This window comes from Streptomyces sp. NPDC045678 (assembly GCF_056432085.1).
This window is the reverse complement of sequence record NZ_JBWKJS010000006.1, coordinates 201,973-259,643: the sequence shown is the minus strand read 5'-3', so window position 1 is coordinate 259,643 and position 57,671 is coordinate 201,973. Positions and strand designations below refer to the sequence as shown.

Annotated in this window: 31 protein-coding genes (2 of these 31 only partly in view); 13 read left to right on the top strand and 18 right to left on the bottom strand. The window is 72.0% G+C overall.

Annotated features, from left to right (window positions below; all coding sequences use genetic code 11):
- The 6 genes from AC07DO_RS22325 to AC07DO_RS22300 form a co-directional block, all read right to left on the bottom strand.
- Positions 1 to 5: the beginning of an ABC transporter ATP-binding protein gene (locus AC07DO_RS22325; protein WP_479061978.1), read on the bottom strand. Its footprint begins 1,057 nt before the window's first position; only the first 5 of its 1,062 coding nucleotides appear in the window; the start codon lies at positions 3 to 5; its stop codon lies off the left edge, out of view.
- An 11-nt stretch (positions 6 to 16) separates the two neighbouring features.
- Complete coding sequence (locus AC07DO_RS22320) at positions 17 to 979, bottom strand: ABC transporter permease (RefSeq protein WP_479061976.1); 963 nt, start codon at positions 977 to 979, stop codon at positions 17 to 19.
- Positions 972 to 1,901, bottom strand: coding sequence for an ABC transporter permease (locus AC07DO_RS22315; protein WP_479061974.1), 930 nt, complete (start codon positions 1,899 to 1,901; stop codon positions 972 to 974). The genes AC07DO_RS22320 and AC07DO_RS22315 overlap by 8 nt, the downstream gene beginning before the upstream one ends.
- Before the next feature lie 81 nt (positions 1,902 to 1,982).
- Positions 1,983 to 3,608, bottom strand: a complete 1,626-nt coding sequence (locus tag AC07DO_RS22310; RefSeq protein ID WP_479061972.1) for a peptide ABC transporter substrate-binding protein — start codon at positions 3,606 to 3,608, stop codon at positions 1,983 to 1,985.
- Between the two features lie 480 nt (positions 3,609 to 4,088).
- A complete protein-coding gene (typA, locus tag AC07DO_RS22305; RefSeq protein WP_479061970.1) occupies positions 4,089 to 5,996 on the bottom strand; it encodes a translational GTPase TypA in 1,908 nt (635 codons plus the stop codon).
- Between the two features lie 282 nt (positions 5,997 to 6,278).
- A complete protein-coding gene (locus AC07DO_RS22300; RefSeq protein WP_479061968.1) occupies positions 6,279 to 8,672 on the bottom strand; it encodes an ABC transporter family substrate-binding protein in 2,394 nt (797 codons plus the stop codon).
- Positions 8,673 to 9,084: 412 nt separating this feature from the next.
- Here AC07DO_RS22300 and AC07DO_RS22295 point away from each other — a divergent pair, with 412 nt between their 5' ends.
- From AC07DO_RS22295 to AC07DO_RS22280, 4 genes are all read left to right on the top strand, one after another.
- The gene (locus AC07DO_RS22295; protein WP_479061966.1) at positions 9,085 to 9,396 is read left to right on the top strand and encodes a hypothetical protein; all 312 of its coding nucleotides are present in this window, start codon (positions 9,085 to 9,087) and stop codon (positions 9,394 to 9,396) included.
- Positions 9,397 to 9,486: 90 nt separating this feature from the next.
- On the top strand, positions 9,487 to 10,323 hold the full coding sequence (locus tag AC07DO_RS22290; RefSeq protein ID WP_479061964.1) for a hypothetical protein: 837 nt from the start codon (positions 9,487 to 9,489) through the stop codon (positions 10,321 to 10,323).
- Positions 10,324 to 10,339: 16 nt separating this feature from the next.
- Positions 10,340 to 12,292, top strand: coding sequence for a fumarate reductase/succinate dehydrogenase flavoprotein subunit (locus tag AC07DO_RS22285; RefSeq protein WP_479061963.1), 1,953 nt, complete (start codon positions 10,340 to 10,342; stop codon positions 12,290 to 12,292).
- Positions 12,289 to 13,059 (top strand): succinate dehydrogenase/fumarate reductase iron-sulfur subunit, encoded by a 771-nt coding sequence (locus AC07DO_RS22280; RefSeq protein WP_479061961.1) that lies wholly within the window; start codon positions 12,289 to 12,291, stop codon positions 13,057 to 13,059. The genes AC07DO_RS22285 and AC07DO_RS22280 overlap by 4 nt, the downstream gene beginning before the upstream one ends.
- A 19-nt stretch (positions 13,060 to 13,078) precedes the next feature.
- Here AC07DO_RS22280 and AC07DO_RS22275 read toward each other — a convergent pair whose 3' ends face one another.
- Positions 13,079 to 13,738, bottom strand: coding sequence for an SMI1/KNR4 family protein (locus tag AC07DO_RS22275; RefSeq protein ID WP_479061960.1), 660 nt, complete (start codon positions 13,736 to 13,738; stop codon positions 13,079 to 13,081).
- 235 nt (positions 13,739 to 13,973) lie between these two features.
- On the opposite strand from AC07DO_RS22275, the gene AC07DO_RS22270 reads away from it, so the two are divergent.
- Together AC07DO_RS22270 and AC07DO_RS22265 are read left to right on the top strand one after the other, a co-directional pair.
- Positions 13,974 to 16,106, top strand: coding sequence for a TPM domain-containing protein (locus tag AC07DO_RS22270; RefSeq protein ID WP_479061959.1), 2,133 nt, complete (start codon positions 13,974 to 13,976; stop codon positions 16,104 to 16,106).
- A 138-nt stretch (positions 16,107 to 16,244) separates the two neighbouring features.
- Positions 16,245 to 16,958, top strand: coding sequence for a PspA/IM30 family protein (locus AC07DO_RS22265; protein WP_479061958.1), 714 nt, complete (start codon positions 16,245 to 16,247; stop codon positions 16,956 to 16,958).
- 65 nt (positions 16,959 to 17,023) lie between these two features.
- On the opposite strand, the gene AC07DO_RS22260 is transcribed toward AC07DO_RS22265, so the two are convergent.
- The 7 genes from AC07DO_RS22260 to AC07DO_RS22230 form a co-directional block, all read right to left on the bottom strand.
- Positions 17,024 to 19,714 carry a SpoIIE family protein phosphatase gene (locus tag AC07DO_RS22260; protein ID WP_479061956.1) on the bottom strand — a complete coding sequence of 897 codons (2,691 nt, stop codon included), beginning with the start codon at positions 19,712 to 19,714 and terminating at the stop codon, positions 17,024 to 17,026.
- Positions 19,715 to 19,887: 173 nt separating this feature from the next.
- A complete protein-coding gene (locus AC07DO_RS22255) occupies positions 19,888 to 20,304 on the bottom strand; it encodes an ATP-binding protein (RefSeq protein ID WP_479061955.1) in 417 nt (138 codons plus the stop codon).
- Positions 20,305 to 20,432: 128 nt separating this feature from the next.
- On the bottom strand, positions 20,433 to 20,831 hold the full coding sequence (locus AC07DO_RS22250) for a (deoxy)nucleoside triphosphate pyrophosphohydrolase (protein WP_479061954.1): 399 nt from the start codon (positions 20,829 to 20,831) through the stop codon (positions 20,433 to 20,435).
- A gap of 86 nt (positions 20,832 to 20,917) precedes the next feature.
- Positions 20,918 to 21,103 (bottom strand): SPOR domain-containing protein, encoded by a 186-nt coding sequence (locus AC07DO_RS22245; protein WP_479061952.1) that lies wholly within the window; start codon positions 21,101 to 21,103, stop codon positions 20,918 to 20,920.
- Between the two features lie 338 nt (positions 21,104 to 21,441).
- The gene (locus AC07DO_RS22240; RefSeq protein WP_479061950.1) at positions 21,442 to 22,197 is read right to left on the bottom strand and encodes a GntR family transcriptional regulator; all 756 of its coding nucleotides are present in this window, start codon (positions 22,195 to 22,197) and stop codon (positions 21,442 to 21,444) included.
- Between the two features lie 112 nt (positions 22,198 to 22,309).
- Positions 22,310 to 23,554 carry an alpha/beta hydrolase fold domain-containing protein gene (locus AC07DO_RS22235; protein ID WP_479061948.1) on the bottom strand — a complete coding sequence of 415 codons (1,245 nt, stop codon included), beginning with the start codon at positions 23,552 to 23,554 and terminating at the stop codon, positions 22,310 to 22,312.
- Positions 23,555 to 23,678: 124 nt separating this feature from the next.
- Entirely contained in the window at positions 23,679 to 24,752 is a 1,074-nt protein-coding gene (locus tag AC07DO_RS22230) for a DUF4190 domain-containing protein (protein ID WP_479061946.1), read from the bottom strand.
- 312 nt (positions 24,753 to 25,064) lie between these two features.
- Between AC07DO_RS22230 and AC07DO_RS22225 the strand changes: the two genes are divergently transcribed.
- On the top strand, positions 25,065 to 26,288 hold the full coding sequence (locus AC07DO_RS22225; protein WP_479061944.1) for a serpin family protein: 1,224 nt from the start codon (positions 25,065 to 25,067) through the stop codon (positions 26,286 to 26,288).
- Positions 26,289 to 26,321: 33 nt separating this feature from the next.
- On the opposite strand, the gene AC07DO_RS22220 is transcribed toward AC07DO_RS22225, so the two are convergent.
- Entirely contained in the window at positions 26,322 to 27,896 is a 1,575-nt protein-coding gene (locus AC07DO_RS22220; protein ID WP_479061942.1) for a S8 family peptidase, read from the bottom strand.
- A gap of 269 nt (positions 27,897 to 28,165) precedes the next feature.
- Here AC07DO_RS22220 and AC07DO_RS22215 point away from each other — a divergent pair, with 269 nt between their 5' ends.
- The 5 genes from AC07DO_RS22215 (at position 28,166) to AC07DO_RS22195 (ending at position 53,024) form a co-directional block, all read left to right on the top strand.
- The gene (locus AC07DO_RS22215) at positions 28,166 to 29,314 is read left to right on the top strand and encodes a threonine synthase (protein ID WP_479061940.1); all 1,149 of its coding nucleotides are present in this window, start codon (positions 28,166 to 28,168) and stop codon (positions 29,312 to 29,314) included.
- A 430-nt stretch (positions 29,315 to 29,744) separates the two neighbouring features.
- Positions 29,745 to 47,324: a non-ribosomal peptide synthase/polyketide synthase gene (locus tag AC07DO_RS22210; RefSeq protein ID WP_479061938.1), complete on the top strand. Its 17,580-nt coding sequence runs from the start codon at positions 29,745 to 29,747 to the stop codon at positions 47,322 to 47,324.
- Complete coding sequence (locus AC07DO_RS22205; RefSeq protein ID WP_479061936.1) at positions 47,321 to 51,382, top strand: amino acid adenylation domain-containing protein; 4,062 nt, start codon at positions 47,321 to 47,323, stop codon at positions 51,380 to 51,382. Before AC07DO_RS22210 ends, AC07DO_RS22205 begins: the two co-directional genes overlap by 4 nt.
- A 9-nt stretch (positions 51,383 to 51,391) precedes the next feature.
- The gene (locus AC07DO_RS22200) at positions 51,392 to 51,619 is read left to right on the top strand and encodes an MbtH family protein (protein WP_479061934.1); all 228 of its coding nucleotides are present in this window, start codon (positions 51,392 to 51,394) and stop codon (positions 51,617 to 51,619) included.
- Positions 51,620 to 51,674: 55 nt separating this feature from the next.
- The gene (locus AC07DO_RS22195) at positions 51,675 to 53,024 is read left to right on the top strand and encodes a tryptophan 2,3-dioxygenase (RefSeq protein ID WP_479061932.1); all 1,350 of its coding nucleotides are present in this window, start codon (positions 51,675 to 51,677) and stop codon (positions 53,022 to 53,024) included.
- A 93-nt stretch (positions 53,025 to 53,117) separates the two neighbouring features.
- Here AC07DO_RS22195 and AC07DO_RS22190 read toward each other — a convergent pair whose 3' ends face one another.
- From AC07DO_RS22190 to AC07DO_RS22180, 3 genes are all read right to left on the bottom strand, one after another.
- Positions 53,118 to 54,254 (bottom strand): alpha-hydroxy acid oxidase, encoded by a 1,137-nt coding sequence (locus AC07DO_RS22190; protein WP_479061930.1) that lies wholly within the window; start codon positions 54,252 to 54,254, stop codon positions 53,118 to 53,120.
- Positions 54,251 to 55,354, bottom strand: coding sequence for a 4-hydroxyphenylpyruvate dioxygenase (gene hppD, locus AC07DO_RS22185; protein ID WP_479061928.1), 1,104 nt, complete (start codon positions 55,352 to 55,354; stop codon positions 54,251 to 54,253). The genes AC07DO_RS22190 and hppD overlap by 4 nt, the downstream gene beginning before the upstream one ends.
- A gap of 97 nt (positions 55,355 to 55,451) precedes the next feature.
- The gene (locus AC07DO_RS22180) at positions 55,452 to 56,780 is read right to left on the bottom strand and encodes an aminotransferase-like domain-containing protein (RefSeq protein ID WP_479062471.1); all 1,329 of its coding nucleotides are present in this window, start codon (positions 56,778 to 56,780) and stop codon (positions 55,452 to 55,454) included.
- 501 nt (positions 56,781 to 57,281) lie between these two features.
- On the opposite strand from AC07DO_RS22180, the gene ccsB reads away from it, so the two are divergent.
- Positions 57,282 to 57,671 carry the 5' portion of a c-type cytochrome biogenesis protein CcsB gene (gene ccsB / locus AC07DO_RS22175; protein WP_479061926.1) on the top strand. 771 nt of this gene lie beyond the right edge of the window, so 390 of the gene's 1,161 nt are visible here — the first part of the coding sequence; it begins with the start codon at positions 57,282 to 57,284; the stop codon falls past the right edge of the window.

Below are 57,671 nucleotides of genomic sequence, written 5' to 3'. Positions count from 1 at the left end.
GTCATTTACGCCTCCCTCAGCGCAGCTTCGGGTCGAGGGCTTCGCGTACGGCGTCACCCATCATGATGAACGCCAGCACGGTCAGGCTGAGCATCCCGGCGGGGAAGAACAGCGTGTGCGGGTTGTTCCGGATGTCCTGTGTGGCGTCGGAGATGTCTCCGCCCCAGGAGATGGCGTCATCGGCAAGACCGAGACCCAGGTAGGACAGCGTCGACTCGGCGACGATGTACGTACCGAGCGAGATGGTCGCGACGACGATCACCGGAGCGATGGCGTTCGGCAGGATGTGGCGGAACATGATCCGCTTGGTCCCGGCACCAAGTGCGCGTGCCGCTACCACGTAGTCCGCGTGCTTGGTGGTGATGACTGCGCCGCGCATCACGCGGGCGATCTGCGTCCAGCCGAGGAAGGCCAGAGCGCCTGTGACCACCCACACGGTGCGCTCGGTGAAGGCGTTCAGGACGACCATGGCGCCGAGCAGGAACGGGATCCCGAAGAACACGTCGGTCAGCCGGGAAATGAGGCTGTCCCAGAAGCCTCCGAAGTAGCCGGCGAGCATGCCGCACAGGCCGCCGAAGACAGTGACGAGCAGTGTCACGCTGATGCCAACCGTGATCGAGTTCCGCGCTCCGTAGAGAACGCGGGCATAGATGCTGCGGCCCGTCCTGTCGTATCCGAACCAATCCGGCTGGAAGAAGTGGCCCAGGTTCGGCTTGCCCAGGAAATGGTTGACCTGGTCGCCGGACTCGGGGTTGACGCTGGTGAACAGGCCAGGGAAGGCGGCCACTAGGAGCAGGACGAGGATCAGCACTGCAGATATGACGAAGAGCGGGTTGCGGCGCAGATCCCGCCAGGCGTCCCCCCACAGGCTGCGGGGCTTACCAGGCGCAGGCACGGCCGAGACGGCAGATCCCGCCACGACTTCGTCCTGCGCCGCGGCCGACTCTTCCGAAGTCGAGGTCTTGGTGAGGTCAGGCATAACGGATCCTCGGGTCCAGGACCGCGTAAAGCAGGTCGACGATCAGACTGGCGACGAGGTATACGAGCACCAGAACGGTGACAATGCCGACGATGACCGCGCCCTCCCGGTGGGCCAAGCCCTGGAAGAGCAGGTTGCCGACGCCTGTCACATTGAAGATGCCCTCGGTGATGACCGCGCCGCTCATCAGGGCACCGATGTCGGTGCCGAGGTAAGTGACCACGGGAATCAGCGAGTTGCGGAGCAGGTGTCTGGTGATGATGCGCTTGCGCGGCAGGCCCTTGGCGACGGCCGTGCGCATGTAGTCCGCCGAGCGGTTCTCAGCCACGGACGTACGGGTGAGGCGCGCCACGTAGGCCAGGCCGACCATGCCGAGCACCAGCGCCGGCACCATCAACTGCCCCAGATTCTCGGAGTCCTGGACCGTCGGCGTGATCCACTTCAGCTCATTGCCGAAATAAAGCTGGAAGAGACGGCCGATCACGAAGATGGGGACGGAAATGACGAGGAGCGTGAACAGCGTCACCCCGTTGTCCACGATGCGTCCGCGCCTGATGCCCGCGAGCACGCCCAGCGTGATGCCGACCACGAGTTCGAAGGACCAGGCCATGGCGGCCAGGCGAAGTGAGACCGGGAACGCCTGGGTGATCTCGTCGAGCACCGGCCTGTTTCCGGCGATCGTCTTGCCGAAGTCTCCCTGCAGGAGCCCCTTCATGTAATGCAGGTACTGCTCCCAGAGCGGCAGATCCAGACCTCGGTCGTGGCGAATCTGCGCCACCTGCGTCGGGTCCGGCGGCTTGTCGCCCCACAGCGCCCGTACGGGGTCGCCGGGGAGCACGTTGACCATAATGAAGATCAACAGGGTTGTCCCGATGAAAACCGGGATCATCTGGAGCAGTCGCCGTGCGACGTAGCGCCCCATTGGTGCCTCCGTCCAATCCGGAGCCGTCCGAAGCGACGCCCGGGGATGACCGGGCGTCGCTTCGGGACGGACCTCCGTCGACTACTTCTCGAAGACCTCGATGTCGGACAGGACGGGGTCACCGGCCTGGTCGAACACCACGTTCTTCACGTTCTTGGAGTGCGCGGAGAGCGTCTTGTTGTACCAGAGCGGGATGCCCGGGAAGCTCTGCCGCAGAGATTCTTCGGCCTTCTGGTACAGCTCCGCGGACTCGTCGATCGTCTTGGCCGCGTCGGCCTTCTTGGTCAGCTCGTCGAACTTCTTGTCCGAGAAGCCGCCCTTGTTGCCGTCGACGCCCGTGCCGTAGAGGTCGGCGAGGAAGTTGCCGTTGAACGGGTAGTCGAGCACCCAGCCCGACCGGTACATCGCCTTGACCTGCTTCTTGTCCCGCACCTCGGTGTCGGCCTGGAAGTCGGTCTTCGGGTCGCCGACGCACTGCACGCCGGTCGACCTGGTGATGCTGTTGCACACCGCCGTGACCCAGCCCTTGTGCGGCTGGTCGGCGTTGTACTGGATGGAGATCTTGTTGCCCGGAACGCCGCCGCCGTCCTTGACGAACTGCTTGGCTTTCTTCGGGTCGAACTTGCAGAACTCACCACAGGCGCCGGCCTTGTAGCCCTTGACGCCCTTGGCGACCCAGCCGGAAGCCGACTCGCGAGTGCCCGCGAAGGTGGTCTTCGCGATGGTGTCACGGTCAATGGCCATCGACAGGCCCTGGATGACCTTGACGTCCATGTCCTTGAACGTCTTGCTGTAGAACGCCGGATTGACCGTGTTGATCGCCGAGAAGTCCTGCTCGATGGCGCGGTCGCCGAAGTCCTGCTTGAAGTTCGCGAGCTCGCTGTCCGGGATCAGCGGCATCGTGTCGACGTTGTCCGAGCGCAGGTCGTCGTACGCGGCCTGCGGCGTCGTGTACGCCTTGAAGTTGATGCCGCCGTTCTTGGGCTTGTCCTCGCCCTTGTAGCCGGGCCAGGCGGTGACCTGGATCGACTTCTTGTGGTCCCAGCTCTTGAACTTGTACGGACCGTTGCCGACCGGGGCCTCGCCGTACTTCTTCGGGTCCTTCAGAGCGGCCGAGGGCAGCGGGAAGAACGGCTTGTAGACCAGCTTGTACGCGTAGTACGGGATGCCGTTCTTCAGCGTGATGGTGAAGGTGTTGTCGTCGACGACCTTCAGGCCGGACATGGCCTTCTTCTTGGCCTTGCCCTTCTCCGGGTGGACCTCGTCGTAGCCGACGATGTCGCGGTACCAGGAGCTGTTCTGCTGGCCGTTCGCCGGGTCGGCGGCCCAGTTCCAGGCGTCGACGTACGACTTCGCGGTGACGGTCTCACCGTTGTGGAACTTCCAGCCCGGCTTCAGCTTGACGGTCCACACCTTGTTCGCCTTGTCGGGGGTGACCGACTCGGCGTTCTCGTAGGTGATGTTGCCCTGCTTGTCGTAGTACACGAGGCCCGTGAAGAGGGCGTCGATGACGACGCTGCCGTACGCCTCCATGGTGTTCGACGGCTGCAGAGCGTTCTGCGGCTCGCCGTTGGCGTAGCTGACGATCCCCTTGGGGTCGACCTTGCCGCTGCCATTGCTGTCACTGTCGCCGCCGCCACAAGCGGTGGCCGTCAGCGCCACAACACCGGCTATCGCGACCCACTTGGCGCTCTTGGCACCACGCATGGGGTTCCTCCTCATGAGTCCACTTGTTCACTACAAGAGGGGGTACGAGAAACCGCGCCGACACCCCTGACGGCGACGATCGAGTACCCCAGTGTGCTCGTGAGTCGGCGCTCCCCACAGCGCGTGACCCATTGACCCGAGCTATACGCGGTCAACTATTAGCCATGAGGTACCGGTCGACCACACCCTTTTGGTCTCGGTTCAATCACACCTGGTGCGTACAACTTCCAAAATCCGGACAAACCGATCCGAGATAGATGGTTGCGAAACGGACGTGTTACACATCTAACGGTCAGTGACGTCCGCATACCGGACACTTGGCGGACAAAAACCGGTTGCCGGGAGACCCCCGCGCATCAGTGGCCACACCGTACTCGTCAGCGAAAACACCAGAGGCCGACTTCCGCGCAACTCCCTCGGGAGCGGCGGAAATCGGCCTCTCAGGCGGCTGTGTGCCGTCTGCCGACTACCTCAATGGGGTCAGCTGTGCTTGGCGCGGGACGCGGAGCGGCCGCGCTCCTTCTGGTCCAGGACGACCTTGCGGATGCGGACGGCCTCCGGGGTCACCTCGACGCACTCGTCGTCGCGGCAGAACTCCAGGGACTGCTCGAGCGACAGCTTGCGGGGCGGCACGATCGCCTCGAAGGAGTCGGCGGAGGCGGAGCGCATGTTGGTGAGCTTCTTCTCCTTGGTGATGTTCACGTCCATGTCGTCGGCGCGGGAGTTCTCGCCGACGATCATGCCCTCGTACACCTCGGTGCCGGGCTCGGTGAACAGCACGCCGCGCTCCTGGAGGTTCGTCATCGCGAAGGCGGTGACGGCACCGGCGCGGTCGGCGACCAGGGAGCCGTTGTTACGGGTCTTCAGCTCGCCGAACCACGGCTCGTGGCCCTCGTGGATGGAGTGGGCGATGCCCGTGCCGCGCGTCTGGGTCAGGAACTCCGTACGGAAGCCGATGAGGCCGCGGGACGGGACGACGAACTCCAGGCGGACCCAGCCGGAGCCGTGGTTCGACATGTTGTCCATGCGGCCCTTGCGGACGCCCATGAGCTGCGTGACGGCGCCCATGTGCTCCTCGGGCACGTCGATGGTCATGCGCTCGACGGGCTCGTGCGTCTTGCCGTCGACCTGGCGGGTGACCACCTGCGGCTTGCCGATGGTCATCTCGAAGCCCTCGCGGCGCATCTGCTCGACCAGGATGGCCAGCGCCAGCTCACCGCGGCCCTGCACCTCCCAGGCGTCGGGGCGCTCGGTGTCCAGGACGCGCAGCGAGACGTTGCCGATCAGCTCGCGCTCGAGGCGGTCCTTGACCTGACGGGCGGTGACCTTGCGGTCCTTGACCGCGGCCTTGGCGTCCGCGCCCTTGCCCGTGCCGCCGCGGCCGACCAGCGGCGAGGTGTTCGTGCCGATGGTCATGGAGATCGCCGGCTCGTCGACCGTGATCAGCGGCAGCGCGATCGGGTTCTCCGGGTCGGCGAGGGTCTCGCCGATCATGATGTCGGGGATACCCGCCACGGCGCAGATGTCGCCCGGGCCCGCCATCTCGGCGGGCTTGCGGGTGAGCGCCTCGGTCATCATCAGCTCGGTGATGCGGACGTTGGCGATCGTGCCGTCGCGCTTGATCCAGGCCACCGTCTGGCCCTTGCGCAGCTCGCCCTGCTCGACGCGGAGCAGCGCGATGCGGCCGAGGAAGTTGTCGGCGTCCAGGTTGGTGACGTGCGCCTGGAGCGGGGCGCTCTCGTCGTACGTCGGCGCCGGGACGTGCTCCAGGATCGTGGAGAAGAACGGCTCCAGGTTGGTGGAGTCCGCCGGGACCGTGCCGTCGTCCGGCTTGGTCAGCGAGGCGATGCCGTCGCGGCCGCAGGCGTAGACGATCGGGAACTCGATCTGGTCCTCGTCGGCGTCCAGGTCGAGGAAGAGGTCGTACGTCTCGTTGACGACCTCGTCGATGCGCGAGTCGGGACGGTCCGTCTTGTTGATGCACAGGATGACCGGGAGGCGCTGCTGGAGCGCCTTGCGCAGCACGAAGCGGGTCTGCGGGAGCGGGCCCTCGGAGGCGTCGACCAGCAGGACGACCGCGTCCACCATCGACAGACCGCGCTCGACCTCGCCACCGAAGTCGGCGTGGCCGGGGGTGTCGATGATGTTGATCGTGATCGGGTCCCCGCCGTCCTTGGGGTGATACTTCACCGCCGTGTTCTTGGCGAGGATCGTGATGCCCTTCTCACGCTCCAGGTCGTTCGAGTCCATCATGCGGTCGTCGAGGGACTCGGCGGCGTGCGCGGCGAACGAGCCGGCCTGCTTGAGCATGGCGTCGACGATGGTCGTCTTGCCGTGGTCGACGTGAGCGACGATGGCAACGTTGCGGATGTCGTGGCGCGTGGCCATAGTGCGGCGTACTCCTGGAGTGAGTGGTCGGTCGCGCGTACATCTGAGTACGCGGACCCTGCCGGGCTGGACACGCCACGGCCTCACCCCAGTCTACGTGTCCCTCGCGGAGGCAGCCTCCGCGGGGGCTTCGCAGGGGTGCGGAAAGCCTCGGGAACTCTGGGGAAACAGCAGGTCAATGGGTACACACGAGCTTGCCCGCCGGGAGGGCCGGCGGGCAAGAGAGTTGAGCGGAATCTGAGGCGGGGCGTCACTTCGGCCGGGTGCCGCCCCGGCGGGGTGTTACTTCGCGGACGGTCCGCCCGACGGCTTCGCGCCCGGCTTCAGGAAGCCGATGTCCTCGTAGCGCGGGGTCTGGAAGCCGAACGCTCCGGCGTTGGCCAGGTTCGGGCGGGCGGCCATCAGCTGGGGGCGCTGGTAGAGGGGGATGGAGCCCGCCTCCGCCCAGATGCGGGCGTCCGCCTTCTTGACCAGGGAGCGTGACGTTTCTGCATCCAGCTCGCCGACCGCCTGGTCGAACAGTTGATCGATGTGGTCCGTGCCGACACGGGTGTAGTTCTGCTCGACGTTCAGCGAGCCGTCCGCGGCCGGGACCGGCTTGGCGAAGATCGGGCGGGCGTCGGTGGCCGGGAAGGCCGAAGCGGGCCACGAGTAGAGGGCGAGGTCGTACTGACCGGACGCGATGTGGTCCTTGAAGTAGCTCTCGTCGGCGACCTTCGCCGTCTCCGTACGGACACCGATCCTCTCCAGCATCCGCGAGATCCGGTCGGCCACCGCGCGCAGCTGCTCCGAGCCGTCCCCGGAGGGCAGCACGAAACGGAGGGTGAGGGGCTTGCCGTCCTTGGCGAGCGGGCCCGCCGCCGCGGCTCCCTTCGCACCCGATGCCTTGGGTGCGGCGGTGCCCTTCGGGGCGTACGCGCCGGGGGCGCCGCCCTTGGCCTGATCCCTGGAGTGCTGCTTGGCGTGGTCGGCGGGCTCCTTCTTCTTCTCCTTGTCGGCCTCGCGGGGCAGGCCGAGGACGTCGGCCTGGCGGTTCAGGACGGCACGCTGGTAGGCGGCCGCGGGGGCGGGGGCGAGGACGGTGGTGCTGTTGTCGCCGGGCTTGCCGTCTTCCTCGCCGACGATGTAGGTGCCGTCGTCGTTGCCGTTGCCGTTGCCTTCGCCGTCGCTGTCGCCTCCGTCGGTGGAGTCCTCTTCGGAGTCCTTCGACTTCTTCTCGGCCTTCTCGGCCTTCTCGCTCTTCTCGTCCTTCGCGTCGGACTCGCCGCCTGCCGTCTTCTCCTCCTTCTCCTCCCCCTTCTCCTTCTCTCCTTCTTCCTTCTCCCCCTTCAGGAGCGCGCCCGGCGTCCAGCCGGCGTCCGCGAGGAGCGCTCGCGCCTCGGCGGTGTCCTGCTCGCCGAGGGCCCCGCTGTTGTCCGCGTACGCCTGCTGCCCGGCGAGGGCGAGGTGGCTGCCGACCGGCTCGGCGGGGAGGCCGAGCGGCTTGAGGACGGTCTTCGCGAGCTCCCCGCGGTCCAGGGCGCGGGCGACCGCACGGCGCACCCGGTCGTCGGCGAGCGGGCCTTCGGAGCCGTTGAGGGCCAGCTGCGTGTAGGCGGGCTCCAGGGACTTGCGTACGACGTAGCCGCGCAGCCCCTCCTGCTCGGCCGCGTACCTCTTGACCGCCTTGCGGGTCTTGGCGCGTGCCTCGGTCTCCGTGTCGGCGGCCTCCTCGTCGGAGCCGTGGGCGATCGCCCAGGAGCGCAGCGCCCTCGCGGGGGTGATCGCGGCGCCGGGGCCGTGGGCGAGCGGGCCCTCGCCCCCCTTGTCCCCGGCGGCCCGGGAGATCCGCCCGGCCTCGGCCGCGTCGATCGCGGCGAGGTCGATCCGGCCCTTGGCGAGCGCCTCCGCCCGCTCGGCGCGCCCCACCTTGCGCAGCACGATCTTGTTGAGCTTGGCCGGGCCGCCCCACCAGCGCGCGTTGCGCTCCAGCGTCACGTCACCGGCCTTGCGGTCGGTGCCGCTGAGCGCGAAGGGGCCCGCGGTCACCTTCAGCTTGCGGCGCGCGCCGTCGTTGAAGGAGTCGGGCGTGCCCATGATCTGCTTCGGGTACAGCGGGGAGAACAGGGAGCGCCAGTCCGCGTACGGCTTGGCGAAGGTGACCCGCACCTCCAGGTTGTTCGCGCCGCGCTCGATCTTCGCGATGCGGTCGTAGCCCGCGTTCCGTGCCGTCCAGTACGCGCTGTCCCTGCCGGAGAGGGCCCGCCACTGCGCGGCGAAGTCGTCGGCGCCGATCTCCCTGCCGTCGCTCCAGACCGCCTGCTGGTTGAGCTTGTACAGGACGACCTGCTGCGGCTCGCGCTCGACGACCTCCGCGGACTCCAGGAAGTCGGTGTTGCGCTGCGCCCTGCCCTGCGCGTCGAGGCGGAACAGGGACGGCAGGACCGCGCCCGCGACCCGCGCGGTCGCTTCGTCGGCGTCCGCCTGGAAGGAGTTGAACGTTTCCGGCAGCTCGTCGACCGCCCAGTTCATGGTTCCGCCGTCGGCGACCATGTCCCGGGCGGCGGGAGCGACGTCCTGACCCGCGACCGGCCGGCCGGCCTCGTCGCTCGAGCTGCATCCGGCGAGGGCGGGCAGAGCCAGCACCCCCGTCGCGAGGAACACGACAGATCTGACTCTGGCGCGGTCGTGGGACATGACTGGTACCTCCGGGGTCCGGGGCTCGCCCGCCCGCCCGCTGCCAGGACCGGGCCGGGTTTGATCACGTTTGGCGGTATATGGAGCTGATCACATCTATGGCCCCACTGAAGGCGACGGGACGCGGGGTGCGGGGGAGGCACGGCGCGGGGGCGCGCAGATGCCACTCGTGCGGCCCAATGGGGTGGCGGTCGGGTTGGCTGCCACGGGCGGCGCGGGGTAGCCCGGTGGCGGCCGGGCGATCGTGAAGCGGTCGCCGTCGGTCGAGGTCGGCGCGATCGGCACGTGATCCGGCGCATTCACCGCCCCTGATCCGGCAATCACTGCAGATCTCTTCACAAGCCGGGATGTGACGCGCGACACTCGCAGGCGCATGAGCGTTGCCACCGCACCCCTGAAGTGAGGGCAAGTAATGGCTCTGCACGATGAATTGACGGCTGTACAACGTTGCGTGGACGACCTCGTCCGCACCGTCGGCAGGCTGGAGCAGCAGGCCGGCGACCAGATCGCGGGCGTCGACGTGCGCCGGGTCCGCACGGACACCGACCATCTGCGCGAGAGCGTGGCGCTGCTGCGCGCGGCGGTCCCGCCACCGTCCCCCCTCGCACCGCACGAGCCCGAGTTCGTGACCATCCCCGATACGCCGTACGACCGCTCGATGTGGACGAACACCGGCGATTTCGACGACGAGGGCCTGGGCGGCAGCGACCGCCACGCGCCCTGATCCCGCACGCACTCTCTGAGCGCACGTCCTCTCTGAACGCACGCCCTCTCTGAGCTTCTCCCCGACCGAGGAAGAAGGAGTGGAGCCTCGTTGGCCACCGGCACGGAACCCCAACCGAAGAGCGGACCGGCACCGGGCGGCGGCGTGCGCGACGGCACGCGCGCCGCCATCACCGTTGCCCATCTGCGTACGGACCGCTGGTGGCTGGCGCCCGCGGCGACCGCCGCGGGACTGCTCGCCTTCATCGTCTACTCGACGTGGCGGGCCTTCGCGAACGCGGACTACTACGCGGCGCCGTACGTGTCGCCGTTCTACTCGCCGTGCCTCGCCGAGAACTGCGAACCGATGAAGGGCGGCCCCAACTGGGAGATCTTCGGCAGCTGGTGGGGCCTGTCCCCCTCCATCCTGATCCTGATCTTCCCGCTCGGCTTCCGGCTGACCTGCTACTACTACCGCAAGGCCTACTACCGGGGCTTCTGGGCCTCACCACCGGCCTGCGCGGTCGCCGAGCCGCACAAGAAGTACACCGGCGAGACCCGCTTCCCGCTGATCCTGCAGAACATCCACCGGTACTTCTTCTACGCCGCCGTGCCCGTGGCGGGCATCCTCACGTACGACGCCGTCCTGGGCTTCCGCGACGAGAACTACGAGTGGGGCCACATGGGGCTCGGCACGCTCGTCCTGCTCGTCAACGTCGTACTGATCTGGATCTACACCCTCTCCTGCCACTCCTGCCGCCATGTCATCGGCGGCAAGCTCAAGCACTTCTCCAAGCATCCCGTCCGGTACCGCATGTGGCAGTGGACCGGGAAGCTGACCAGCCGGCACATGCTGCTCGCGTGGACGTCGTTGGCGAGCGTGGCGCTCGCCGACCTCTACGTCTACCTGGTCGCGAGCGGTGCCTTCGACGATCCGCGCTTCTTCTGATGGACGGGGCCTTCTGATGTCTCAGGTGGAACGACAGCAGTGGGACGTCGTCGTGGTGGGGGCCGGGGGCGCGGGCCTGCGGGCCGCGATCGAGGCGCGTGAACAGGGCGCCCGTACGGCCGTGATCTGCAAGTCGCTGTTCGGCAAGGCCCACACGGTGATGGCCGAGGGCGGCATCGCCGCCTCCATGGGCAATGTGAACTCCGGCGACAACTGGCAGGTCCACTTCCGCGACACGCTGCGCGGCGGCAAGTTCCTCAATCAGTGGCGCATGGCCGAGCTGCACGCCCGCGAGGCGCCGGACCGCGTGTGGGAACTGGAGACCTGGGGCGCGCTCTTCGACCGCACTCCGGACGGCCGGATCTCGCAGCGCAACTTCGGCGGCCACGAGTACCCGCGGCTCGCCCACGTCGGCGACCGCACCGGCCTGGAGCTGATCCGCACGCTGCAGCAGAAGATCGTCTCGCTGCAACAGGAGGACTACAAGGAGTTCGGCGACTACGAAGCGCGCCTGAAGGTCTTCCAGGAGTGCACGGTCACGCGCGTGCTGAAGGACGAGTCGGGCGACGACGGCGACGAGGGCGGCCGCGTCGGCGGGGCCTTCTGCTACGACCGGGAGTCGGGCCGCTTCTTCGTGCTCGAAGCGCCCAGTGTCGTCCTGGCGACCGGTGGCATCGGCAAGTCCTTCAAGGTGACGTCGAACTCGTGGGAGTACACGGGCGACGGCCACGCGCTCGCGCTGCTCGCCGGCGCGCCCCTCCTGAACATGGAGTTCGTGCAGTTCCACCCGACGGGCATGGTCTGGCCGCCGTCGGTCAAGGGCATCCTCGTCACCGAGTCCGTGCGCGGCGACGGCGGCGTCCTCAGGAACTCCGAGGGCAAGCGGTTCATGTTCGACTACGTGCCCGACGTCTTCAAGGAGAAGTACGCGCAGTCGGAGGAGGAGGGCGACCGCTGGTACGAGGACCCGGACCACAACCGCCGTCCGCCCGAACTGCTCCCCCGTGACGAGGTGGCCCGCGCCATCAACGCCGAGGTGAAGGCTGGCCGCGGCTCCCCGCACGGCGGCGTCTTCCTCGACGTGTCGACGCGCATGCCCGCGGACGTCATCAAGCGCCGACTGCCCTCGATGTACCACCAGTTCAAGGAGCTCGCGGACGTCGACATCACCGCCGAGGCGATGGAGGTCGGACCGACCTGTCACTACGTGATGGGCGGCATCGCGGTCGACTCCGACACCGCGGCCACGCGCCGCGTGGCCGGGCTCTTCGCCGCGGGCGAGGTCGCGGGCGGCATGCACGGCTCCAACCGGCTCGGCGGGAACTCCCTCTCCGACCTGCTGGTCTTCGGACGGCGCGCGGGCCTGCACGCCGCCAGGTACGCCGCGGGGCTCACGTCCCGGCCCGTGCCGGACGAGGTGCAGGTGGACACGGCGGCCGCGGAGGCGCTGCGGCCGTTCAGCGCCGAGGGGCGGGAGGACGGGGTGACGCCCGAGAACCCGTACACCCTCCATCAGGAACTGCAGCAGACCATGAACGACCTGGTCGGCATCATCCGCCGCGAGGCGGAGATGGAGCAGGCTCTGGAGAAACTCGCCGAACTGCGGGTACGGGCGCGGCGCGCCGGAGTCGAGGGCCACCGGCAGTTCAACCCGGGCTGGCACCTCGCCCTGGACCTGCGGAACATGCTCCTGGTCAGCGAGTGCGTCGCGCGGGCCGCCCTGGAGCGCACGGAGAGCCGCGGCGGTCACACGCGGGAGGACCACCCGGCGATGAACCGCGAGTGGCGGCGGGCCAACCTGCTCTGCCGGCTGGCCGACCCGACCGGCGGTCTGGCGGCCACCGATCCCGTACGCGGCCAGATCGACCTCGACCGCGTCACGACCGAACCCATCCGCCCGGACCTGCTCGCCCTCTTCGAAAAGGAGGAGCTGGTCAAGTACCTCTCTGAAGAGGAGCTGTACGAATGAGTTCGTACGACGCGCAATTCAAGGTCTGGCGCGGGGACCTGAGCGGCGGTGACCTGGAGGATTTCAAGATCGAGGTCAACGAGGGCGAGGTCGTCCTCGACATCATCCACCGCCTGCAGGCCACCCAGGCGCCCGACCTCGCGGTGCGCTGGAACTGCAAGGCGGGCAAGTGCGGTTCGTGCTCCGCGGAGATCAACGGGCGCCCTCGCCTGATGTGCATGACACGGATGTCGGTCTTCGGCCGCGACGAGGTCATCACGGTGACCCCGCTGCGCGCGTTCCCCGTGGTGCGTGACCTGGTGACCGACGTCGGCTTCAACTACACGAAGGCGCGCGAGGTCCCGGCGTTTGTACCGCCCGCGGACCTGGGCCCCGGCGAATACCGCATGCAGCAGTCGGACGTGGACCGCCCGCAGGAGTTCCGCAAGTGCATCGAGTGCTTCCTGTGCCAGGACACGTGCCACGTGGTGCGCGACCACGAGGAGAACAAGGGCGTCTTCGCGGGCCCGCGCTTCTTGATGCGCGTCGCCGAACTGGACATGCACCCGCTGGACGCGGCGGCGGAGTCCGGTCTCGACCGCAAGCGCACGGCGCAGGACGAGCACGGGCTCGGCTACTGCAACATCACGAAGTGCTGCACGGAGGTGTGCCCGGAGGGCATCAAGATCACGGACAATGCCCTGATTCCCCTGAAGGAACGGGCGGTTGACCGGAAGTACGACCCGTTGGTCTGGCTGGGGAACAAGATCCGCAGGAGGACGGAGTAGCCGGCTGGGCGCCCGAGGGCTACGCCCGGGGCACCGCACGTTCCTCGGGCGTCTGCCACGCCACCCGTTCCGCGCGGGTCAGCCAGTGGGCGTACCACTCGGCGAAGGTGACCCGGGCCGTGCTGCCGAAGAACTCGAACGGGATCACGCCCTCCCCGACCGCGCGGACGTCCTGCCACATCGTGCCGCGCTCGGGGCCGGTCATCGCCAGCAACGTGTAGTAGGCGCAGCCCTGTTCGCTCACGTGGAGCGCGCCTTCGGTCAGCGAGTCGAGGAGCTCGTCGTCGCGCTTGTCCCAGGCGGCGTAGGCGTCGCGGAACCGGGCCGCGTCCTCGTCGGAGTCCCCGTAGGCCGACCGCTGGGGCTCCGCCTCTTGGTGCGCCTCCCACTCCGCCGTGCGCTCGGGACGGAACACCGCGGGGGTGGGCACAGCTTCGGGGCCGGGGTCGGACTCGGGGGGCTCGATGGTGAACAGGCCGTAGTCCGGGCCGGCGCCGCCCGCGGCGACCTCCAGCAGGAAGCTCCGGTACTCCTCGGGAAACCGCACCCCGCTCTGTCGCTCCACCGAGGCGACCTGCTCCTCGGTGAGGGCCGGGCGCAGCTCGAACCGGTGGCCGTACTCCTTGGAGTACGCGCCGAACACCGCCCGCCGGTTCGGCGCGTCCCGCAGCGCGAGCACGCGCTCCCTCACCCCTGCCCAGACCCCGCCCACCTGCGCACCTTTCTGCCGCGGCCGCCTCCCCGGAGGGCGCTCGGCTGAGCACAACTCCCACGGTGTACGACGTCGCGAAGCCACGACGAACCGACAACGGAGCGAACCGGGCCACAGTTCCCGCCGTCCCTCCCCCTCACGCCCTGAGGGCGGCACACGCCCCGGGTCGCGGAGCCCCGTATGCCGCCATACGCTCCCCAATGTGACGCCGCCCCCGTCGACAGCCGCGCGGGCAGCAGTGGTCGCGGTGGCCGTGCTGCTCGTCTGGTTTCCGCTGCTGAGCGCCTCCCCCGCGGTCGCCGACGAGCCGGTCACGCTCTCCCGTTCCGGCCAGGTCACCGACAAGGCGGACGCGCTCGGCGACCGCGCGGACGCCGCCGGGCAGGCGCTCGACCGGCTGTACGACGACCGGCGCGTGCAGCTCTTCGTCGTCTACGTACGCGACTTCTCCGGCCGTTCCGCGCAGAGCTGGGCGGACGCCACGGCCGACCGCAACGGCCTCGGGCTCGACGACGTGCTCCTCGCCATGGCCACGCACGACCGCCGGTTCGCGTACTCCGTGGACGAGGGTTCGCGGCTCACCGACGCCCAGCTCCGGGACGTGGCGACCACGGCGATCAGGCCCGCCCTGCGCGAGAACGACTGGGCCGGAGCCGCGATCGGCGCGGCGGACGGCTACCGCGCGGTGCTCGCCGGCCGTCCCGTCCCCACCCCGTCGGTCACGCCGGGCCCGGCCGACCCGGGCGCCGACACCTCCGGAGCCGACGACTCGGCGACGGGCGATCTGGTCCTCCCCGTGGCGGCGGCGTGCGCGGCCGGGGTCGCCGCCACGCTCGCGTACAAGCGGCGCAGGAAGCGCGCCACTACCCGCACGACCCCCGGTGGCGGCCGGGGCCAGGACACGGCCGAGGAGGCCACCCCGCTCCCCGAGCTCGACGAGAAGGCCCGGCTGCTGCTCGTGGAGACCGACGACGCGATCCGCACCAGCACCGAGGAGCTCGGCTTCGCCACGGCGCAGTTCGGCGAGGAAGCGGCCAGGCCCTTCGCCGACGCGCTCGCGTACGCGCAGACGGAGCTGACGGCGGCGTTCCGGCTCCGCCAGGAGCTCGACGACGCCTTCCCCGAGGACGATCCCACCAGGCGCCGCATGCTGGCGGAGATCGTGGCGCGCTGCACGGACGCAGGACGCCGCCTCGACGCCGAGGCCGCCGGGTTCGACGAACTGCGCGCCCTGGAGAAGAGCGCCCCGCAGGCCCTGGAGCACGCGGAGACCGTGTTCCGCCAGGTCGCAGCACGTACGGGGGCCGCGGAGACCACCCTCTCCGGTCTCCGCGAAAAGTACGCGCCGACCGCCTCCGCCGCGGTGCTCGGCCATGTCGAGCAGGCCAAGGACCGGCTCGTGTTCGCCACCACCCACCTCAACCGGGCGCGGCAGAGCCTCGACGCGGGCGAGAACGGCGAGGCCGCCGTCCACCTGCGCGCCGCCGAGGGCGCCGTCGACCAGGCCGGCACGTTCGTGGACGCCGTGGGCCGTCTGGCGGCCGAGCTCGCGTCGGCCGCCGAGAAGCTGCCGGGAGCGCTCACCGACGCCGAGGCGGACCTCGCCGACGCGCGCGGTCTCCTCGAAGGCACGTCCACAGGGGTCTCCACGGCCGATCTGAGGGGCCGGGTGGCCCGCGCCGAGTCGGTCGTCGCCGAGGTGCGCGGCAGGACGGCAGCGGGGCCCTACGACCCGCTCGACGCCCTGCGCCGGGTCGAGGAGGCCGGCGCCGCGCTCGACGAGGCCCTCACGGGGGCCCGCGAGCGCGAGGTCTCCGACCGGCGCGCCCGGTCCCTGCTCTCCCAGGCCCTGCTCACCGCACGCAGCGCCGTCGGCGCGGCCACCGACTTCGTCACCACGCACCGCGGCGCCGTCGGCAGTGAGGCACGGACCCGTCTGGCCGAGGCCCGGCGCCACCTGGCGGAGGCGGAGGCGGCCGAGGGCGGCGATGTCACCGCGGCCCTCGGCGCGGCGCAACGGGCGGACGCGCTGGCCCGTCAGGCGCAGCAGCTCGCCGAACGTGACGTACGGGGTTACGGCAACCCCGACGGAGGGCTCGGCGGGGGCGGTGGCCGGGGCGGCGGCATGGGCGGCGCCGTCCTCGGCGGCATCATCCTGGGCGAACTCTTCGGAGGAGGCGGTCGCCGGGGCGGTGGCTACGGAGGAGGCGGTTTCGGCGGAGGCGGTGGCTACGGAGGGGGCGGTTTCGGCGGAGGCAGCCTCGGAGGGGGCAGCCCCGGCAGCTTCGGCGGCGGCGGTACACGAGGGCGCAGGGGCGGAGGCGGCAGATTCTGACGACGCCCCACCCGGGAGACGCGCCGCGACACGTCCCCCGATAGACGCACCCCAGCCCGCCCCCGTAGACGCGCCCCGCACACACTCCCGCCCCCGTCGGCACCCTCGCACCGGCCCCTCGTACAAGGAGCAGAAGCCATGCCGAAGCAGACCGTCCTCGGCCGTGTCACCCAGCTCGCCAAGGCGAACCTCAACGCGCTGTTCGACCAGGCCGAGGACCCGCAGAAGATGCTCGACCAGCTGATCCGCGACTACTCGAACAACATCAGGGAGGCGGAGGAGGCGGTCGCGACCACCATCGGCCATCTGCGGATGCTGGAGCAGGACCTGAAGGAGGACCGGGACGCGGCGGCCGAGTGGGGCGGCAAGGCGCTCGCTGCGAGCAAGAAGGCGGACGAGCTGCGTGCGGGCGGCGACGCCACGGAGGCCGACAGGTTCGACCGGCTCGCGAAGGTCGCGCTCGGGCGGCAGCTGCAGTCCGAGAAGGAGGCGGAGGGCGCCGAGCCGACGATCGCCTCACAGACCGGGGTCGTGGAGAAGCTGAGGTCCGGGCTCGACCGGATGAAGACGAAACTGACCGAACTCAAATCGCGGCGTGATCAGTTGGTGGCCCGCGCGACGACCGCGCAGGCGCAGAACCGGATGATGGACGCGGCCCAGAGCATCGACGTCCTGGACCCGGCCGGCGAGCTGAGCCGCTTCGAGGAGAAGGTGCGGCGCGAGGAGGCGCGGGCCCTCGGCAAGCAGGAGCTGGCCGTGTCCTCGCTCGACGCACAGTTCGAGGAGCTGGACGCCCTGGGGGACGAGGCGGAGATCACCGCCCGCCTCGCCGCCCTCAAAGCGACCACGTGAGCCTCCCGGCGCCTCTGAAGGGACCGCCAGAGGCCCCCGGCAGCCCCTCTGAAGGGGCCCCCGCGTCAGAACAGGCTCAGCAACGCCTCCGCCGCGTCCATCGGCTCCGTGTCCCCGTCCGGCAGCGCCAGTTCGAACCACACCGTCTTCCCGCGCGGTGTCCTGCGCGAGCCCCACGCCGCGCTGAGCAGCCCGACCAGCTGGAGCCCGCGGCCGCCCTCGTCGGTGTCCCGCGCACGGCGGCGGCGCGGCTGCACGAAGCTCGCGTCCCACACCTCGCACACCAGCGTCCGGTCGAGCAGGAGACGCAGCCTGATGTCGCCGTCGCCGTACCGCAGGGCGTTGGTGACGAGCTCGCTGACCAGCAGTTCCGCCGTGTCGCAGAGCCGCTCCAGGTCCCAGGCGCGCAGCTGGTCGCAGGCGAGCTCACGGGCGCGGCCGACCGACTTCAGGTCGCGCGGCAGCGTCCAGTCACCGACGTGTTCGGTGGGCAGGCCTTCCACGCGGGCCATCAGAAGGGCGATGTCGTCCTCTCCGTGGTGGGTGTCCAGGGTGTTCAGGACGTGGTCGCAGGCGTCCTCCAGGGTCGTCGGGGCGTCGTTCAGGGCGCGTACGAACGCGTTCAGGCCCTCGTCGAGCGGGTGGTCGCGGGATTCGACGAGACCGTCGGTGTAGAGCGCGAGCAGGGCGCCCTCGGGGAGTTCGACCTCGACGTCCTCGAAGGGCTCGCCCCCGACGCCTAGGGGCAGGCCCGGCGGCACGTCGAGCATGAGCGCGGATTCGCCCGGCTCGACGAGGACGGGCGGGAGGTGGCCCGCGTTGGCGAACGTGCAGCGGCGCGTGACGGCGTCGTAGACCGCGTACACGCAGGTGGCGAGGTAGACCTCGCTGAGGTCGGCGTCCGCGTCCGCCGCCTTGCGTGCTCCGCGGGAGGCCTGTTGGGGCCCCGCGGGGTTGCCGAGGCCCCGGGCGATCTCGTCGAGGGCGGAGAGCACCTCGGCGGGTTCCAGGTCGAGGAGGGCCAGCGTGCGGACGGCGGTGCGCAGCTCTCCCATGGCGACGGCGGCGCGCAGGCCGCGGCCCATGACGTCGCCGACGACCAGGGCGGTGCGGTGGCCGGGCAGCTCGATGACGTCGAACCAGTCGCCGCCCACCTCCGTCGCGGCGTTGCCCGGCAGGTAGCGGCAGGCGATGTCGAGTCCTGACGCCTCCGGGTCGCCGGGCGGCAGCAGGGAGCGTTGCAGTATCAACGCGCGCTCGTGCTCGCGGCGGTAGAGGCGGGCGTTGTCCATGCAGACGGCGGCCCGCGCGGCCAGCTCGACGGCCAGCGCCCGGTCGCGCTCTCCGAAGGGTTCGCTTCCCTTCGTGCGGGAGAACTGGGCGAGGCCGACCACGGTGTCGTGGGCGACCATCGGCACGGCGAGCGTCGACTGGACGAGGCCCTTGGTGAGGCGGCTCGCCGACTCGTCGTCGGCTCCCGTGACCAGGCGGGGCCGGGCCGCGCGCAGGGCGTCGGCGCAGGGCGACGTGAAGGCGAACCGGTGCACGGCGCCCACGTCTATGGGCGCGCTGCCGTCCGGGAACGGGGCGTCGGCGACGGCGCTCGCGAAGGCCACGCGGCGCAGGTCCGCGCTGCCGTCGGCAAGCCCCGGCGGTGTCTCGTCGCCGTCGAGGAGGCCTTGGTACAGGTCTACGGAGGCGAGGTCGCAGAAGCCGGGGACGGCGACGTCGAGCAGTTCCCGTGCGGTGGTCTCCAGGTCCAGGGAGTTGCCGATGCGGGCGCCGGCCTCGTTCAGCAGGGCGAGGTTGCGGCGGGCGTGGGCGGCCTCCCGCGCGGCGGCGTGCCGTCGGGTCACGTCGGTGCCGAGGCCGGCGACGCCGATGGGACGCCCCGAACCGCTGTGCACGCGGTAGAGGTTGATCGACCAGTGCCGTCGATCGCTGCTGCCGGGTGCGGGGCCCACTATCTGCATGTCCGTCACGGAGTCGCCGGTCTCGAGGACCCGTTTCAGGGCGGCGGCCATGCGGTCGGCCTCGTGGCGCGGCAGGTAGTCGTGGACGGTCCGGCCCCGCTGGTCCTCGACGCCGCCTCCGAAGACGGCGGCGAACCGGCGGTTGGCACGCTGCACCTTCAGGTCCGTGCCGAACAGCAGGAAGCCGAAGGGAGATTGGCCGAAAATGGCCTGAGACGCGGCGAGGTCCGTCTCGATCTGCCGGAGCACCCGGACGTCGACGACGATGCAGACCGCGGCCCGCTCGCCCTCCTCGGTCACGGTCGGCATCACGTACAGCTCGGCGATGCCTTCCAGGCCGCCCGCGCCCCGCTCACCGCCCGCGCCCGGGTCGCCGGGCCCGCCGGGCGCGAGGACGTCCTCGGGCAGCCTGAAGGGCACCGTGCCCGTCCACTCGCGTCCGTCGAGGATCTCCGCCATCTTGCGGTGGCCGCCCGCGCGCAGCTCGGGCGGCACGAAGGCCTCGATGGGGTCCTTGCCGACGGCGTCCCGCGCGGCCACGCCGAACAGCCGCTCGGCGCGCACGCTCCACTGGTCGACCAGGCCGTCGGCGCCGATCGAGAACGAGGCGACCTTGATGTAGTCGTAGATCGAACCGGGTGGGTTGCTCTGCCACGTCTCGTCGACCGGTACGTCGACGACCGGCACGTCAGCGTTCGGCTCGTCGCCGGCCGGCGCACCCTCGGCCGTCGCGTCGCCCGACGGACCGTCGCTCTCCGTCGCCTTCGCTGGTATCTCGCTCACGCGAACCGTCCCCTCCAGCTCACCGCGCCCGGCACCGGTCACCGCATACGGCTGACCGCAGTATCCAGCACTACGGTGCCGCGCCACACGGCGTTCACGATCACAGCACGGACTCGACGCTTTTTGGCCCGTGCCGCCCTTGTGCAGGACGCTTCTCGCACACTGCCAGTCTTCTAACCCGGCAGCGCCAGCTCGAACCACACCGTCTTCCCCGTCCTGCCCGTACGACCCGGACGTGTGCCCCAGCGCAGCGAGGATCGGGACACCAGCTGGAGACCGCGGCCGCCCTCGTCGTCGAGGGCGGCGGTGCGCTCCAGGGGCGGGTCGGGGAGCGGATCGGACACCTCTACGAGGAGGGCGCCGTCGGGGACCACGGGGCGCACGAGGCGTACGCCGATGGGCCCGGAGGCATGACGCAGGGAATTGGTCACCAGCTCGCTCACGAGCAACACGGTGATGTCGGCGACGGACGCGAGACCCCAGTCGGCGAGCTGTTTGCGGACCACCGTGCGGGCGGTGCGGACGGCGCCGGGGTCCGCGGGGAAGGCCCACTCGGCGCAGTCGCCTTCGGTGTCGATCACGCCGATCACTTCCAGACCAGTAGCCGGACCTGCCCGGGATCCTGTCCGGTTTCATAGGGTTAATGGGCACATACCCGATATCCGGTCTGCTTTATCGCGTACGGGAGCGCACTGTGGCACGAACGGCGTACGCGGGGTCAGTGCGTGGCGTGCGGCAGGGCGAGCGCCGCTTCGACGGCGGGCACGTCGGCGGCCAGCCAGTCGACGGACCAGACCTGGTCCGGGGTCAGCCAGCGCAGCTCGTCGTGGTCCTCCAGGGGCCTGGGTTCGCCCGACACGAGGCGGGCCGTCCACACGCGCAGGACGTAGCCGTTGGGCAGCGGCCACTCACCCGGCACCCGGCCGGTCGTTTCGGCCTCGACGCCCAGCTCCTCCCGGAGCTCGCGCACCAGCGCGTCCTCGCTCCGCTCCCCGGGTTCGACCTTGCCGCCGGGCAGTTCCCAGCCTCCGGCGAGCTCAGGGGGCGCGCTGCGCCGTGCGGCGAGCAGGCGTCCGTCGTCGTACAGGGCGGCGCCCACCACGATGCGTTCGTTCATGCGTCGGAGCCTAGGGGGCGGGGCAGCACGAGTCCCGGGGAGGTCACTGCTCTGCCCCGAGAGTCCCCGGGAGTCCCCGGAAGGCCTTAGCGTCCGCTGCCGTTCTGGCTCAGCTTCTCGATCGAGTAGAGCTGCTTGTACCCGCGGTCGTGGAGGCTGTCGGCGATCTTCTGGGCTTCGGCCCTCGTCGCGTACCTGCCCACGCGGTAGCGATTGCCGTTGTCGTCCTGACGTATCACGAACCAGGGCAGCAGAACTGTCCCGTCATTCATCGCGCCCCTCCGTCCGCCACCCCCGACGCACCCCACGCCTCGATCTGTAAGGAAACCGCAGTCTGCATATGCCCGAGCCTACGCCCGACCTTTACGCAGCGGATACGACTTTGCACAAAGAGGTACGCATGAGGGCCGCTATCGGCCAGGGCTCCGGCTACGCGCGCAACGGGAGGGGGCCCAGGGGTGTGTGGTGACAGCCGAAACCCGCCCTCGCGCACGACGAGGCGGGGGGGGCGGGGCGGGGACCGTCGGAGGCGCACAGGGATGCGCCGGTACTGAGAGCGCGCTAGGGAAGCACTAAGGGAGCACCCAGGGAGTACGTGCAGCGGGGCCGGCTACCGCACGGGCAGGTGGTACGCGATCCGGTAGCGATCGGCGGGCACCACGATGTCGGCCGCCTCCACGGGGCGGCCCGATGCGTAGTACGTCCGGTGGACGACGATGACCACATGGCCGGGGACGCCGCCGAGCGCCGTGAGCTCCTCCGCGAGGCCGGGGCGGGCGCCCACTTCCTCCGCGACGTTGTCCACGATCACGTCGATGGCCGCCATCCGGTCCACCACTCCGCAGCCGCCCAGCGGCCCCTCCTCGGGGAGCATCACGGGGGTGCGCCCGGTGACGGCCAGAGGCTCCCAGGAGGTGGAGAGCATCATGACCTCACCGGCGTCCCGGAAGACGTACTTGGTGCACATCACGCGGTCGCCCACGCGGATGCCGAGGCGCTCGGCGACCGCGGCGTTCGCCTCGATCTGCTCGCTGCGGGACTCCCAGGTGCCGCGCACGCCGTCGGCGGCCTGCTCCTGGCGGAACGGGGTCGAGCCGCCGTTCACCGCGCGGTACCCGGTGCGGGCGATCTTGCGCGGGACGGGGCGCTCGCGCACGTAGGTACCCGATCCGGAGCGCCCTTCGACCAGGCCCTCGGCCATCAGGACCTTGCGCGCCTCCAGGGCGACCGTGTCCGACACCCCGTACTCCTCGCGGATCCTGGCCTGCGAGGGGAGGCGGGTGTGCGGCGGCAGCGAACCGTCGGCGATCTTCTTGCGGAGATCACCCGCGACCCGCAGATACGCCGGCTGTTCACCGAAAGTCACTGGCCACTCCCATCAGGTTGACAGACAGCAACAGCCTGGCAACCGTGGGTTGTTGCGTGCAACCCAAGGCCAAGGAATCACCCGAAGTGATGATTTCTCCCCGCGCAGGTCTTTACGCAGGGCCTTTCCCCGGATATAGCGAGCGGTCGAGGACCTTGAGGAAACGTTCGGTCGCGGCCCGTGCGATCTGGCTCCCCCAGCCTCCCCAGTTCACGTCGAAACAATGATCGGCCCACGGCAGTTCGACGTACGTCGCCGGAGCGCCGGCCTCTTTGAGGCGCCGGGCCAGTTCGCGTGCCTGTGCGACCGGCACCGCGCGGTCCGCGCTTCCGTGCAGGAGCAGCGTCGGCGGTACGTCGCCCCGGACCAGCCGCGCGGGTGAGCCGAGGCGGTAGCGGGCGGGGGCGGTGGCGGCCGAACCGCCCATCAGGAGCGGGATCATGGGGTCGCGGCGCAGTGCGGTACCCGCGATCAGGCGCCGCATGTCGGTGGGCCCGTAGAGGGAGAGGACGCCGGAGACCGAGCTGTCCCGCACCTTGCAGGACGCCGGGACCCTGCCGTCGCCCTGCGTGTAGGCGGCGGCGAGCGCGAGGTTGCCGCCGGCCGAACTGCCCGCCAGGAGCAGGCGGTCGGGGTCGATGCCGTACACGCGCGCGTGCCGCCGCACCCAGCCGACGGCGCACTTCACGTCGCCGATCTGGTCGAGCTGGGTGGCACGGGGCGCGAGACGGTAGTCGACGTCGAAGACCGACCACCCGCGCGCGTTGAACCAGCGGTTCCATTCGGGGGTCTGGCTGCGGTGGCCCTTGTTCCAGCCGCCGCCGTGCACCCATACGACGGCGGGCCGCCGCACGTCGGCCCGCTTGGGCAGCGCCCACAGGTCGAGCCTGAGCTTCTGCCCCTTCGCGCGGTGCGCGCCGTGGGCCCCGCGCACGCCACGGGTCCCGTTGCCGCGGCCCACGCGCGCGTAGGTGAGGGTGCGCGCCCGGTCGGGCACCTTGGCGTAGTTGACGCCGTCGAAGTACCGCGTGGCGGTCAGATGTTGCCCCTGCTGCCGCGCGGTGCCGTACGCGGCCGCGTACGGCATCACTCCGTAGACGAGGGCGGCGAAGGAGGCGAGCGCGGCGAGCCCCGCACACCAGGGGTGACGCCGGGCCGCGAGCGCGGCACCCGCGAGGCCGAGCAGCCCCGGCGGCAGCAGCAGGAGCCCCCAGGAGGTGATCGCGCCGGCGACGAGCACCAGGAGCGGGAGGCGGGGCAGCGGGGCGGCGACGAGGACGGCGAGCGCCACGTTCAGCAGACCGGCGGCCACGAGCAGGACCCGGGTCACGGCGGGCGGCGGCACGACGGACGTCACGCCGAAGAACTATCACAGAAGCAGACAAAAGGCGCTTAAGGGCGTCCCTTCTGGGGGGTGCCTCAACGGACGCCTTCGGGCGCGTTCCGGTAGCCGGCGGTGCGCCGGAGCCAGGGCCGCCTGCTCAGACCTCTTCGCTGTCGCCGCCGTCCCCGTGGTCCTCGTCGAGGCCGGTCTCCGGGCCGTCCCACGGAGTCGCGTCACGCGGCGAAGTCGTCGCCAGGCCCAGGGACTTGCGGGCCGCGACGGCGCTCTTGTCACCCATTTTCCGAAGGCCCGCCACCTGATGCCTGTAGAAGGTGTCGGCATCGGAGGCCTTGGCCGCCTTCGCCCACTCCTCGCGGTCCTCTTCGGTCTCGGTGACGAGCTTGCCGATGTGCTTCCGCGTGCCCGTCGGCCAGTCGTGCGCGCGCAGCTGCCGTGCCTGTTCGGCGAGGCCCTTGTCGACGCGGGCGGCCCACTTCTTGTGCCCTTCGAGGTCGTCCTCGATCCGCTCCTCCGCGGGCGCCGCCAGGTACTCCTTGCTGAAGGCGAGGTCCGCCTTCACGAAGGCGAGCTGGTCCGGGTCGAGCGTCGTCGCGTCGCTGCGCAGGGAGCCCTCGAGCGGCTCCTTCGGGTCGGAGGCGCCGAAGATGCACGTGCCGTGGCGGTCGCCGTGGCGCCAGGTGGTCCGGTCGGGCATGAAGTAGTAGATCTCGGCGCCGTCGAAGTCCGCCCAGGTGTCCATGACGTACGCCCACTGCAGGTCGGTGCACCTGGACTCCGCGAGGTCGACCATGGCGTCCTCCCCCGGGTACTCCGTGTGGTCCACGCGGAACGACGCGAAGACCTCGCCGTCGTGCTTCCCGGAGCACGGGACCCCGTCCACCTGGGAGGTGTACTTCATGGAGTCGATCTTCCCGTCGGGCGCGTCGAAACAGCCGCCCTTGTCGATCGGGAAGGCGCCGCCGCTCTGCCGGGACTCGCGGGCCGCGTCCTTGAACCCCTCGGCGAAGTCGCGGGCCGCGCCCGTGGCAATGGAGAGGACGAGCAGCAGGACGCCCACTACGGAGAGGATGCTTCCGGCGATCGCGAGACCCTTGCCGCGCTCGCCCTTCTTCTTGATCTGCGCGAGCGCGACGAGGCCGAGGACGAGTCCGACGGCGGGCACGAAGCAGAGGAGCCCGAACACGAGCGACGCGATCGCGAAGCCGTTCACCGGCGGCCGGGAGTACGGGGAGTACGGGCCGGGCCAGGGCTGGTACGGGAGCTGTCCGTGCGGTGGCGGCGGCCAGGGAGGCCCGGGCCGGCCCGGCGGCTGTGCCGACTGCCCTCCAGGAGGGGCGTTCGGGCCGGGGGGCGGCGGTATGTCCACGGGTAACGTGCTCCTGGATTCTGGTACGGGTGGTTCTGGGGCAGCGCCGAGGTGACACTGAGGGGCGATGCGGGTCGTGCGGAGAGCTTGGCGCATCGTAATCGGGGCGAGGGATAAAAGGTAATGCAGCGGCAAAGCTCAACAACTCGGGCAGCCGTGCGGGGAACCGTACGGGCCGTCAACGGCCTGACCTCGAAGTGGGCCACGACGGTGTCCGCCGACCGTGGCACGGTCTTCTCGGCGCCGGGCGTCTGGCCCCTCCTCGCGTTCCTGGCCGACGGCGCGACCGGTGCGGCCCGCGCGGAGCTCTCCCAGGCGGTCGGGCTCCCGACGGACGAAGCGGCCTCGGCCGCGCGGGAGTTGCTGGCCGCGATGGACCGCGTACGCGGCATGGACGCGGCCCTCGGCCTGTGGACCGGGCGCACCCTGACGCTGCGGGACGCGTGGCGCGACGGGGTGCCGGTGGACGCCCTGGGCGTGCTGACCGGGGACCCGGCGGTGGACACGGCGGCGCTCGACGCGTGGGCGGCGGAGCGGACGGGCGGGCTGATCGAGCGGGTGCCGGCCGAGCTCACGCCGGACACCGAACTGGTCCTGGCGAGCGCGCTCGCACTGCGCACGGAGTGGGCGACACCGTTCGAACGGCACCCGCTGTCCCCCGCCTCCGGACCGTGGCGGGGACTCCGGATCGCGGGACTCCAGCGGTCGGCCCCGGGCCTGGATGCCGTACGGATCGGCCGCGGCCCGGCCGGCCGCGTCACCGGGGTGACACTGCGCGGCGCCGCGGACACGGACACGGACACGGATGCGGACGGGTACGGGGGCGTCGACGTTCAGCTGCTGCTCGGCGAGGCGCAGATGAGCCCCGGCGACGTACTGACGACGGGCCTCGGCATGCTCACGGACGACGTCCCCACGACCTCGGGCGACGAGCTGGCGCCGGGGCCCGCGGGACCGGGCGCGGTCCTGCGCGAGGCCCTCGCCGACACCCGCGACGAGCCGCCGCACGTGGCGCTGAGCGCCGTGGAGTTCACCCTCGACGCGGAGCACGACCTCCAGGCACCGCCCGGGATCTTCGGCCTGGACGCGGCGAGCGTTCCGCGCCCCGGCTCGTTCCCGGGGATCTCCGACCGGCCCCTCGGGGTGGAGTCGGCCCGGCAGACGGCGACCGCGACGTTCGGCCCGACGGGCTTCCGTGCCGCCGCGGTCACGGCGGTCGCCATGGACTGGATGGGGCTGCCCTCGCATCCGACGACCGAGCTCGCGGTCACGGTGGACCGCCCTTTCGGATTCCTCGCCGTCCACCGCACCTCACGCCTGGTCCTCGCGGCCGGCTGGGTCACCGACCCGGAGCCGTACCGCGAGGACGAGGGTCACTGAGTCACGTACGCGAGCACGCACGCACCTCAGGGGTCAGAACTGCAGGCTCCAGGAGTCGATCTTCCCGGTGTCCTGCGCCGCGTTGTCGCTGACCCGCAGCTTCCACGTGCCGTTGGCCGTCTCCGAAGAGGCGTTCACCGTGTACGTGGTGTTGATGTTGTCGCTGCTGCCGCCGGTGCCGTAGCCCTTGAGGGTGTAGGCGGTGCCGTCGGGCGCGATCAGCTGGACCTGGAGGTCGCCGATATACGTGTGCTGGATGGCCACCGGCACGCTCAGGGCGGCGGGCGCGTTGCCCGGGACCTCGGTCACGGTCACCGGGGACTCGGCCGTGGCGTTGTCCGCGATCGGGTAGTCCGTGTCGTTCGTGAACTTCTTGCCCGGCGGGTTGGTCGTACCCCCGGTGACGTTCAGGAGACGGTTCGGCGAGCCCGTGCCGGGGCTGGTGACGACGCCGGTCGAAGAGGCGCTGACCAGGCCCGCGGAGACCTGCGCCGGGGTCGACGTGGGGTTCTGGCCCAGGTAGATCGCGGCCGCGCCCGCCACGTGCGGGGAGGCCATCGACGTACCGGAGATGGTGTTCGTCGCGCTGTCACCGGAGTTCCACGTCGAGGTGATCGAGGAGCCGGGGGCGAAGATGTCGAGGATGCTGCCGTAGTTCGAGTAGCTCGCCCGTGCGTCGGTGTTGGTCGTGGCGCCGACGGTGATGGCCTCCGCCACGCGCGCGGGCGACTTGGTCGACGCGTCGGTCGACTCGTTGCCCGCCGCGACGGCGTACGTGATGCCGGACGCGATGGAGTTGCGTACCGCCGTGTCGAGCGCGCTGTCGGCGCCGCCGCCGAGCGACATGTTGGCCACGGCGGGCTTGACCGCGTTCTTGGTCACCCAGTCGATGCCCGCGACGACCTGCGCCGTGGTGCCCGAACCCTGGTTGTTCAGGACGCGGACGCCGACGATCTTGGCCTTCTTGGCGACGCCGTGCAGGGTGCCCGCGACGGTACCGGCGACGTGCGTGCCGTGGCCGTGGCCGTCCTGCGCGGTGTTGTCGTTGTCGATGGCGTCGTAGCCGTAGGAGGCGCGGCCGCCGAAGTCGGTGTGGCTGATGCGGACGCCGGTGTCGATGACGTACGCGGTGACGCCCGCGCCCGCGGAGTCCGGGTAGGTGTACTTCTGGTCCAGCGGCAGGTTCTTCTGGTCGATGCGGTCCAGGCCCCAGGACGGCGGGTTGGTCTGGGTCGCGGTGGCGGTGAACGTACGGTTCTGGACGACCGCGTCGACCGCCGGGTCGGCGGCGAACCTCTTCGCCGCGGCCTCGGAGAGCTCGACCGCGTAGCCGTTGAGAGCCTTGTCGTAGGTCCGCTCGATCGTGGCGCCGTATTCCTTGGCGAGGGCCTTGCCCGCGGCGGAGCGGGCCTTCGGAGCGTCCTTGTCGAGGCTCACGATGTAGCTGTTCTTGATCACGCCGGGAGCGCCGGCGTTCTCTATCGTGCCTACCGTCCGGTCCGGCTGGGCGGTGGCCGGGAGGGCGGAGACGACGCCGAGGGCGAGGGCCGCGACCGCTGTCGCGCTGATCCCGGCCAGTCTTCGGCGGTTCTGACGCATCACTGCCATCTGAGGGGTCCTCCTCAATAGGTGGTGCGCTGGTGGGGGAATGGTGCCGTGGTGCCCACACTCACGGAGACATAAGACAGGTCCATGTCAAGCGAACATGCCTGCTCTTGCCTCCGTCGGGACGAAAGATTGGCGGATCCATAGGAATCCCACAAGGGTCAGGACCGGACGTAACACGACCGCCACGGACCCGTCATGACGCACCATCACCAAACGCCACAGACCTCTCACGTCCCCCCTTCAACAAACGCCCCAACTAGCCTGCGCGCATGACCTCTGCGACCGGCACGACAGCCCTGCCCGACCGCTTCTGCCCGACCGACGGGACGCGCATCGCCGCGCACTCCCCCGCCTGGTCGTGCCCGGCCTGCCGCGGCCCCCTCGACCTGGACTTCTCCCCCACGCCGGCCCCCCGCGACAAGCTGTCCGGGCGGGTCAATTCCCTGTGGCGGTACGCGGAGTGCCTGCCGCTGCCGGCTCCCGCGATCTCGCTCGGCGAGGGCCGCACGCCGCTCGTGGAGCTGGCGGGGCCGGTTTCGGCCAAGCTGGACTTCCTGATGCCGACGCTGTCCTTCAAGGACCGTGGCGCGGTCATGCTCGCCGCCCTCGCGCGGCGCCTCGGCCCCGACCGGGTGATCGCCGACAGCAGCGGCAACGCGGGCACGGCCGTCGCCGCGTACTGTGCGCGGGCCGGCCTCGACTGCACCGTGTACGTGCCCTCCGGTACGTCGCCGAAGAAGCTGGAACAGATCGCCGCGCACGGGGCACGCCTCCAAGTCGTCGACGGCGACCGTGAGTCCACGGCGCGGGCCGCCCGCGCCGCAGCCGACGAACCCGGCACGTTCTACGCCTCGCACGTCCACAACCCCTACTTCCTCCACGGCACCAAGACGTACGTCCACGAGCTCTGGGAAGACCTCGGCGGCCGCCTCCCCGACGCCCTGGTCGTCCCTGTCGGCAACGGCACGCTGCTGCTCGGCGCGGCACTCGCGGTCCGCGAGCTGCACGCGGCCGGACTCATCACGCGCCAACCCGCCCTGTACGCCGTGCAGTCCGCGGCGGTGGCCCCGCTCGCCGCCGCGTGGCGGGCCGGGGCCGACGACCTGGTCGGCGAGACCCCGACGGCGTCGACCTTCGCCGAGGGCATCGCGATCCCCCGCCCACCGCGCGCCCGCCAGATCCTGCACGCGGTACGCGCGTCGGGCGGCGGCTTCCTGACGGTGACGGAGGAGCAGATCGCGTCGGCCCAGCGGGACCTGGCCTCGCGCGGGCTGTACGTCGAGTCCACGGGCGTGGCCTGCTGGGCGGCCGTACGGGGCGGGGTGCTCGGGGAGCGGACGGCGGTGGTTCCGCTGTGCGGGGCGGGGGCGAAGACGGGGCTCGCGGGGGCGAGTGCCGCGAACGCGGTGGGCGGCTGATGCCAAGTAGGGGGTGAGACCGCCGCCCGGCGGTCGGGGAGGGGGGCCCGGGATTCCCGCGCATCCGGATGAACGGGATGACCCCGGTACAGATGCACCGGGCCTCCTCCTGGGGACGACGCACCGGATCATCGGCCAGGACACCCCGCCGGACCGCTGCACCTGGCTCGAAGTGGGCCCGGCGGACCGCGTGGGGCGGCTTCCATAACCGAGGCGGCCCCCAAAGGCCATATGACAAACGCAACATGACGGTGTGTGAACAATTGCCTCTACCCAGGCTTGACCGGTGCTCGACCGCCTCGTGACGGATGTAACATGATCTTGTTCGACTTTGGAAAGTGTGCGCGGGATGCAGTCGGAACCGCCGCACCGGGGGGCCAGAGGCGAGAGATTTCCACCTGCCCCCGTTTATCCGTGGGGGATTCGCAGGGTGTTCGAGGGTACGCATTCCACCGGTCACGCACTGTCGGCGGCGCAGCAGCGCATCTGGTTTGCTCAGGAGCTGGCTCCGAGCAGCCTCCTGTACAACATCAACGGCTATGTGGAGATCCACGGGCCCGTCGACCGGGGGCTGTTCGAGAAGGCGCTGCGGCAGGCCGTCGACGAGGCCGAGGCCCTCCACGTCACCTTCGGCGAGACGGGCGGCGTGCCGTGGCAGTCGGTGCGCGCCGAGCGCGACTGGCCGCTGCCCTTCCTGGACGTGTCCGGGCAGGACGATCCGCACGCGGCGGCCCTCGCGGAGATGCAGGACGACCTCGAGCGGCCTTTCGACCTGCGCCGCGGACCGCTGTTCGTGCAGATGCTGTTCCGTGTCGCCCCGGACCGCTTCTACTGGTACACGCGGGTGCATCACATCGTCTGTGACGCCTTCGGATTCAGTCTCCTCGTGCAGCGCGTCGCCGACTGCTATACGGAACTCGTATCAGAAGAAACAGTCGTATCGGGGGAAACCGGCGAAAAGAGCGGGGAGGCAGAAAAGGCAGGAGAAGCGGGAGAAACCGGGGTTTGCTTTTCCGCGAGTCCTTTCTCGTCCCTCGCCGAATTCACCGACGAACACGCGAAGTACACGGAGAGCGAGCGCAGCGGCCGGGACCGCGACTACTGGCTCGACCGGTTCGGCGACGACCCGGAGATCCTGAACCTCCCCGACCGCGCCACCGGCCTGTGGGGCGAGGCCCCGCGCTACGAAAGCCGACTGGAACCCGCGTACTTCGACGGGATCAAGCGGCTCGCCCGGCAGGCCCGTTCCACCTGGCAGGTCACCCTGACGGCAGCCGCCACGGCGTATCTGCGTCACTTCACCCGCACCGACGACGTCGTGCTCGGCTTCCCCGTCACCGGACGCCTCACCCCGGTCACCAAGTCCACGCCGGGCATGGCCTCCAACGTGCTGCCCCTGCGCGTGTCCGTCGACCCGGCCATGTCCTTCGAGGAGTTGCAGCGCCACGTCGGCCAGGAGATGCGCGGGCTGCTGCGCCACCAGCGCTACCGGGGCGAGGACCTGCGCAAGGACCTCGGGCTCGGCGGGTTCTCGCGCCGCATGTTCGGGCCGTCCATCAACTTCCTTCCGCTGGAGGAGGGTCTGCGCTTCGGCCCCTGCACGGGCGCGGCGCACGGCATGCCCAGCGGGCCCGTCGACGACCTCGTCATCGTCTTCGAGGGCGGCAGCGGCGACGACGGCATCGGGGTGCGCATCGCGGGCAACACCGCGGCGTACGGCGAGACGGACATCGCCGAGCACGGGCGCCGCTTCGTCGCCTATCTGCGGGCGCTGACCGCAGAGCCCGGCCGGGCGATCGGCACCGTCGACGTCATGGACCCGCAGGAGCGCCACCGGGTCCTGACCGAGTGGAACGGCACAGCCACCGGTCTCGACGCGGGCACCCTCCCCGCGCGGTTCGAGGAGCGGGCCCGGCGCACGCCCGACGCCGTGGCCGTCGTGTACGAGGACACCACGCTCACCTACGGGGACCTCAACGCGTGGGCCAACCGGCTCGCCCACCGCCTGATCACGCGCGGCGCCGGGCCGGAGACCCTGGTCGGCCTCGTCCTGCCCCGCTCCGTGGAGCTGGTCGTCGCCGTCCTCGCCGTCCTCAAGAGCGGCGCCGGATACCTGCCGGTCGACCCGGACGCGCCGGCCGCCCGCCGCGCGACCGTCCTCGACGAGGCGCGGCCCGTGCTCGTCCTCGACGGCGTGGAGGTGGTGCGCGAGGTGCGGGACCTGGGCCAGGAGCCCGCGCACGACCCCACCGACGCCGACCGGGCCGCCCCGCTGTGCGCCGACCACCCCGCGTACGTGATCTTCACGTCCGGTTCGACGGGCCGCCCGAAGGGCGTCGTCGTCACCCACCGCAACGTCACCCGGCTGTTCTCCGCGACGGAGGAGCAGTACGGCTTCGGCCCGGACGACGTGTGGACGCTGTTCCACTCGTACGCCTTCGACTTCTCGGTGTGGGAGCTGTGGGGCGCGCTCCTGTACGGCGGGCGCCTCGTCGTCGTGCCGCACGGCGTGTCCCGCTCCCCCGAGGCGTTCCTCGACCTCCTCGCCGAACAGCGCGTCACCGTCCTCAACCAGACCCCGTCGGCGTTCTACCAGCTCATCCAGGCCGACCAGCGCCGCCCCGGCACCGAACTCGCCCTGCGGCACGTCGTGTTCGGCGGCGAGGCGCTCGTGCCCGGCAGGCTCGCCGAGTGGTACGAGCGGCATGCCGACGACGCGCCGACGCTCGTCAACATGTACGGCATCACCGAGACGACCGTGCACGTCACCCAGCAGGCCCTGACCCGCGAGAGCGCCGCGGCGGACAACGGGAGCACCGTCGGGCCCGCCCTGCCCGACCTGCGCGCCTACGTCCTCGACGACCGGCTGCGTCCGGCGCCGCCCGGCGCCGTCGGCGAGCTGTACGTGGCGGGTGCCGGTCTCGCCCGCGGCTATCTGGGCCGCTCGGGTCTGACCGCCGAACGCTTCGTGGCCTGCCCCTTCGGCGCGCCCGGCGAGCGCATGTACCGCACCGGCGACCTGGCCCGCTGGTCGGCCGGCGGTCTCCTCTCCTACGAGGGCCGGGCCGACCAGCAGGTGAAGATCCGCGGCTTCCGCATCGAGCTCGGCGAGATCGAGGCGGTGCTCGACCGTCACCCGGACGTCGCCGAGGTCGCCGTCGTCGTCCGCGAGGACCGGCCCGGCGACAAGCGTCTCGTGGCGTACGCCGTGCCGCGGAGTGCGGATGCCGGTGCCGGTGCCGGTGCCGGTGTCAGTGTCAGTGTCAGTGCCGGTGTGGCTCTCGACGCCGCGGCGCTGCGGGCGTACGCGAGCGAGGCCCTGCCCTCGTACATGGTCCCAGCGGCCGTGGTCGCCCTGGACGCGCTGCCGCTGACCGTCAACGGCAAGCTGGACCGGCGTGCCCTGCCCGCGCCCCGCTTCGACGGCGGCAGCGGCCGCGCGCCGCGCACCGCCCGCGAGGAGACCCTGTGCCGGCTCTTCGCCGAGGTCCTCGGCGTGGAGCAGGTCGGCATCGACGACAACTTCTTCGACCTGGGCGGCCATTCGCTGCTCGCCACGCGGCTCGCCGTGCGGGTGCGCGCCGAGCTCGGTACCGAGCTGCAGCTCATGCGGCTCTTCGAGTCGCCGACCGTCGCCGGGCTCGCCGACAGCCTCGGCGACGACGGCGACGGCGGGGCGGCTGCCGCGCGCCCGGCGCTGGTGCCGGTGGACCGGCCCGACGAGCTGCCGCTCTCCTTCGCCCAGCAGCGCCTGTGGTTCCTGCGCCGGGCCGGCGGTGTCGGCTCGACGTACAACATGCCGCTCGCACTGCGGCTCCGCGGCGCGCTCGACCGGGACGCGCTGCGCGCCGCCCTCCACGACGTCGTGGGACGCCACGAGTCCCTGCGCACCGTCTTCCCCGAAACCGACGGCCGAGCGCGGCAGTCGGTGCTCGACGCGTGGGAGCTGCCGCTGCCGGTGACCGCGACCGGTGAGCGGGAGCTGAGCGCGCTCCTCGACGCGGCGGCACGGACCGACTTCGACCTGTCCCGCGAGATACCGGTGCGGGCCCAGCTGTTCTCGCTCGGTGCGCGTGACGGCGTGCCCGAGCACGTCCTCGCGCTCGTCATGCATCACATCGCGGGCGACGAGTGGTCCATGGCGCCGCTCGCCCGCGACCTCGGCGACGCCTACGCGGCCCGCCTGACCGGCACGGCGCCCGCCTGGGAGCCGCTGCCCGTCCAGTACGCCGACTACACCCTGTGGCAGCGGCGGCTCCTCGGCGACGACGGCGGGTCGGGCGGCCTGGCCCGGCAGCAGCTCGACTTCTGGCGCTCGGCGCTCGCGGGCCTGCCCGAGGAGCTGGCGCTGCCCGCCGACCGGCCGCGCCCCGCGGCCCCCGGCAACGAGGGCGCCGCACTGCCCGTCTCCGTCGACGCCGGGTTGCACCGGGCCCTCGTCGCGCTGGCGGGCGACCGCCGCGCCACCCTCCACATGGTGTTGCAGGCGGGCCTCGCCACGCTGCTCAGCCGCCTCGGCGCGGGCACGGACATCCCCGTCGGCAGCCCCGTCGCGGGCCGCACCGACGAGGCGCTGGACGATCTCGTCGGCTTCTTCGTCAACACGCTGGTGCTGCGCACCGACACGTCCGGCAACCCCGGCTTCGGTGAGCTCGTGGACCGCGTCCGCGACACCGACCTGGCGGCCTACGCCCACCAGGACCTGCCCTTCGAGCGTCTGGTCGAGGCCCTCAACCCGGCCCGGGTCGCCGGCCGCCAGCCGCTCGTGCAGGTCCTCCTCGCGCTGCAGAACACCCCGGCGTCCGGGATGACCCTGCCCGGCCTGGACGTCGCCCCCTACGGCGTGCACCCCGGCGGCTCCAAGTTCGACCTCTCCCTGAGCCTGACGGAGACGCGCGACGCCGACGGCTCCCCCGCCGGGCTCGACGGCTTCGTGGAGTTCAGCACCGACCTGTTCGACCAGGACACCGTCGAGCGGCTGATGTCGCGGCTGCTCCGGCTCCTCGCCGACGCCGCGGCCGCTCCGGAGCGGCGCATCGGCGACTTCGACCTGCTGACGGCCGCCGAACACGCCCGGCTCACCGACGGCGCGGACACCACCCGCACCGACCTCCTCGCCCGCACCGTCCCCGAGCTGTTCGAGGAGCGGGCCGCCCTCGCACCGGACGCGCCCGCCGTCGTCTTCGAGGACACCACGCTGACCTACGGCGAGCTGAACGAGCGCGCCAACCGGGTGGCCCGGCTCCTCGTCCGGCGCGGCATCGGCCCCGAGGACACCGTGGCCCTGATGCTGCCGCGCTCGGCCGAGCTGCCGGTCGCGGTGCTCGCCGTGCTCAAGGCGGGCGCCGCCTACCTGCCGGTCGACCCCGCCTACCCGGCCGACCGCATCGCGTACATGCTCGGCGACGCCTCGCCCGCGCTGACGCTGACCACGGAGGGCCTCGCCGCCGCCGTGCCGTCCGGCACCGACCGTCTGGTGCTGGACACGGCGGACGTCACCCCCTTCGCCGCGCACGACGTGACCGATGCCGAGCGCCGCGCCCCGCTGCGCCGTTCCCACCCTGCGTACGTCATCTACACCTCGGGCTCGACCGGCCGCCCCAAGGGCGTCGTCGTCCCCCACACCGGTGTGGCCGGGCTCCTCGCGACCCGGGAGGTGTGGCGGCTCGCGCCCGGCGACCGGGTGCTGCAGTTCGCGTCGTTCAGCTTCGACGCGGCGTTCTGGGAGCTGTCCATGGCGCTGCTGTCCGGCGCCACGCTGGTGCTTGCCCCGGCGGACCGGCTGCGGCCTGGTGCCCCGCTGGTGGAGCTGGTCGCGGAGCGGCGCATCACGCACACGCTGCTGCCGCCGTCCGTCCTCGACGTCCTCGCGCCCGGCGACCTGCCCTCGGTCCGCACCCTGCTCGTGGGCGGCGAGGCGTCCTCCGGCGAGCTGGTGGCCCGCTGGTCGCGGGACCGGACGATGCTCAACGCGTACGGCCCCACCGAGATCACGGTGTGCGCCACCCTGAGCGGCCCGCTGTCCGGCGCCGCCCGGCCGTCCATCGGCACGCCCGTCCCCGGCATGCGCGCGTACGTCCTCGACGCGTGGCTGCGACCGGTCCCCGCGGGTGTCGCGGGAGAGCTCTATCTGGCGGGCGCCGGTGTCGCGCGCGGCTATCTGGGCCGCCCCGCGCTGACCGCGGAACGCTTCGTGCCCTGCCCGTTCGGGGCGCCCGGCGAGCGCATGTACCGCTCCGGGGACCTCGTCCGCCGGACCGCCGACGGCGATCTGGAGTACCTGGGCCGCGCCGACGAGCAGGTCAAGATCCGCGGCCTGCGCGTGGAGCTCGGCGAGATCGAGTCCGCGCTGGCCGCGGGGCCCGCCGTGGCGCGGGCGGCCGTGGTGGTGCGCGAGGACCGCCCCGGCGACAAGCGTCTGGTCGGCTATGTGGTTCCCGCCGATCCGGCGCGCGGCGTCGACGCCGCCGAGCTGCGGTCGTACGTCGCCGGTGTGCTGCCCGAGTACATGGTCCCGGCCGCCGTCGTCACGCTCGACGCGCTGCCACTCACCCCGAACGGCAAGCTCGACCGCCGCGCCCTGCCCGCCCCGGACTTCGCCGCGGAGACCGCCGGCCGGGCCCCACGCACACCGCGCGAGGAAGTGCTGTGCGGCCTGTTCGCCGACGTCCTCGGCGTCGACCACGTCGGCATCGACGACAGCTTCTTCGACCTCGGCGGCCACTCCCTGCTCGCCACCCGCCTCGTCAGCCGCGTCCGCACGGTTCTGGGCGCCGAACTGCCGCTGGCCGCGCTGTTCGAGACGCCGACCGTCGCCGGGCTCGCCGCCGTGATCGCGGACGCGGAGACGGAGCCGGGCCGCCCGGCGCTCGTACGCCGGCCGCAGCGGCCTGAAGCGGTCCCGCTGTCGTTCGCCCAGCGCCGCCTGTGGTTCCTCAACCGCCTCGAGAGCACCGACGCGCTGTACAACATGCCCGTCGTCCTGCGCCTGCGCGGCGACCTCGACCGGGCTGCCCTGCACGCCGCCCTCAACGACGTCGTGGGACGCCACGAGTCCCTGCGCACGGTCTTCCCCGACGTCGACGGCGAAGCCCGCCAGCTCGTACTCGACACGTGGGACGTACCCCTCCCCGTGACCGAGGCCGACGAAGAGCGGCTGCCCGGCCTGCTCGCGGCGGCCGCCCGCGAAGGCTTCGACCTGGCCGACGAGATGCCGCTGCGCGCCGCCCTGTTCGAGCTCGGTCCGACCGAGCACGTGCTCGCGCTGCTGCTGCACCACATCGCCGGTGACGGCTGGTCGATGGGCCCGCTCGCGAGCGACCTCGGCACGGCCTACGCGGCCCGCCTCGACGGCACGGCACCCGACTGGGAGCCGCTGCCCGTCCAGTACGCCGACTACGCCCTCTGGCAGCGCGAACTCCTCGGCGACGAGGAGGAGTCGGACACGCTTGCCCGTCGACAGCTCGACCACTGGCGGCAGGCGCTCGCCGGGCTCCCCGAAGAGCTGGACCTGCCCACCGACCGGCCGCGTCCTGCGACCGGCAGCCACACGGGCGGGCGCGTCGGTGTCGACTGGGACGCCGAACTGCACGCGCGCATAGCGGAGTTCGCACGCGAGTCGTCCTCCTCCGTCTTCATGGTCGTCCAAGCCGCTCTCGCCGCACTCCTCAACCGGCTCGGCGCAGGCGACGACATCCCCATCGGCAGCCCCATCGCGGGCCGCACCGACGAAGCCCTCGACCACCTCATCGGCTTCTTCACCAACACCCTCGTCCTGCGCACCGACGTCTCCGGACAACCCACCTTCCGCGAACTCGTCAACCGCGTACGGACGACCGACCTCGACGCATACGCCCACCAGGACGTCCCCTTCGAACGCCTCGTCGAGCTCGTCAACCCCACCCGCTCCCGCTCACGCCACCCCCTCTTCCAAGTCCTCCTCACCTTCCAGAACACCCCCGAGGTCGGCCTCGAACTGCCCGGTCTCTCCTTCGCGGTGGAGCCCACCGACGCGGGGGTCGCCAAGTTCGACCTGTCGTTCAACGTCACGGAGCACCGGAGTCAGGGGGGCCGGGGCGATCAGGTTCCTGGCGGCATCGCCGGAACCCTGGAGTACAACGGCGACCTGTTCGACCACGGAACCGCCGCCGCACTCGCCGCACGCCTCGAACGCGTCCTGCGGGCCCTCCTCGCCGACCCGGACGCCCCCGTCAGCCGCATCGACGTCCTGGACGAGGACGAGCGCCACCGCGTCCTCACCGCGTGGAACGACACCGCGACCGGGGTCCGGCACACGACGCTGCCCGAGCTGTTCGAGGCCCAGGCGGCCCACACCCCCGACGCGACGGCCGTCGCGCACGGCGCCGAACAGCTGACGTACGCGGAGCTGAACGCGCTCGCCAACGGTGTGGCGCGCCGGGTGACGGCGCTCGGCGCGGGGCCCGAGGACCTGGTCGCCGTGGCACTGCCGCCGTCGCCGCTGCTGCTCGCCGGACTGCTCGGCGTCCTCAAGGCGGGCGCCGCCTACCTGCCGGTCGACACCGGCTACCCGGCCGACCGCATCGCGTACATGCTGGACGACGCGGCGCCCGCGCTGCTCCTGACGACCGAGGAGACGGTGCGGGGCCGCGACGAGTTCGCCGCCGTGCCGCGGCTGTTGGCGGACACCGTCACGCCCGAGTCCGGCGACCCGGGCGACGACCGCCGGACCGCGCCGCTGCTCCCGCACCACCCCGCGTACGTCATCTACACCTCGGGCTCGACCGGCACCCCGAAGGGCGTCGTCGTCGAACAGCGCAACCTCGTCGACTACTTGGAGTGGGCGGGCAAGAGCTACGGCAGCGTGGGCGGCTCCGCGCTGCTGCACTCGTCCGTCTCCTTCGACATGACGGTGACGGCGCTCCTCACGCCGCTCACGGTCGGCGGCCGCGTGACCGTGGGCAGCCTGGACGACGCGGGCCTGCCCGCCACCGCCCCGACCCTGCTGAAGGCGACGCCCAGCCACCTGCCGGTCCTGGAGGCCCTGCCGGACCACGCGTCGCCGACCGGCGACCTGCTGCTCGCCGGTGAGTCCCTCACGGCGGGGGCGCTCGGCTCCTGGCGCGCCGCGCACCCGTCGGTCGCCGTGCGCAACGTGTACGGGCCGACGGAGACCACCGTCAGCTGCGCCGAGCACCGCGTCGCTCCGGGCGAGGAGCTCGCCCCCGGCGCACTGCCGATCGGCCGCCCGCTGTCCAACACCCGCTTCTACGTGCTGGGTTCGGGGCTGCTGCCGGTCCCGGCCGGTGTGCCCGGTGAGCTGTACGTCGCGGGCGGCGGTGTCGCGCGCGGCTACCTGGGCCGCCCGGGTCTTACCGCCGAGCGCTTCGTGGCGTGCCCGTTCGGGGCGCCCGGCGAGCGCATGTACCGCACCGGCGACCTCGTCCGCTGGAACGCCGACGGCGAGCTCGAGTACCTCGGCCGCGCCGACGACCAGGTCAAGGTCCGCGGCTTCCGCATCGAACCCGGCGAGATCGCCGCCGTGCTGGAGCGGCACGCTTCCGTCGCCCGCGCGGCGGTCGTGGTCCGCGAGGACCGGCAGGGCGACAAGCGGCTCGTCGCGTACGTCGTACCGGCCGATCCGGCGACGGATGTCGACGCCGCCGAGCTGCGGTCGTACGTCGCCGGCGTGCTGCCCGAGTACATGGTCCCGGCCGCCGTCGTCACGCTCGACGCGATACCGCTGACCCCGAACGGCAAGCTCGACCGCCGCGCCCTGCCCGCCCCGGACTTCGCCGCGACGGCGACGGGACGTGCCCCGCGTACACCCCGCGAGGAAGTGCTGTGCGGCCTGTTCGCCGACGTCCTCGGCGTCGACCACGTCGGCATCGACGACAGCTTCTTCGACCTCGGCGGCCACTCCCTCCTCGCCACCCGCCTCGTCAGCCGCATCCGCACCGCCCTCGGCGTGGAGCTCCCGCTGACCGCCCTGTTCGACACGCCCACCGTCGCCGGGCTCGCCGCCCTCTCCGGCGCGGAGGAGACACGTCCCGCCCTCGCGCGGCGGCCCGAGCGCCCGGAGGCCGTGCCGCTGTCGTTCGCCCAGCGCCGCCTGTGGTTCCTCAACCGCCTCGAAAGTGCCGACGCGCTGTACAACATGCCCGTCGTCCTGCGCCTGCGCGGCGACCTCGACCGGGCTGCCCTGCACGCCGCCCTCAACGACGTCGTGGGACGCCACGAGTCCCTGCGCACGGTCTTCCCCGACGTCGACGGCGAGGCGCGGCAGCTCGTACTCGACACGTGGGACGTACCTCTCCCCGTGACCGCGGCCGGTGCCGGTGCCGGTGTCGCATCGGACGAACAGCAGCTGTCCGGCCTGCTCGCGGCAGCCGCCCGCGAAGGCTTCGACCTCGCCCACGAGCTACCGCTGCGCGCCCGACTGTTCGCCGTCACCGGGACCGAACACGTCCTCCTCGTGTCCCTGCACCACATCGCGGGCGACGGCTGGTCGATGGCACCGTTCGCCCACGACCTGGGCGCCGCCTACACGGCCCGTCTCGGCGGCACGGCACCCGACTGGGAGCCGCTGCCCGTCCAGTACGCCGACTACGCCCTCTGGCAGCGCGAACTCCTCGGCGACGAGGGCGAGTCCGGCACGATCGCCCGTCGACAGCTCGACCACTGGCGCGACGCCCTCGCCGGACTTCCCGAAGAGCTCGACCTGCCCACCGACCACCCGCGCCCGACGACCGCGAGTCACCGGGGCGGCATGGTTCCCTTCGGCTGGGACGCCGAACTGCACGCGCGCATAGCGGAATTCGCACGCGAGTCGTCCTCCTCCGTCTTCATGGTCGTCCAAGCCGCTCTCGCCGCACTCCTCAACCGGCTCGGCGCCGGAGACGACATCCCCATCGGCAGCCCCATCGCGGGCCGCACCGACGAAGCCCTCGACCACCTCATCGGCTTCTTCACCAACACCCTCGTCCTGCGCACCGACGTCTCCGGACAACCCACCTTCCGCGAACTCGTCAACCGGGTACGGGCGACCGACCTCGACGCATACGCCCACCAGGACGTCCCCTTCGAACGCCTCGTCGAGCTCGTCAACCCCACCCGCTCCCGCTCACGGCATCCGCTCTTCCAGGTGATGCTGGTCCTCCAGAACACTCCCGAGGTCAGCCTCCGGCTGCCGGGGCTCACCATCGAGGCCGAGCCTGCCGCCACCGACGTCGCCAAGTTCGACCTGGTGTTCAGCGTGCGGGAGCCGGCCGGTGACGGGGGCGCCGAGGGTGTCATGGAGTTCAACCGCGACCTCTTCGAAGCGGACACCGCGGCCCTCATCGCGCGCCGTCTGGAGCACCTGCTGCGTGCGGCCGTCACCGAGCCGGACGCCCCGGTCAGCCGTATCGACGTCCTCGACGAGGATGAGCGCCACCGCGTCCTGACCGCGTGGAACACCGCCGAGGGCGCCCGCGCGCAGGCGGCGCCGCTGCCCGTGCTCTTCGAGGCCCAGGTGGCCCGCACGCCCGACGCCACCGCCGTCCTGCACGACGGCACGGCCCTGGGCTACGCGGAGCTGAACGCCCGCGCCAACCGGCTGGCCCGCCTGCTGGCCGGCCGCGGCGTGCGCCCGGACTCGGTGGTGGCGCTGGCCTTCCCGCGCTCGGCCGACCTCGTGCTCGCGGCCCTCGCCGTGGTGAAGGCGGGCGCGGCCTATCTGAACGTGGACCCGGACTACCCGGCCGAACGCGCCGCCTACATGTGCGCGGACGCCGCACCCCTGGGCCTGCTCACCGTGGGCGACGCCGGGGGCCGCGTACCGGAGTCCGTGCCGCGCTGGCGCCTCGACGACCCGGACCTGGCCGGTGAGGCGGCCGCCCTGTCCGGCGCCGACCTGACCGACGCGGACCGGGTGTCGCCGCTGCGCGTCGGCCACCCCGCGTACGTCGTGTACACCTCGGGCTCCACCGGCAACCCGAAGGGCGTCCAGGTCACGCACCGCGGCCTGGCGAGCCTCGCCCTGTCCCACCAGGAGGCCCTGGGTGTGGACGGCGACTCCAGGGTGCTGCAGTTCGCGTCGCTCAGCTTCGACGCGTCCGCCGGTGAACTGGTGATGACCCTGCTGGCCGGTGCGACCCTCGTCGTGCCGCGTCCCGAGCAGGTCGTCGGCGACGCCGTGGTGCGGCTCATCGCCGAAGAGGGCGTCACGCACGCCATGCTGCCGCCCGCCTTCGTCGCCACGCTGGACCCGGAGAGCGTGCCGACGCTGCGCGGGCTGATCACCGGTGGTGAGGCGTGCCCGCCGGAGGTGACCGCGCGGTGGTCGTCCGGCCGGACGATGCTCAACGCGTACGGCCCCACCGAGTCGACCGTGTGCGCCACGCTCAGCAGCCCGCTGACGGGCGCCGTCTCGGCGCCGATCGGCCGTCCCGTCACGGGGACGCGTGCGTACGTGCTCGGCGCGGGCCTGCGCCCGGTCCCCGCCGGTGTCACGGGTGAGCTGTATCTGGCGGGCGACGGTGTCGCGCGCGGCTATCTGAACCGTGCGGGCCTGACCGCGGAGCGGTTCGTGGCCTGCCCGTTCGGGGCACCGGGCGAGCGCATGTACCGCACCGGCGACCTCGTCCGCTGGAACGCCGACGGCGAACTGGAGTACCTCGGCCGCGCCGACGACCAGGTCAAGGTCCGCGGCTTCCGCATCGAACCCGGCGAGATCGCCGCCGTGCTCGACCGGCACCCCGCGGTCTCCCACTCCGCCGTCGTCGTCCGCGAGGACAGGCCCGGCGACAAGCGGCTCGTCGCGTACGTCGTGCCCGCGGGGCCCGGCGGGGGCGCGGAGGCGTCCGAGCTGCGGTCGTACGTCGCCGGTCTGCTGCCCGAGTACATGGTCCCGGCCGCCGTCGTCACGCTCGACGCGATACCGCTCTCGCCCACCGGCAAGGTGCACCGGGACGCGCTGCCCGTGCCGGACTACGGCCGGACGGCGACGGGACGGGCCCCGCGCACGCCGCGCGAGGAGGTCCTGTGCGGCCTGTTCGCCGACGTCCTCGGCGTCGACCACGTCGGCATCGACGACAGCTTCTTCGACCTCGGCGGCCACTCCCTGCTCGCCACCCGTCTCATCAGCCGCGTCCGCGCGGTCCTCGGCGCCGAACTGCCGCTGGCCGCACTCTTCGAGACGCCGACCGTCGCCGGGCTCGCCGCCGTGTCCACCGCGGGGCCGGGGGCCGGGCGTCCGGCCCTGGAGCCGCGGGACCGGCCCTCACCGCTGCCGCTCTCCTTCGCCCAGCACCGGCTGTGGATGCTCGGCCGGCTGCACGACGCGGACGCGCTCTACAACATGCCGGTCGTGCTGCGGCTGACGGGCACGGTCGACACCGGCGCCCTGGAGGCCGCGCTCGGCGACGTCGTCGCCCGGCACGAGTCGCTGCGCACCGTGTTCCCCGAGAGCGACGGGCAGGTGGAGCAGCGCGTCCTCGCGCCCGCCGACGCGGCCTTCGCGCTCTCCCTCGTACGGGCCGACGAGCGGCGGCTGCCCGAGCTGCTGAAGGAGGCGGCGAGCAGCGGATTCGACCTGTCGCGCGAACTGCCGCTGCGCGCGACGCTGTTCACGGTCGGCGACGCCGAGCACGTCCTCCTCATCTCGCTGCACCACATCGCGGGCGACGGCTGGTCGATGGGCCCGCTCGCGAGCGACCTCGGCACGGCCTACGCGGCCCGCCTCGGCGGCACGGCACCCGACTGGGAGCCGCTGCCCGTCCAGTACGCCGACTACGCCCTCTGGCAGCGCGAACTCCTCGGCGACGAGGGCGAGTCGGGAACGGTCGCGCACGCGCAACTCTCCCACTGGCGCGACGCGCTCGCGGGCCTGCCCGAAGAGCTGGACCTGCCGACCGACCGGCCCCGGCCCAACGAGTCGAGTCACGTCGGCGGACGCGTGGCCATGGAGTGGGACGCGGACCTCCACGAGCAGGTGGCGGAGTTCGCGCGCGAGTCGTCCTCCTCCGTCTTCATGGTCGTCCAGGCCGCTCTCGCCGCACTCCTCAACCGACTCGGCGCAGGCGACGACATCCCCATCGGCAGCCCCATCGCGGGCCGCACCGACGAAGCCCTCGACGACCTCATCGGCTTCTTCACCAACACCCTCGTCCTGCGCACCGACGTCTCCGGACAACCCACCTTCCGAGAACTCGTCAACCGCGTACGCACCACCGACCTCGACGCATACGCCCACCAGGACGTCCCCTTCGAACGCCTCGTCGAGCTCGTCAACCCCACCCGCTCCCGCTCACGCCACCCCCTCTTCCAAGTCCTCCTCGCCTTCCAGAACACCCCGGAAGCCGATCTCGAACTGCCCGGACTGCGGATCGCCGGTGAGCCGGTCGACATCGGCGTCGCCAAGTTCGACCTGTCGCTGAGCCTCCAGGAGCGCACGGACGGGAACGGCACTCCCTCCGGCATCCGGGGCATGCTCGAATACAGCGCCGACCTGTTCGACCACGAGAGCGCCGAGCTGATCGCCGCCCGGCTGCGGCGGCTGCTGCGCGCGGTCCTCGCCGCACCGGACCTGCCCGTCGAGCGGATCGACATCCTCGGCGATGACGAACGGCACCGGGTCCTCACCGAGTGGAACGCCACCGGGACGGCCGTCCCCGGGCTCGACTCGACGGTCCACGGCACCTTCGGACGGCTCGCGCGCACCCGCCCCGACGCGGTGGCCATCACCTCCGGCGGCCGGCACCTGACGTACGCCGAACTCGACCGGCGCGCCAACGCGCTCGCCCACCGCCTGACCGGACTCGGCGTACGCCCCGAGGAACGCGTCGCCGTCCTCATGGAACGGTCGGCGGACCTCGTGGTCGCGCTGCTCGGCATCCTCAAGGCGGGCGCCGCGTACGCCCCGCTGCACGAGAGCTACCCGGACGAGCGCATGCGGGAGGTCCTCGCGGGCTCCGGCGCGCGCGTCCTCGTCACCGACCGCGCCTGGCGCGAACGCGGGCTGCCCGGGAACGCCGCCGAGGTCGTCCTCGCCGAGGACACCGGGACCGCCGACAGCGCGCCCGCCGTGCCCGAGCGGCCCGAGAGCCTCGCGTACGTCATGCACACCTCCGGCTCGACGGGGAAGCCCAAGGGCATCGCGATCACCCACCGCTCCCTCCTCGAACTGGCCCTCGACCCGTCGTGGGCCGACGGCGGCCACCATCAGCAGGTCCTGATGCACGCCCCGTACGCGTTCGACATCTCCAATTACGAGCTGTGGGTGCCGCTCCTCGCGGGCGGGCGCGTCGTGCTCGCGCCGCCCGGCGAGCCGGACGTCGCCGAGCTCAAGCGGCTGATCGTCGAGGAGGGCATCACCGGGGTGCACTTCACGGCGGGTCTCTTCCGGGTCGTCGCCGACGACCTCGGCGACGCGCTCGGCGGCGTCAAGGAGATCCTCACCGGCGGTGACGTCGTGTCCGTCGCGGCCGTCGAGAGCGTGTTGCGTGCCGCGCCGCACGTCGTGGTGCGCCATCTGTACGGGCCGACCGAGATCACCCTGTGCGCCACCACCCACCTGGTCGGGGCGCGGGACGAGCTGGGCGACCGGCTGCCGATCGGCCGCCCGATGGCCAACACCCGGGCGTACGTGCTCGACGCTGCCCTCGCACCGGTGCCGGTCGGCTGCGTCGGCGAGCTGTACATCGCGGGCGCCGGTCTGGCGCGCGGCTATCTCGACCGCGCCGGGCTGACCGGCGAGCGGTTCGTCGCCGACCCGTACGGGCCCGCGGGCGGCCGCATGTACCGGACCGGTGACCTGGCGCGCCACCGGCACGACGGCGCCCTGGAGTTCGTCGGCCGCGCCGACGACCAGGTCAAGGTGCGCGGCTTCCGCATCGAACCCGGTGAGATCGAGGCGGCCCTGACCCGGCACGCGTCGGTCGCGCAGAGCGCCGTCGTGGTCCGCGAGGACCGGCCCGGCGACAAGCGGCTCGTCGCGTACGCCGTGCCCGCCGACCCGGCGCGCGGCATCGACCAGGCACAGCTGCGCGCCCACGTCGGCGAGTCGCTGCCCGAGTACATGGTCCCCGCGGCGGTCGTGGCGCTCGACGAGCTGCCGCTCACCGCCAACGGCAAGCTGGACCGGGCCGTGCTGCCCGCACCGGTGTTCCGGTCGGCCGCCGCGAGGACCGCCCCGCGCACCGAGCGCGAGCAGGTCGTGTGCCGTCTGGTCGGCGAGGTCCTGGGCGTCGAGGAGGTCGGCGTCGACGACAACTTCTTCGAGCTCGGCGGCGACAGCATCGGCTCGATCCAACTCGCAAGCCGGGCCCGTGCGGCGGGCCTCGAACTCGCCCCGAAGGACGTGTTCCAGGCCCGGACGCTGGCCCAGCTCGCCGCCGCGGCGGGCACGGTCACGGCGCCCGAGGACGCGCCCGCCGACGACGGCACCGGCGATGTCCCGCTCACCCCGGTCGTGCACGACCTGCTGGAGCGCGGCGGCACGCTGGACGGCCTGCTCCAGTCCGTGCTCCTCCAGGTGCCTGCCGCGCTGACGGAGTCGGGGCTCGCGACGGCCCTGCAGGCCCTCGTCGACCACCACGACGTCCTGCGCCTCGAAACCACCGCCGGTGAGGGGGAGTTGTCGCTTCGGGTACGTCCCGTGGACGCGGTCGACGCGGCGGGCTGCCTGCGCCGGGTGGACCTCACGAACATGGACGAGGCCTCGGCCCGCTCCGTACTCGCCAAGGAGGCGGCCGCCGCGAGCGAGCGCGTCTCCCCCGCGGGCGGCGTGATGTTCCAGGCCGTCTGGTTCGACGCGGGCGCGGAGACCTCCGGGCGCCTCCTGCTCGCACTCCACCACCTCGCGGTGGACGGCGTGTCCTGGCGCGTCCTGATGCACGACCTCGGCGCGGCGTGGAGCGACGTCGCCGCAGGGCGCACCCCGCGTCCGGAACGGGTCGGCACCTCCTTCCGGCGCTGGGCGACCCTCCTCGCCGAGGAGGCCGCCGAGCCGACCCGCGCCGCCGAACTGGCCTTCTGGACGGGCCTGCACGACCGGCCCGCGCAGCGGTTCGGCACCCGGGAGCTCGACCCCGCCACGGACACCACCGCCACCGCGCGGTCCCTGACGGTCACGCTGCCCGCGCCCGTCACCGAGACGGTCCTCTCGCGGGTGCCCGCCGCCTTCAACGCGGGCGTCAACGACGTCCTGCTGACCGCGCTGGCCCTCGCCTCCCTGACCGGCCGCGACCGGCCGCACGGCGAACCGGTGCTCATCGAGGTCGAGGGCCACGGCCGCCACGAGGAACTCACCGCGGGCCTCGACCTGTCCCGCACCATGGGCTGGTTCACCTGCGTCCACCCGGTGCGGATCGAACCGGGCGAGGTCGACTGGGACGACCTGTGGCGGGCCGGGCCCGCCGTCGGCCACGTACTCAAGCGCGCCAAGGAACAGCTGCGCGCCGTACCGGACCAGGGCATCGGCCACGGCCTGCTGCGCTACCTCAACCCGGACACGGCACCGCGGCTCGCCGCGCTCCCGACGCCGCAGATCGGCTTCAACTACCTGGGCCGCTTCGACGGTCCCGGCCGCACGGCCGACTGGGCTCTCGCGCCCGAGGCGACGGGCGAGGACGGCGCGGGTCTGCCGCCGGGCGCGATGCCGCTGCGCACCCCGCTCACGGTCAACGCCGTCGCCAGGGCGACGGCGGACGGCGCGGAGCTCCGCGCCACGTGGACCTGGGCGGACGGCCTCCTCACGGAGGCCGAGGCGACCGCGATGGCGGACGCATGGACCCGTGCGCTGACCGCGATGGCCCGCCACGTAGAGGCGGATGACGCGGGCGGCGCGACGGCCTCCGACTTCGACCTGGTGGAAATCGACCAGTCCGACATCGACGAGTTCGAGGACGACTTCGCCGACTTCACCGACTTCGGGGAGACGGACGGCTTCGGTGACGCAGACGGCTTCGGTGACGCGGACGGGTTCGGAGCCGCCGACGGGTTCAGCACCTTCACGGACGACCGCACGGTCGGGAACGGGGATCAGGCATGACGCGCGCCGACGCACGCACCGCCAAGGCACGCATCGAGGACGTGCTGCCGCTGACGGCGCTGCAGGAGGGGTTCCTGTTCCACGCGCAGTACGACGAGCGGGGCGCCGACGTCTACCACCTGCAGTTCGTGTTCGACCTGCGCGGTGAACTCGACGCGGGCGCGCTGCGCCGCGCGGCCGACGGACTGCTCGCCCGGCACGGCAACCTCCGCGGCGCCTTCCGCGAACGCCGGGGCGGCGAACCCGTACAGGTCGTGCCGGACCGCGTCCGCATGCCGTGGCGGCTGCTCGACCTCGCCCCGGCCGCGCCCGGCGAGCGGCGGGAGCGGCTCGACGCCGCCCTCGCCGAGGACCGGGCGACCCGCTTCGACCTGCGCAGGCCGCCGCTGGTCCGCTGCCTCCTGATCCGGCTCGCGCCGGGCGAGTACCGGTTCGTGATGACGAGCCACCACATCCTGCTCGACGGCTGGTCCGTGCCGCTGATGCTGCACGAGCTGTTCACGATGTACGCGCAGGACGGCAGCGACCACACCCTGCCCCCGCCCCGCCCCTACCGCGACTACCTGCGCTGGCTGACAGCGCGCGACCGCACGGACGCCGTGACGGCCTGGCGGCACCACCTCGACGGCCTGCGGGGGCCCACGCTGCTCGGCCCGGCCGGCGCGGGCCGGGAGACCGTGGTGCCCGAAGAGACCGAGACCGCCCTGGGCGCGGAGCTCACCGCGGACCTCACCGACCTGGCACGGCGTCGCGGCCTCACTTTGAACTCCGTGGTCCAGGGCGCCTGGTCGCTGGTCCTCGCCGCGCTCACCGGCACGGACGACGTCGTCTTCGGCGCGACGGTCTCCGGCCGCCCGGCGGATCTGCCGGGCGTCGAGTCGATGATCGGCCTGTTCGCCAACACCCTTCCCGTACGGCTGCGGATCGACCCCGCCGAGTCCGTGACGGCGATGATGGCGCGCCTCCAGACCGAGCGCGCGGCCCTCGCCGCCCACGAGTACGTCGGCCTCGGCGAGATCCAGCAGCTCGCCGGGCCCGGCGGCGAGCTCTTCGACACGCTGTACGTGTTCGAGAACTACCCGGCCCCGGCCGGTGAGGGCCCGCCCGCCTACCGGGGCCTGGAGATCGCCGGTACGGAGGGCAGCGGCGCCGCCCACTACCCGCTGACCCTGACCGTCCTGCCGGGCGAGGTGCTCCGGCTGCGCCTCACGTACCGGCCCGACCTGTTCACCGAGGCCACCGTGCTCGGCTGGGCGGACCGGCTGCGGCACGTGCTGCGTACCGTGGTGGCGGGCCCGGACCTGCCGGCGGGCCACGTGGACGTCCTCGCGGCGGACGAGCGGCGGCGCGTCCTCACCGAGTGGAACGACACCGCCGCCGAGCCGTCCGAGCGGTGCTGGCCCGCCCTCTTCGAGGAGCAGGCGGCCCGCACCCCGGACGCCGTGGCCCTGTGGCACGAGGGAGCCGACAGCCTCACGTACGCGGAGCTGAACGCCGAGGCCAACCGCGTCGCCCGCCTCCTGGTGGCGCGCGGGGTGGGTCCGGAGAGCGTCGTCGCCCTCGCCGTGCCGCGTTCGCCGCGTCTCGTCGTCGCGCTGCTCGCCGTCCAGAAGGCGGGCGCCGCCTACCTCCCGGTGGACCTCGGCCACCCCCGCGACCGGGTCGCGGCCGTCCTCGCGGGCGCTCGGCCCGCCGCGGTCCTCACCACCGTCGAGGGCGCGGCACGGCTGCCCGACGGCGCGGACGTCCTCTGCCTGGACGGGGCGGAGTTCCGTGCGGAGGCCGCCGGGTACGACGCGCGGGACCTCACGGACGAGGAGCGGACCGCCCCGCTGCGGCCGGACCACCCGGCGTACGTGATCTTCACTTCGGGTTCTACCGGCGCGCCCAAGGGCGTCGTGGTCCCGCACCGCGGCCTCCTCAACTTCCTCACGGCGATGGGTGAGCGCTTCCCGCTCGGCACCGGCGACCGCATGCTCGCGGTCACCACCGTCGCCTTCGACATCCACGCCCTGGAGCTGCACCTGCCGCTGCTCCACGGGGCGAGTGTCGTGGTGGCCGACCGGGCCGCCGTGGTCGATCCGGCGGCCCTGGCCGACCTGATCGCCGTCAGCGGCGCGACGATCATGCAGGCCACGCCCACCCTGTGGCACGCGCTGCTCACCGAGCGGCCGGCCGCCGCCGAGGGCCTGCGGATGCTGGTGGGCGGCGAGGCCCTGCCGCCGGACCTCGCGGAGCGCATGACCCGCACGGGCGCGGAGGTCACGAACCTGTACGGGCCGACGGAGACGACGGTGTGGTCGACGGCGGCGACCCTCACCCGGGGCGCCCCCGCACGGACCGCCCCGGCACAGACCGCCGCCGCCCCCTCCATCGGGCGCCCCATCCGCAACACCCGCGCCTACGTCCTCGACAGTGCCCTGCGCCCCGTGCTCCCCGGGGTCCCCGGTGAGCTGTATCTGGCCGGAGAAGGCCTGGTCCGCGGCTACTTGGACCGGCCCGGCCTCACCGCGGGACGCTTCGTCGCCGACCCGCACGGCCCGGCGGGCGCCCGCATGTACCGGACCGGTGACGTGGCCCGCTGGACCACGGACGGCCGGCTCGAATACCTGAGCCGCACCGACCACCAGGTGAAGATCCGCGGGTACCGCATCGAGCTGGGCGAGATCGAGGCGGTCCTGACCCGGCACGCCTCGGTGGCGCAGAGCGTGGTCGTGGTCCGCGAGGACCGGCCGGGCGACAAGCGGCTCATCGCGTACGCCGTGCCCGCCGCCGCCGGTGGCGATCTCAGCCCCGACGAGCTGCGTGCGCACGTACGCGACCTGCTGCCCGACTACATGGTGCCCGCGGCCGTCGTCCGGCTCCCCGCGCTCCCCCTCACCCCGAACGGCAAGCTGGACCGCAAGGCCCTGCCCGCGCCCGACGTCACGGTCGTCCGGGGTGCCGGCGGCCGTGCGCCGCGCACCGCCCGCGAGGCGACGCTGTGCACCCTGTTCGCCGAGGTGCTCGGCGTCGACAAGGTCGGCGTCGACGACGACTTCTTCGAGCTCGGCGGCCACTCCCTGCTCGCCACCCGCCTGGTGAACCGTGTCCGCGCCGAGCTGGGGACCGCCGCGTCGATCCGCAGCGTCTTCGAGGCCCCGACCGTCGCGGCCCTGGCGGAACGGCTCCGCCAGGACGGCGGTGACGGCGAGGGCGGAACCGACGACGACCCGTTCGCGCCGCTGCTGCGGCTGCGCGCGGGCCGGGGCGACGACGGCACGGGCGGGGACGCCCCGTACTTCCTCATCCACCCCGTCGTCGGCATCGGCTGGTGCTACACCGGCTTCATCACCCGGCTCGGCCCGGACGCCACCGTCTACGCGCTCCAGGCCCGCGGCCTGAACCCCGCCGACACCTGCGCGGCCGACCTCCCCGAGATGGCCGCCGACTACGCGGCCCTGATCCGCGAGGTGCGGCCGGAGGGCCCGTACCGGCTCGTCGGCTGGTCCTTCGGCGGTCTCGTGGCGCACGAGGTCGCCGTCCGGCTGCAGAGCGAGGGCGCCGAGGTGGAACTGCTCGCACTGCTCGACTCGTACCCCTCGCACGCGGAGGCCCCGCTGGACGCGGTCCCGCAGGGCGCGGACCAGGAGGGCGACCTGTTGCAGGAGATCCTCACCGTGCTCGCGGCCGCCGCCGGGCCCGCCCGGGACGGCCGTGGCGGCCCTCTGACCACCGCCGAGGTCGCCGCGCTGCTGCGCGAGCACGACACCCCGCTCGCCGGACTCGGCGAGGAGGGCATCGCGGCGCTGCACCGCGTGGCCGCCAACAACCGCAGGATCGCGGGCGAGTTCGTGCCCGGCGTCTTCCGCGGCGACGTGCTGGCCTTCCGCTCCGCGCGGCCGAGCGGCTCCCCGCCGCACGCCGCCTCCCCGTACGCGGCCAAGGCATGGGACGCGCACGTGACGGGCGAGATCCACGAGCTCGACGTGGACTGCACCCACCTGGAGATGACCACCCCGGCGGCCCTGGACGTCATCGCCCCGGTCCTCAACACCCGTACCGACAAAGCCAACTAGGAGAACGACATGGCAACCAACCCCTTCGAGGACGAGACCGGCACCTATCTGGTCCTGGTCAACGCGGAGGGCCAGCACTCGCTCTGGCCGTCCTTCGTCGAGGTCCCCGCCGGCTGGAACCGGGTCTTCGGCGAGGACACGCGCCAGGCCTGCCTGGACCACATCGAGCGGAACTGGACGGACATGCGCCCCAAGAGCCTGGTCGACGCCATGGGTGCGGACCGCGCCGACGCGTGACACGGGCGACGGGGACCTGGTGACAAGTGACTGGTGAATTGGTGAGAGCGTGAACATGACGGAGAAGACGCCGGTGGGGGGATCCGCCGACCACCGCGAGGACGGGCAGATCGGCGTCGGCGGCACGGCCCTGGGCCTCGGCACCCGGGCGAGCCGCGCACAAGCGCTACGGGCGGCGGTCGACGCCGTGACCGCCTGGTCCCATCAGGTGCTCGGGAACGGCCGGCAGGACTTCGCCGGCTTCCCGTACGAGCAGGTCGTCGGCTACTACCAGCAGGTGGGCAAGGCCGCGGCCGCGCCCGAACTGGTCGCCCTGCTGCGCGGGACCCGGCTCGGCATCGAGTGCGCGGGCCGCGCCCGGCCCTGGGCGTCGCCCGACGCCTGGCTGTTCGACACCTGGCTGCCGCTGACCTTCACCGACCGGCCGATGAGCTACGTCTCGTACGCGGGCAACGACGTCCTGCGCATCGCCGAGTGGGAGTCGGACGGCGGCCCCGAGGCCGCGGAGCGCGCCGACGACCTGCTGACGGCGGTGCTCATCGCCGACCTGGTGACGCGCGAGACGGACGCGCTCGCCGCGGCCGGGGACAGCGACCGGCAGCGGTCGAGGACCACCGCGGTGTGGCGGGCCCTCGTCCGGCTCCCCGAGTACGCGCCGCTGGCCCTCGCGGACACCGCGCCGCTCGACGCCGTACGGTCCGCGCTCGGCGAGGGCGGACCCGGCGCGGCCGCGGCCGCGGCGCGCGAGGCCGTCGACGCGCTCCGCGCCGAGGCGCCGCCCGCGCTGCTGCGGGCGGTGGAGATCGCGCTGCTGCCGGTCACGACGATCCACGACGAGCGGATGTTCATCCGCTCCATCCAGCTGTTCGAGCGGTTGTTCGCCCGGGTGGCCAGGGGGCTGACGTTCGCCGTCGAGGCGGTGCGCGCGGACCGGCCCGCCGACGCGGCGGCGTTCCTCGAGACGGCCGCGAGCCGCCTCACCGGTGCGACATCGCCGCTGTACCGGGTCCTGACCACCATGCCGCCGGACTCGTTCGCGGTGATACGCGACCACACGCACGGCGCGAGCGCCATCCAGTCCCGGCCCTACCAGCTGGTCGAGACGGCGAGCGCGAAGCGCGCCGGGGAGGCGCACTCGCCGGAGAAGGGGCCGCTGTTCGCCCTCGACACCACGTTGCAGGAGGAGTTCCTGGGGCGCGTCGGCGGCTGGCCGACGGCGGAGGCGCGGCGTCTGGAGGAGGCCATGCGGGGCCTGGACGCGGGCTGGCGGGGCATGAAGCGCACGCACTGGGGCGTCACGATGAAGATCATCGGCCGGGTGCCCGGCACGGGTGGCACCACGGGCGCCGACTATCTGCGGGCGGCGGCGGACGTCGCGCTGTTCCCGCAGCTGGCAGAGGTGTAACTCCCGCTCGCGGAACGGGTATCTCGCGGAACGGGTATCTCGCGGTACGGAGAAGGGGGGCGTCCGGAACTGATTCCGGCCGCCCCCCTTCCTTTACAGTCGTACGACCGCGAGCTCGCGCGCCGCCGCGAGGTCGGGGCAGCCCGACAGGAGGAGCGCCTCCCTCAACTCGGTGTGCAGCAACCGCAGTACGTGCCGTACGCCGTCCTCGCCGTCCGCGGCGAGCCCCCACAGCACGGGCCGCCCGCACAGCGCGCCGTCGGCCCCGAGCGCGAGGGCGCGCAGGATGTCGGTGCCGGTCCGCACCCCGCTGTCGAGCAGGACCGCGCAGCGCCCGCCGACCGCGTCGAGCACCGGTGGCAGCGCCGTGACGCTCGGCGGCGCGGCCGCGAACTGACGGCCCCCGTGGTTGGAGACGATCACGCCCTCCGCGCCGATGCCGACGGCGCGCACGGCGTCCCGCGGGTCGAGGATGCCCTTCAGGACCAGCGGTAGCGCGGTCTGTTCCCGGAGCCAGGCCAGGTCGTCCCAGCCGATCGCCGGGTCGAAGGCGAGCGCGGTGTGCGTGGCGACGGCGGAGGCCCCGGACTGCGGGGTGTGCGCGGCGGTACGCCCCGCCGCGGTCCGGTCCTCGGCCTCCGGCGCGGGGCCGAGGTTGGCGGCCCGTACGTCCTCCGGCAGCGTGAAGCCGTTGCGCACGTCGCGCAGCCTGCGGCCCATGTGGGGCACGTCGACGGTGACGACCAGCGCCTCGCAGCCGGCCGCCTCCGCGCGCCGGACCAGGTCGAGGACCACGCCCCGGTCGCGCATCCAGTACAGCTGGAACCAGCAGACCCCGCCGACGGCGGCGATCTCCTCGATGGGGTGACTGCTCAGCGTGCTGATGATGTAGGGCGCTCCGGCGTCGCGCGCGGCGCGTGCCGCGGCGAGCTCCCCGTCCGGGTGCAGCAGCCGCTGGTAGGCCATCGGTGCCACGGCGAGCGGCAGCGCGGCCGCACTGCGCAGCAGCGTGCCGGACGTGTCGGCGTCCTCCGTGCCGCCGAGCACCCTCGGCACCGGGCGTACGGCGTCGAGGGCGGCCCGGTTGGCGGCCTGGGTGGACTCGTCGCCGCTGCCGCCGTCGACGAAGTCCCGTACGTCGGCGGGGAGTCGCTCCGCCGCGAGCAGCGCCACCTCGGCGACGCTGACCGCGGCGGCCCTGCGGTCCACTTCGTGCGCGGGCACGGTCATGCGCCCGCGTCCTCCTGCCGGGCCCGCTCCATCTCCAGCTCGACGGCGCTGTACAGGGCCTTGATGTTGCCGCTGCCGAAGGTCCGCGCGCCGAGCCGCTCGATGACCTCGAAGAACAGCGTGCCGCGCGGGTGGACGGACTTGGTGAAGATCTGCAGGAGCTGGCCGTCCTGGTCCTCGTCGACCAGGATGTTCAGCTCGCGCAGCGCGTCGACGGAGTGGCGCCGCAGGTCGAGCCGCTCGGGCACCTGCTCGTAGTACGCGCCCGGCGTGGTGAGGAAGCCCAGGCCGTTGGCGCCGAGCCGGCCCACGTCACGCACGATGTCGTCGGTGGCGAAGGCGATGTGCTGGACGCCGCCGCCGCCGTGCTCCTTGATGAACTTGTCGATCTGGCCCGGCTCGCGGGAGGTGTCCGGCTCGATCAGGGTGAGCGTCACCGCGCCGGAGCGGCTCTGGACGACCTTGGAGTCCATGGCCTGGCCGCCGACGACGATGCGCTCGGTGAAGACCATCTCGAAGTCGAGGACGGTCTCGTAGTACGCGACGGTGGGGTCCAGCTGACCGGCTTCGAGGCATACGGCGAAGTGGTCGATGGTGTGCAGCCCGGTCTCGACCCCCGCGGCGGCCTGGTCCCCGGTGGTGGGCGTCAGACCGGGCAGGGCGGCGCCCGTCCCGTCGGCGGCGCGCTGCACGAAGGTGTGCGTGACGTCGCCGAACGCGCCAATGGTCGCGGTGACGATGCCGTCGCGCTCGCGCGGCTCGGCCACCGGGCGGGCCCCGCGCCGTACCGCTTCGGCGTAGGCGGCCGCGGCGTCGGCGGTGCTCAGCGCGATGTCCGACACACCGTCACCGTGGCGCTCGACATAGGCGGACGCCGGGTGGTCGGAGCCCCGCGCGTCGGTGAGCAGCAGGCGTATGCCCTCGCGCCCGACGGCGGTCATGCGCACGGCGTTGTCCGCGTCGTCCGAGGCTTCCGAGGCGTCCGCACCGTGCGCGTACACGCCCAGACCGTAGTTGTTGACGAAGAAGCTGGTCGCCTCGGCGAGATCACCGACCGCGAACCCGACGTGATCGATGCGAAGATCACCCAAGGGAGTCATGACGTTCCTTCTCAATATGCTGATGGCTGCGCGTAATTGACCGCGCGCAATGTCTGCGCGCGATCACTGAGCGAAATTGCTGCGTGGGGGAGTTTTTTCAGACGTCACACTGCTCGCGAACGAACATCGCGAGACGGTCGATTCCGACCGTGATTTCTTCGGGTGACAGATAGCTGAAGGAAAGGCGGATCTGGGGCCGCGGCTTTCCGTCGCCGTAAAAGTGGTGCATCGGCGTCCACAGGACCTTGTGGTGGCGCCCGGAGCGTTCGAGGAGCGCGTCGTCGACGGGAAACGGAACGGTGAGGACGACGAAGAATCCGCCGCCCGGCGTGTTCCAGGTCACGCGCGGCCGCGAGCCTTCGGGGAAATTGCGGGCCAGTTCGTCCAGCACATGCCGCAGGTTGCCCTGGTAGAGCTCCGTCTCCCGGACATTGGCCGCGCGCAGGCTGTAGCCGTTGGCCACGAGCTTGCCGCCGATGACGGCCTGGGCGACCGGTGACGTATTCACCGTGAGCATGCTCTTGATCTTCGCGAGCTCGTCGGCGAGGAGGACGACGCCGGCGCGGTCGCCGCTCCTGCGCACGTGCTGGTCCGCGACCACGAACCCGATGCGGGCGCCCGGCAGTCCGGTCTTGGCGAACGAGCCGAGGTAGACGACGCGGCGCCGGTCGCCGTCGAGCGACTTGAGCGTGGGCAGCGGCTCGCTGCCCGGGGCGGTGAACAGGCCGTACGGGTTGTCCTCCAGGATGAGGAAGTCGTGCTCCTCGGCCAGCCGGATCAGCGCCTCGCGGGCGTCGGCCCCGAGGGTGGCGCCGGACGGATTGGCGAAGTCCGCCACCACGTAGCAGGCGCGCGGCCGCAGGCCCGCGGCCTTGGCCTCCTCGACGACCCGTACCAGATCGTCGAGGTCGATGCCCGCGGAGCTCTCCCGCACGGGCAGCACCCGCATGTCCGTCAGTTCGGCCGCGCCGGTCGCGCCCACGTAGCAGGGCATCGGGGCGAGCAGCACGTCCTTGTCGCTGCCGCGCAGGGCGCGCAGCGTGAGGAAGAGCGCCTCCTGGCAGCCGACGGTCACGACGACGCTCTCCGGGTCGACGTGGATGTTCTCGTCGACGGCGAGGTTCTTCGCGATCAGGTCGTGGATGATGCCCTTGGTCCGCCCGTACTGCAGCATCGTGCGGCGCACCCGGGCCTCGTCACCGCCGTACTCGGACCGCAGATGCTCCTCGAAGGTCCGCAGATGACGGTGTACGTCCTCGGTGTCGAGGAACCCCTCGTACGGCCGTCCCGCGGCCATGGAAAGGGCCTCCGGGAAACGGTGGGAGATCTCGTTGAGGAAGTTCATCGACTCGATGACCGGCGAATCGAGGGACCCGTGCAGGAATTCCGCGTCAAGCTCGGCACTCACGCCCGCACTCGCACCCACACCCGTGACGTCTTCTTCGCGCATAACCTGGCACTCGGCGACAGCGGCCGAATTTCCCCCTTTTAAACGGAACGGGGCACAGGTTCATCACGTGTCACGCAGAGAAAGGGAACCCGGCCCCCGCCGACGGGTCCCCCTGAAACACGACGTGCGGCGCCTATGGACACCGGGCACAGCTCGCTCGATTTTTGATCGAATCAAGATCGATTCAATCACGCTCCCTGATAGAGCGTCAACCCACACCGCACACAGCCGCCCACACCACACCACACCCCCACCCCCCCCTTTTCCCCAACGGGACTTGCCGCCCCCAAACCACACGCCAACACCTCCCCGCCCCACACCCCCCACACCACCCATCCAACTGCCCGCAATGTGAGGGTCATTGCGACATGGCAGGCAGGACCCCGGCTGCCGTCCCCGCGCCCCCGGAGGCTAGGCTCATCCGCGGGTGCGGAGCGTGCCCGGCCCGCAGTCTGAATCCTCCAAAGGGGTCGAGAAATGAATCTGGCCGCCAACGAGAACTTGGCGAATATCAGTAATGTGCTGATCTATTCGGCAATGGCCGTCTACACGTTGGCCTTCCTCGCCCATATCACCGAATGGATTTTCGGCAGCCGCAGCAAGGTCGGCCGCACGGCGGCCGCGCTCGTGGCGGAGGAGGCGAGCGGCGGCGCGGCCGGCGGGAAGACCCGGGCACAGGCGGCCGAGGGCGGCGGCACCGCCGTACTGGAACGCCCCAAGGTCGTCGAGCGGTCGCGCTTCGAGACCCGCGACATCGCCGACGGCCCCGGCGCGCACGGCGACGACACGCAGGGCGACCTGTACGGCCGTATCGCCATCTCCCTGACGACGCTCGCCTGCCTCATCGCGGCGGGCGGCGTGGTGAGC

Bases quoted from the DNA above. Each gene is read 5' to 3' on its own strand.
- AC07DO_RS22320 (WP_479061976.1), bottom strand. From the start codon at position 979: ATGCCTGACCTCACCAAGACCTCGACTTCGGAAGAGTCGGCCGCGGCG.
- AC07DO_RS22315 (WP_479061974.1), bottom strand. From the start codon at position 1,901: ATGGGGCGCTACGTCGCACGGCGACTGCTCCAGATGATCCCGGTTTTC.
- AC07DO_RS22310 (WP_479061972.1), bottom strand. From the start codon at position 3,608: ATGCGTGGTGCCAAGAGCGCCAAGTGGGTCGCGATAGCCGGTGTTGTG.
- typA (WP_479061970.1), bottom strand. From the start codon at position 5,996: ATGGCCACGCGCCACGACATCCGCAACGTTGCCATCGTCGCTCACGTC.
- AC07DO_RS22300 (WP_479061968.1), bottom strand. From the start codon at position 8,672: ATGTCCCACGACCGCGCCAGAGTCAGATCTGTCGTGTTCCTCGCGACG.
- AC07DO_RS22295 (WP_479061966.1), top strand. From the start codon at position 9,085: ATGGCTCTGCACGATGAATTGACGGCTGTACAACGTTGCGTGGACGAC.
- AC07DO_RS22285 (WP_479061963.1), top strand. From the start codon at position 10,340: ATGTCTCAGGTGGAACGACAGCAGTGGGACGTCGTCGTGGTGGGGGCC.
- AC07DO_RS22280 (WP_479061961.1), top strand. From the start codon at position 12,289: ATGAGTTCGTACGACGCGCAATTCAAGGTCTGGCGCGGGGACCTGAGC.
- AC07DO_RS22265 (WP_479061958.1), top strand. From the start codon at position 16,245: ATGCCGAAGCAGACCGTCCTCGGCCGTGTCACCCAGCTCGCCAAGGCG.
- AC07DO_RS22250 (WP_479061954.1), bottom strand. From the start codon at position 20,831: ATGAACGAACGCATCGTGGTGGGCGCCGCCCTGTACGACGACGGACGC.
- AC07DO_RS22245 (WP_479061952.1), bottom strand. From the start codon at position 21,103: ATGAATGACGGGACAGTTCTGCTGCCCTGGTTCGTGATACGTCAGGAC.
- AC07DO_RS22220 (WP_479061942.1), bottom strand. From the start codon at position 27,896: ATGGCAGTGATGCGTCAGAACCGCCGAAGACTGGCCGGGATCAGCGCG.
- AC07DO_RS22215 (WP_479061940.1), top strand. From the start codon at position 28,166: ATGACCTCTGCGACCGGCACGACAGCCCTGCCCGACCGCTTCTGCCCG.
- AC07DO_RS22205 (WP_479061936.1), top strand. From the start codon at position 47,321: ATGACGCGCGCCGACGCACGCACCGCCAAGGCACGCATCGAGGACGTG.
- AC07DO_RS22200 (WP_479061934.1), top strand. From the start codon at position 51,392: ATGGCAACCAACCCCTTCGAGGACGAGACCGGCACCTATCTGGTCCTG.
- AC07DO_RS22195 (WP_479061932.1), top strand. From the start codon at position 51,675: ATGACGGAGAAGACGCCGGTGGGGGGATCCGCCGACCACCGCGAGGAC.
- AC07DO_RS22190 (WP_479061930.1), bottom strand. From the start codon at position 54,254: ATGACCGTGCCCGCGCACGAAGTGGACCGCAGGGCCGCCGCGGTCAGC.
- hppD (WP_479061928.1), bottom strand. From the start codon at position 55,354: ATGACTCCCTTGGGTGATCTTCGCATCGATCACGTCGGGTTCGCGGTC.